The sequence below is a fragment of the Ideonella sp. genome (assembly GCF_036277275.1).
Lineage (GTDB): Bacteria > Pseudomonadota > Gammaproteobacteria > Burkholderiales > Burkholderiaceae_C > Ideonella.
This window is the reverse complement of the sequence record NZ_DASUNH010000092.1, coordinates 1-48,588: the sequence shown is the minus strand read 5'-3', so window position 1 is coordinate 48,588 and position 48,588 is coordinate 1. Positions and strand designations below refer to the sequence as shown.

Here is a 48,588-nt window from a genome sequence, read left to right as displayed (position 1 = left end):
GTCAAGGGCACGTTGAAGCAGCTCAAGCGAATCGGGGTGCGGGTCGCGATCGATGATTTCGGCACCGGCCAGTCGTCGCTCGCGCACCTGCGCGAACTCGCCGTCGACAAGATCAAGATCGATCGCAGCTTCGTCACCAGCTTGCCAACCGATGCCGGGGCACATGCGATCGCCCGTGCCGTGGTGCAGCTGGCCCACGGCCTGAAGCTGGCGGTCACCGCCGAAGGGGTCGAAACCGAGGCGCAGCGCGAAGCGCTGGTCGCCATGCATTGCGACGAATTGCAGGGCTATCTGATCAGTCGGCCGTTGAGTGCGGCGGCGTTGGCCGCCTGGCTGGGCGAACGCGCGCAGGCCTGAACGCCGCGGCCCGGCGCGGCCCTGGCGTTCCCAGCGGGGCGGCGCTCCGCAAGGCGCACCCGGAAGACAGCCCGCGGGCCTAGTGTTGCAGGATCTTCGACAGGAAGTCCTTGGCGCGCGGCGAGCGGGCATCGGGACTGCCGAAGAACTCTTCCTTCGTGCAATCTTCGATGATCTTGCCGGCGTCCATGAAGATCACGCGGTGGCTGACCTTGCGCGCGAAGCCCATCTCGTGGGTCACGCACATCATCGTCATGCCTTCGTGCGCCAGCTGGACCATCACGTCGAGCACCTCGCCGACCATCTCGGGGTCGAGGGCCGAGGTCGGCTCGTCGAACAGCATCACGATCGGGTCCATGCTCAACGCGCGGGCAATCGCAACACGCTGCTGCTGCCCCCCCGAGAGCTGACCGGGGAACTTGTCCTTGTGCGCCATCAGGCCGACACGGTCCAGCATCTTCAGGCCGCGGGTCTTCGCGTCGTCGAGGCTGCGGTTGAGCACCTTCACCTGCGCCAGCGTCAAGTTCTCGGTCACCGACAGGTGCGGGAACAGCTCGAAGTGCTGGAACACCATGCCGACTCGGCTGCGCAGCTTCGGCAGGTTGGTCTTCGGGTCGGCGATCGAGATGCCGTCGACCACGATGTCGCCTTGCTGGAAGGGCTCCAGCGCGTTGACCGTCTTGATCAGCGTGGACTTGCCCGAGCCCGAGGGGCCGCAGACGACGACGACCTCACCCTTCTTGATGGTCGTCGTGCAATCGGTCAGCACCTGGAACGAGCCGTACCATTTGGAGACGTTCTTGATGTCGATCATGGCGTGGGCCCCTTATCGAATGATCTGGATCTTCTGCTGCAGGCGACGCACGAGCATCGACAGGCTGAAGCAGATGACGAAGTAGACGACGGCAGCGGTCAGGTAGGTTTCGACCGGGCGGTTGAAGTTCTTGCCGGCGACCTCGAAGCCCTTCAGCAGGTCGTAGGCGCCGATCGCATAGACCAGCGAGGTGTCCTGGAACAGGATGATCGTCTGCGTCAGCAGCACCGGCAGCATGTTGCGGAAGGCCTGCGGCAGCACGATCAACTGCATGCACTGCCGGTAGGTCATGCCCACCGCATAACCCGCGAAGACCTGGCCTCGCGGCACGCTCTGAATGCCGGCGCGCATGATCTCCGAGTAGTAGGCCGCCTCGAACACCGTGAAGGTGATCATGGCCGACAGCTCGGCGCCCATCGGCCGCCCGATCAGCAGCGGGATCAGCAGGAAGAACCACAGGATCACCATCACCAGCGGCACCGAACGCAGCGTGTTGACGTAGAGCGCTGCCGGCGTCACCAGCCAGGGTCGGCCGGACAACCGCATCAACGCCAGCAAGGTGCCGATGAAGATGCCGCCGATCATCGCGACCAGCGTAAGCTGGATCGAGAAGAGGAAGCCCTTGGCAACGAAGCTGGAAACGACATCCCAGCTGAGAAAACCGAAGTCCAGATTCATTTGCCACCCCCGATGAGCCCGGGGACTTGCAAGCGGGTCTCGATCACCTTGGCGATGCGGTTGATCGCGAAGGCCGAGATGAAGTACAGCGCGGTCACCGCCAGGTAGATCTCGACGCCCCGCGAGGTTTCTTCCTGCGCCTGCATCGCGAACTGGGTGAGCTCAGCGATCGACACCGCGAACGCCACCGCCGAGTTCTTGATGATGTTCATGCTCTCGCTGGTCAGCGGCGGCACGACGATGCGAAACGCCATCGGCAGGATCACGTAGCGGTAGGTCTGCGGCAGGGTCAGGCCCATCGCCAGCCCGGCGTAGCGCTGGCCCTTGGGCAAGCTCTGGATGCCGGCCTTGACCTGCTCGGCAATACGCGCCGAGGTGAAGAAGCCCAGCCCGAGCACGACGAGGATGAAGCTCGGCACATCCTTCAGCGGCGGGATCAGCGACGGGATCACGTGGTACCAGACAAAGATCTGCACCAACAACGGGATGTTGCGGAACAGCTCGGTCCATGCATTGCCCAGCCAGACCAACGGTTTGCTCGGCGTCGTGCGGAAAATGCCCATCAGCGAGCCGACCACCAGCGCCACCACCAGCGCGAGCAGTGCCACTGACAGCGTCCAACCCCAGGCTGAGAGCATCCAGTCCAGGTAAGTGATGTCGCCGCCGCTGCCGAAGCAACGCGGCGACACATCGCCACTGATGGTGTCCTTGCAGAACACCTGCCAATCCCAATTCGCCACGAACGTCCCCCGGCGCTGGGCCTTCGAACAGGCCCCAAAGAAAAGGCGCGGCAACCTCGGGTGGCCGCGCCGTCAGCCTATGCAAACACCGGGCCTGCAGCCACGGTGTTTGCCAGCACTCTGTTCTTACTTCTTCGCGTAGTCTTCCATCGGCTTGTCGTTGGGGTTGGCCCATGCCGCCTTGGTGTTCTCGTTCGGCGGCATGCCGACCTTGGTGTTGGACGGCGGGATCGGCTGCTCGAACCACTTGGTCCACAGCTTGGCGATGTCACCCGACTTCATCATCGCCTTCAGGCTGTCGTCCACCGCCTTCTTGAAGGCCGGGTCGTCCTTGCGGATCATGATGGCGATCGGCTCGACCGACAGCACGTCGCCAACGAGCTTGAAGTCGGCCGGGTTCTTGGCCTTGGCGATGTTGCCGGCCAGGATTGCGCCGTCCATCACGAAGGCATCGGCACGGCCAGATTCGAGCAGCAGGAAGCTGTCGGCGTGGTCCTTGCCGAACACCTCCTCGAAGTTGACGTTGGTGGCGCGCTCGTGCTTGCGCAGCGTCTGCACCGAGGTCGTGCCGGTCGTCGTGGCGACCTTCTTGCCGTTGAGCTGGTCGATCGAGTTGATGCCCGAATTGGCCTTCACCGCAATGCGCACCTCCTCGACGAAGGTCGTGACGGCGAACGCGACGTCCTTCTGGCGGGTGGCATTGTTGGTGGTCGAGCCGCACTCGATATCGACGGTGCCGTTCTGCACCAGCGGGATGCGGTTTTGCGAGGTCACGGGCTGGTACTTGATCTCCAGCTTCTTGCCGACCTGCTTCTCGATGTCGGCCAGCACGCGCTGGCAGATCTCGACGTGATAGCCGACGTACTTGCCGTCGCCCAGGGTGTACGACAGCGCGCCGGAGGACTCGCGCACGCCCACGGTCACCACGCCGGTGTCCTTGAACTTCTTCAGCGTGTCGTTGGACTGGGCTTGGGCCACGCCCACGACCGCCAAGGCAGCCAGGACCAGCAGGGTTTTCTTCATGCGAACTCCTTCGAATGGAATACAAGGTGCAGGTGTAACGTCAATCGTCGTCACCAGGACTACGTGCAAGCCCGTACTGCTGGACACTTCACAAGCAGGAAGTGCGCCGTGCACGGGACCCAGGCGTTGGGCGCGGACTGTAACGGCGTGCAGCAGCCGAGGCCAATGCCGATTGTCTGAGCCCTTATGCGCGGGCTGCATGACGACTGAGGGTTTTCACTATGATGCCAAGCGCTCACTGGCGTGACTGCAGAAAGCCCCACAGCTCCTGGGCGCCGGCCTTTACATGGCGCGCGACTTCGGGGCGCTCGCGGTAGATGCGCACCTCCATCGTCATCTCGTAGTCGCTCGAGCCGGCCGCCACCAGGCGCTTGGCCTTCAGCTCCTTGCGCACCGAGCTGGCCGGCAGGAACGCCAGGCCATGGCCCTCGAGCGCCATCGCCTTCAGGCCCTCGGCCATGTCGGTTTCGTAGATCGGATCCAGCACCGGCGGCGTCGGCGCGTGCTTGATGATCTGCTCGACCAGCCGCCCCATGTAGGCGCCCGACGCATAGCTGAGGAAGGGCACCGGTGCCCCGGGGCGGCCGGGCAGCTTGCACAGTGGCTGCCCGTCGGCACCGGCTTTGGCATAGGGCGCGAGTGTTTCGGTACCGAGGCTCAGCATCTCGTAGCGGTCAGGCGCCAGTTGCAGCGGCTGTGTCGGGTGGTGGTAGGCGATCAGCAGGTCGCAGCTGCCTTCGGTCATGCGCATCACCGCGTCGTGCACGTTCAGCGCAATCAGCCGGCTCTTCAGCGTCGGCAGGCGCTTGCGCAGGTCCATCAGCCAGTGCGGGAAGAACGTGAAGGCCAGCGTGTGCGGCACCGCGAACTCGACCATGTCCTGGCCCGCCACCTGGTGCCCCCGCATCATGTTGCGCGTGGCCTGCAGGTTGCCGAGGATCTCCAGCGCCTGCGCGTGGAAGGTCTCGCCGGCGGGTGTCAGCCGCGTCGGGTAGGACGAGCGGTCGACCAGGTCGATGCCGGCCCAGGCTTCGAGCGCCTGGATGCGGCGCGAAAAAGCCGGCTGGGTCACATGGCGCAATGTGGCCGAACGCGAGAAGCTGCGCGTCTCGGCCAGGCTGATGAAGTCTTCAAGCCACTTGGTGTCCACTTTCCCTCCGGTCTTGCGCCGTGTGTTGCAGTTGCCACATGCGAGCATAGCGCCCGCCCTGGGCCAGCAGCGCCGCATGCGAGCCGCGCTCGATGATGCGGCCCGCTTCCATCACCAGAATTTCATACGCATCGACCACGGTGGACAGGCGGTGCGCGATCACCAGCGTCGTCTTGCCGCGCGACACGCTCTTCAGCTCGGCCTGGATCGCCCGCTCGTTGGCCGAGTCGAGCGCCGAGGTGGCCTCGTCGAAGATCATCACCGGCGGGTCTTTCAGCAGCGTGCGGGCAATCGCCACCCGCTGCTTCTCGCCGCCCGACAGTTTCAGCCCACGTTCACCGACCACGGTGTCGTAACCCAGCGGCTGGGCCACGATGAAGTCGTGGATGTGCGCCGCCTTCGCCGCGGCCTCGACCTCGGCCCGCGAGGCGCCGGCGCGGCCATAGGCGATGTTGTATTCGATCGTGTCATTGAACAGCACCGTGTCCTGCGGCACGATGCCGATCGCGCGACGCAGGCTGTCTTGCGTCACCTGCGCAATGTCTTGCCCGTCGATCGTGATGCGGCCGGCCTGCACGTCGTAGAAGCGGTAGATCAAGCGCGCCAGCGTGCTCTTGCCCGCGCCGCTGGCGCCGACCACCGCCACCGTCTTGCCGGCCGGCACCTCGAAGCTCAGCGACTGCAGGATCGGGCGCGCCGGGTCATAGGCAAAGCCGACATCCTCGAACCTCAGCGTGGCGCCATGCACCTGCAGGTCCGGCGCTCCCGGCGCGTCGGCCACCTCGCGTTCACGCTCCAGCAGCGTGAACATCTTGTCCAGGTCGGCCAGGCTCTGCTTGACCTCGCGGTACAGCACGCCAAGGAAGTTCATCGGGATGTAGAGCTGGATCAACAACGCGTTGATCAGCACCAGGTCGCCGAGCGTCAATTGGCCACTCACGACACCGCTGGTCGCCCGCCACAGCATCGCCAGAAGTGAGCAGGCGATGATCAGCTGCTGGCCGGTGTTCAGCAGCGACAGCGAAGTCTGCGACTTGATCTGCGCGCGGCGGTAGGCGTCCAGTCCGGTGTCGTAGCGCTGCGCCTCGAAAGCCTCGTTGTTAAAGTACTTGACCGTCTCGTAGTTCAGTAGCGAGTCGATCGCGCGGGTATGCGCGCGTGAATCGAGCTCGTTCATCTTGTGGCGGAACTGCGTGCGCCACTCGGTGACAGTGATCGTGAATGTCACATAGGCCGCCAGCGCCGTCAGCGTGATCCACACGTAGCCAAGGTCGAACTTGGTGCCCAGCAGCACCAACGCCAACACCAGCTCGACGACCGTCGGCAGGATCGTGTAGAGCGAATACGAGACCAGCGACTGCAACGCTCGCGTGCCGCGCTCGATGTCGCGCGTCATGCCGCCGGTCTGCCGCTCGAGATGGAAGCGCAGGCTCAGCGCGTGCAGGTGGCGGAAGGTCTCCAGCGCGATCTGGCGCGACGCCCCGTGCGTGGCTTTGGCGAACACCAGCTCACGCAGCTCGGTGAAGACGCTGGTCGACAGCCGCAGCGCAGCGTAGGCCAGCAGCAAGCCTGCCGGCACGACCAGCAAGCCGCGCGCGTCACCCGCCGGCAGGTTGAGATCGTCGACCAGTGTCTTGAGCAGCAGCGGCACACCCAGGTTGGCCACCTTGGCCGCGACCAGGAACAGCAGCGCCGCACCGACGCGCCAACGGTATTGCCAGATGTAGGGCAGCAGGCGCTTCAGCGTGGCCCTGTCAGTGTGTGAACGTTGGCCGGAAGCCGCTGGGGATGAGGGGCTGGCGGCCAGTGATTGACGACGCATCGTGAAAGAATCGGCTCGTACAACAAGATGAAGTGAGAGGACGGGACACCATGACCGATGCCGACCCCAACGCCGCCGCACGCGCGGCAGCCCACCCCAGTGTGCCCGAGCCACTGGTCCAACGTTTGCCCGACGACAAAACCCTCGTGCTGCGGGTGATGCCGATGCCCGCCGATGCCAACGGCAATGGCGACATCTTCGGCGGCTGGATCATGGCCCAGGTCGACCTCGCCGGCGCGGTGCTGCCGATGCGCATCACCAAGGGCCGCATCGCGACGGTGGCCGTCAACGAGTTCGTCTTCAAGCAGCCGGTGTCGATCGGTGACCTGCTGAGCTTCTACGCCACGGTCACCCGCATCGGCAACACCTCCGTCACCGTGCACGTCGAGGTCTATGCCGAGCGCAACCCGCAGGATCTGTACGTGGTCAAGGTGACCGAAGCCAAGCTGACCTATGTCGCGATCGACATGCAGGGCCAGCCACGCAAGATCCCAAAGGGATAGGACGTCGACTCAGCGCGCGAATCGATCGGTGGCGCGGATCAGTTGGTCAGTGATGCCCGGTTCCTTGAACGCATGGCCGGCGGCTTCGACGAGCTTCAGTTCCGAGCCGGGCCAGGCGCGATGCAGCTCCCGCGCGGTGCGCGGTGGTGTCGCCATGTCGTAGCGGCCCTGCACGATGACGCCGGGAATGCCGCGCAGGCGATCGGCATTGCGCAACAACTGGCCTTCCTCCAGGAAAGCGCCGTGCATGAAGTAATGGCATTCGATGCGCGCCAGCGCGAGCGAGAAGCGCGCCTCGGTGCGCTGCGCCAGCGAAGCGGGATCGGGACGAAGCACGATCGTGCGGGCTTCCCAGCGGCTCCATGCGATGGCGGCGCGCAGTTGGGCCGCTTCGTCCGGGCCGGTCAGCAGCCGCGCATAGGCGCCCAGCAGGTCACCGCGCTGCTCGACGGGGATGGGCGCGATGAAATGGGCCCATTCGTCCGGGAACATCCAGCTCGCGCCGTCCTGATAGTACCAGTGCAGTTCTTCGCGCCGCGCAGTAAAGACGCCGCGCAGCACCAGCGCCGAAACCCGCGCCGGAAGCGCCTGTGCATAGGCCAGCGCCAGCGTGCTGCCCCAGGAACCACCCAGCACCAGCCAGCGCTGCACGCCCAGCATTTCGCGCAGGCGTTCGATGTCGGCGACCAGGTGGTCGGTGGTGTTGGCCTCAATGCAGGCATGTGGCGTGGAGCGGCCGCAGCCGCGCTGGTCGAACAGCAACACGCAATAGCGCTGTGGATCGAACAGGCGGCGCTGATCGGCGCTGCAGCCGCTGCCGGGGCCGCCGTGCAGGAAGACCGCCGGCTGGCCATGGGGACTGCCGCACAGCTCCCAGTAGAGCGTGTGTCCGTCGCCGACGTCCAGGTGGCCGCTAGCGAAGGGCTCGATCGCCGGATAGAGCACGGCGGGCGCATCGCTGCCTGTCTGCGGGTCGGACGCAGCGGGTGCTGCGCTGGGTTCGGAGAGCGTCGCGGGGTTCTGAGCCATCCTCATACTGTAGCCGCCGCCTCCCATGCGCTACCGCCCGGCGACGGTGGCATGGTCTATGCCGGCACGGGCAGGGAATGAAGCGACGTCGAAGGGGCCAGCGCCAGCGCCACGATCGCGCGGTGTTGCAGCGCATCGACGATGCGACCGGCCAGGCGCGAATTGACGCTCATCGCATTCGTCCAGAAACAGGTGCCGACACCCAGCGATCCCAGCAACGAGACGACCGGCGCACGGCCCGACGGCGGCGACGCGTCGCCATCGGCCTCGTCGCGCCCTTTCAGCCGCAGGTCGTCGAAGTGCTGCCGCACGCCGCCGAACTCGCAGGGCGCCATCAGGCCGCGCGATACCAGCTGACGGATCAGCACATCGTCCGAACGCGTGACGTCGACACACATGCCGGTCGCGTTGACCAGCCGGTCGACACGCAGCAGCGAGCGACGGCCTGTCACTGCTGCGTTGAACTCGATGGCGAAGCCACCGCCGACCGCGCGCACCGCCGAGACATCGCCGCGCACCTCCAGCTGTCCGCGACACAGCATCGCCAGCACCTTCTCCGCATTGACCAGCGGCACGGCGATGCGGCGCACCATGAACAGATGGCGATGGTGCTCGTCGAAGAAGCGGCGGTCCGGCAACGACAGTCGGTGCCAAGCGTGATCGATGACCTCGTTGGCCTGGTAGAGCACCGATTGCCAGTGGCGCTCGCCGCGACGGGCGATCTCGATCTCATGGGCCAGGTACTCGGCCGGCGTGGCGCCGACCGCCAGTGCTTCCTCCAACCGGAACGGAACGCCGGTGCGGGCCTCGATGTCGCGACGCAGCAACTCGATCAAGTCGTGCAGACGCACGCAGCCCCCGGCATCGCGCGGCAGCGCATCGATGCCTTCGAGGGTGAACCAGCGCAGCGCGACCGGGCTGGACACGTCGCTGCGCACCGACGGCAGATGTCCGCGTCGCGAGAACGCGGTGACCTGTCCGCGGAAGCCGCTGTCATGCAGCGACACGATCGCATCCAGCGCACTCAGGCTGGTGCCGGCGATGCCGACATGATCAGCATCGGCCAGCGACCGGACCATCTCGCGGCACGGATACGGCGACGGCAGGAAGCCCGGTGCACCCTCCAGCGCGCGGAACTGCGAGGACGGCAGGTTGCCGATGCACAGCAGCGCTTCGTCCGCGGTGAAGCGCAGGCCGCGCTCGGTGCGCAGTACCACCGCGCCGTAATCGGTCGGCACCAAGTCGACCACCGCCTCGTTGATCAGCGACAGCGGTACCTGGTTCGCGCGCAGCTCGGCGACCGCGTGGCGATGCGTGTCCGCCAAGTAGTCGCCGTAGATCGCGCGCGGCACGGGGCCGTCGAGCCAGCGGGCTTCCCCCGGCCAGCGCGCGACGCGCGCCCGCAGCCAGTGGAGGAAATGATCCGGCTCGTCCGGCAGCACCGACAGGGCTGCGGCCGGCGTGTTCAGCAGCACCGAGTCGAGGTCGTGTGCATAGGGCTGTCCGACGCCCAGGCGCTGCGCCGGCTCGAACTGCAGCAGATGCAGCGCGGGCAGCCGATCGGCGCGGCGCGCCAACTGCGCGAGGACACTGGTGGCAATTGATCCCCCGCCGACGAGGGCCACTGTATAGGCTCTGGACAAGATCGCTCCCTGCGTGGATATTGCTAGAACTTCTTGGACATGCCCACCACCAGCGAGGACACGCGCTGGCCGTTTCCGAGCTCGGCGGCGGTGGATTTGTCGAATGAGTAGTGCGCGTTCCGGTCGTTGACGATGGTGTTGTAGAAGCCGTGGAGCTTGGTGAGCTTGGTCAGCCGATAGGTGTAGCCGACCGAGTACATGCTGGCTCCGGACTCGTCCAGCCGCTGCACGTTGTTGACCGCTGATCCCGGCGCCGCGGAACCGCGTCCGCCAAAGGCCCGGCCAGCATTGGCCCAGGCGGTCTGCGAGCTCCAGGTGTGACTGAGCAGCAGCCCAACGTAGTCGCGCCACAGCGTGCCGCCAGACTCCATGCTGTAGGACAGCCGCTCCAGCCCGAGGCCGACAGTGACCGGCCCCCGCCACTCCAGCGACAGCGTCACGCCGCTGTCCCGTGCGCCGCCGTAGCGCGTGTCCATCTGATGCTGGAAGGCCGCGCCGAGGTAGAGCGCGCCTTGCCGGTACTGCAGGCCACCGGAATAGGCATGCGAGCTGCCCTTTTGTCGCTGCAGGTCCGTCGACAGGTCGGCGACCGAGACGCTGCCCGACAGGCCGTTCCAGTTCGGGGTGTCGTAGCGCACCGCCGTGATGAACGAGTCCACACAGCCGTTGTCCATGCCCGCGCCGTTGCCGCAATTGGCCCACAGTGCGATGGGGTTGTGGTTGCCCTGGATCTCGATGAAGTACCAGGGCAGCGACACGTCGTCATAGATCGGCAGCACGCGGCCCAGCTTCACCGAGCCGGCACCGCCCGCCATCTGCACGAAGCATTCACGGTTGCATAAGCCACCGGTACCGGTGTCGACGCGCAGACCACCGGAGATGTAAAACGAAGCGCTCAGGCCGTCACCCAACGACTCGGTGCCCTTGAAGCGGATATTCGATGAGGCGCTGTCCAGGCGGAGATCCTGGCGCGTCCGGCCGGTGCTGTCACCGAAGCGCAGCGTGTTCAATTGAACGTTGAGTTCGCCCGACAGCGTCAGCGAATCAGACGCGGCGAACACAGTGGCCGGCGCGGCCGCGACCAGCGCGGCTGCCACGCCGCACACCCAACCCGCACGCGCCGCGGCGGCATTGAACATCCACCGTGACATGACGACCTGGATCACCGTACAGGCAGCGAAGCTGCCGCCACGGCCGCACGAGCAGGCGCCGCGTCAGCGCCGGGTTCCCAGCGGGTGTTGGCCGCGAACCAGCGCTGGAACTCTTGCAGCCGCTCGCGGATTTGCGCTTCGTCTGCGCCTTCGACGATGGCGCTGACCACCTCGCCATTGGTGAACTCCATGCCGCGGTAGGCGACACCCGGTCGGGCATAGAGCTTGTAGCGGCGCACGTGCGGCAGAGGGCATTCCGTGGGCGCGTCAAGCAGCAGGCCGGACACCGGCGGAATGCTGATGTGGCCGACCCGGCGTACTGGTCGTTCCAGCGTCGGTACCTGCACCGACGGATCACGCAACGCGCGTAAGAAGGTCATGCGGGCATCGATGCCCCAGGCTTCCTGCAGCTCCTGGTTGAAGAAGACACCGCCCAGCCGAGAAGCAATCTCGCATATCACGATTCGGTCCGACCGATCGACGAACGCCTCCAGATGGAACAGCATGGTCGGCTCCGACGGGAGGACCTGTTCGACGAGACGGCGCGAGTAGTCCTCCAGTTGCCGCAGCACCGAGTTGGCATCGTCCAGCATGTGCAGGTCATGGCAGGCGCCGCCGAGGAAGTCCAATGCCGAAGTCATCACCCGCACCGGCGAGATCAGCACGGGCCGGCCGGCCACATAGAGACCGTTGACGATGTAGTGATCGCCGACGACGAAACCCTCGATCATCGTGTTGTACAGCGTCGACGAGGGCTGGCGATCCAGCCACGCATCCAGCGCCGTCTCGTCGCGCAGTACCACGACGTTGTTGGAGCCGCGTCCATCGCGCGGTTTGACGACCACCGGCCAGCCTTGCCGGTCGATGAAGCGGCGCACGTCCATCGCGCTGTGCACGATCGCCATCGGCGCCACCGGCAGGCCGGCATCGCGGACGCGGCACTTCATCAGGTACTTGTCGCGATAGCAGAGCATCGCCTCCTCGGCGCCTGTCGTGACGCCGAGCCGGTCGTTGACGCGCGCTGCGCGCAGCATGTCGATCTCCGCCAGGCCGACGGCATGCGGGGCGGGCATGGTGCGGGCGATCTCCAGCGCGCGCAGCTCGACCGCCGCGTTGTCGTTGAAGCGATCGAAGAAGTGGCAGACCACCCGGCCGGCGAGGTGGCGCTCAAGCGCCTCGCGTTGGCTGGCGCAGGTCAGCACGCGCGCATCCGGACCAAGTGCCTCGGCCCATTCGGCGGCACTGTGTTGCTGCAGGATCTTGGGCGGGCAGAACAGTAGCAGGCTCATCTCGTGGATCTCCTCAGGCGACCGCTGCAGCGGATTCAGTGGAGGGTGCTGCCGTGGCGCCTGCCTGGGCGATGGCGATGAAGTCCTGCAACGCTTCACGGTTGGATGTGGTGACGATGCGGAAGCCCAGCCGCTGCATGATGTCGTGGACCATCGGGGCCATGGCCGCGCGCGGGGCCCAAACCTCCTCGCGGACGACCTCGAGCGTCGAGGCCGGCGAGCGCTGCGCATCGAAATAGAACTTCACGCCAACGTAAGGAGCGGTCGGGTTGTCGATGGTCGGCGCAATGCGCAGGCCGGCGCGGGCGCGCAGCCTGCAGAAGCACTCCTCCAGCGAAACCCCGTAGCGCAGCTCGACCAGCTCAGAGATGCGATCACCCGCAACGCGGTTGCCAGCCTCGATCACCCGCACGCCCTGCGGCGTGAGCTTGAACTCGACATGCATCACGGTGTCGCTCACACCCCAGGCGGTGATGATCCCGTCGATCGCGCGGCGCAACTCGTCGTCTATCTCCGGCACGAGGCGATCGCCGCTGATGTGGCCGACCTCGTTGCAATAGGGCCAGGGCGAGACGAACTTCGTCGTCAGGAAGAAGGCCTTCAGCGCGCCACCCTCGACCAGGCATTCAGCGCTGAACTCGGGCCCGGTGGCCAGTTCCTCGACCAATGCACCGTGCGAGAACGGCAGGCCGCCAGCACCGGCATCGACGAAGCCGAACATCGCGACCAACAACTCATGGGCTTGCTTGGCGTCATGGCAAGCGCGGACAAACATGCTGGAGGCCATGTCGATCGGCTTGACAATCACCGGGAACTGCACGGCACGCCAGTCGAAAGCTTGCGCCTCGCTCAGGCTCGCGAAGCGCGCCAGCACGCGCGGCTGTGGAACGCCAAACTCGGCGAAGCGCGCCCGCATACGGGCCTTGTTGCGAAAGGCCTCGCCCTGCGCCAGCGGGTTGTGCGGCAGCCCGAGACCTGCGGCGATGCGGTCACACACCGCCACCGCATACTCGCCGCCCGGCACCACGCCCTGCACGCGCTCGCCACGCAGGCCAGCGACCAGGGCCTCCACATTCGCCGTGACGGTGGCGACATCGACGGTGGTGAAGTCAGAGATGTCCGCCACCACCAACTTCGCACCAGCTTTCTCAGCCTGGGCGCGGAAGCTCGTGGCGCCGACGACCACCGCGTCCCAGCCGTTGCGCTGGCAGATCTCGAGGTAGCGGCCCAGGCTCAGTGGCCCGATCGGGAACGCCAACGCGAGCTTCAGGGGCTCGATCGGCGTCGCGCGCACGCGCACCGTCTGGATCGCGCGCTCGGCGTTTGCGATGGCCTGCTCGACGCTCTCGCCGCGGCACATTGCGTAGCCTTGGCGCGATTCAGACCACGTCAACGGGCCAATCTTGCCGCCTGCCTTGAGCGTGCAGCTCAGGCGCAGCACGCCTTCGCCGCGGGCGGCCTCATCGACCTGCTCAACGGCCTCGACACGCTCGTTCTCTCGCGCAAAGAAACGGATCGCCGCCGCAGGCGCAACCGGTTGGCGCTGCGGCGCCGGCAGGCCCAGCAGCTCGCACAGCGTTTCGGACATCAGGTCCACGCCGCTGACCAGTTCGGTCATTTCCCAGATCTGGTCGCCGCCAATGCGGGTTTGCGACTCGATAATCTTCACACCCTGCGCCCCCACGCGAATCTCGGTGTGCGCCGGCGCGGTCTGCTGCCCCACGACTTCGAGCAGCCGCGTGACGGTGTCGACCACCTGCTGCTGCACGTCCGGCGACAAGCGCGCCGGCATCTGGTGGCCCAGCTCGATGAAGTGCGGCGCGTTGGTAGTCAGCTTCTCGGTGATCATCACCACCTCATGCCGGCCGCTGCGCGAGATCGATTCGACGCTGTATTCCTGACCCTCCAGGAACTCCTCCGCGAGGATTTGGCCTTTGCAGGCATTGCGTGTCCACGTCCAGGCATCGGCTATCTGGTCGACGCGCTCCACGTATGAAATGCCGATGCTGCCACCGCCGTCGTAGGGCTTGAGCACCAGCGCGCGGCCGCCCAGTCGCTCGTGGAAGGCGCGAACTTCGGCCTCGGTGCTGCAGAGTGCGTAGTCGACGGCGCTGAGTTGGTGCTCGCGCAGCAGTTGACGCATGCGGAACTTGTCCCGCGTCATCACCACCGCCTGCTCGTTATTTCCCGGCAGACCCAGCGCGCGGGCACAGACCGAAGCCGCATGCAGTCCGTACTCGGCAAAGGAGACCACCGCATCGAACGGGTCCAGCGCGTGCCAGAGCCTGGCGGTCTCGACAACCTCCTCAAGGTTCTTGTAGTTGGTCACCAGGTAGCGCGAGGCTTGCCCGAACTGCAGCTCGCTGACCAGGTCGGCCGACTGCATCATCGCGAAGCGCAGCCCCAGCGCCTGGACCTTTTTGACCGTGTGGTCGCGCCCTCCGACGATCAGGACATGCAGTGGCTTCTTGGCGGATGTGGGAGCTGTCATGGTGGCGTTGATTTGGTTGGGTGAACAGATCAGATGCGGAGAAACAGTGATTCGATGAATGCCGACGGTGGTCGTTGATTCGCGATCGGTCTCGGATCAGCGCAGCGCATCGACGAACGCGCGGATGCGCCGCGCGCCCTCGGCGACGATGTCGGTATCGCCAGAACAGGTCAGGCGCAGGCCGCGCGGCTCGCCAAAGAAACTGCCGGGCACGACCGCCACGCGAGCGCGCTCCAGCAGCAGTTGGGCCAAGTGCAGGTCGTCACGGACCACGACCGGATCGGCATCTCCTTCGATCCCGCCGCCCGGCGCGCGCAGGCCAAAGCAGGCAGACACGTCCGGGAAGAGATAGAACGCGCCCCTCGGCAGCGGACAGCGCAGGCGCGGGCTGCGCGAAAGTTCCCGATGGGCGAGTTCGCGCCGATGCCGGTAGCGCTGGACCATCTCATGCGAGAAGGACTGGTCGCCATCCAGCGCCGCCGCCGCCGCCGCGGCAGTGACATCGGGAAGACTGGAGACGGAATTGCTGTTCAGTCGCACCACCGCCTCGGCCAGCGAGACCGGCGCCGCCGTCATACCGACGCGCCAGCCCGGCATGCCGTAGAGCTTGGAAACCGAATCGATCTTCACGACGCGGTCGACCAGATCGGGCGCGACCTGCAGCAGATGGCAGAAGTCCAGGTCCGGTTCGATGAAGCGGCTGTAGACGTCGTCGCTGATGATCCAGGCCCCATGTCCGCGCAGCACCGCAGCCAGCTCACGCAGCTCCTCGCGGTCGTAGGTGGCACCGGTCGGGTTCGACGGGTTGTTCAGCAGCACCGCCTTGGTCCGTGGGCCGAGTGCGCGCGCCAAGGCCTCTGGGCCAATCTTGTAGCCGTTATCGACGCTGCCGGCGACCGGCACCACGGTGCCGCCGGCCTGCTCGACGATGTCGAAGTACGTCGGCCAGCAGGGCGTGGGCACGACGACCTCGTCACCCGCCTCGCTGATCGCTGCGAACACGGCATGCAGCAGGTGCTTGGCACCCAGGCCGGCGACAACATGGCGATCCTCATGCAGCCGCAAACCCTGCGTCGCGAGATAGCCAAGGTAGGCCGACACCAGCGCCGCCGTGCCACGGCTGCTGCCGTACTGGCCTTGGTCGGCCGCCAGCGCCTCCCGAGCCGCTGCGTAGACGTGTGGCGCCGGAAGGAAATTGGGCGTGCCGACCGACAGGTCGACCAGCTCGACGCCGCGCGCCTGCAGCTGCCGAACCTGGGCGACGACATCCAGGATCGGACAAAAACGCGCGTCGCGATGGAGCCGGGCCAGGCGGGTCATGGGACTACCGCCATGCCGAACTGCGCGCCGACGCAGGCGCCGCGAGGCGCTCCGCAATGCTGACCGCTGCAGAGGTGATGATGTCCAGGTTGCCGGCATAAGGCGGCAGGTAGTCGCCGCGGCCGACCACCCGCACCATCACGAAGAGCCGCTCGGCATCGAGCCGCGGCTCGACGATCAGCTCGTAGCCGGGGATGTACTCACGCACCTCCTGTACGGTCTGGTGGACGCGGTCCATCAGATCGCCCATGGTGCGCGTGCCCAGCGAGTCGAACAGCACCGACACGGCCGTCTGCATCGACACCTCCGGCTTGGCCGGGTTGATGTTCAGGATGGTCTTGACGTCGTCGCAGCCGGAGAAGCGCCGGATCGCGGCCTCGGTGGTCGTGATGTAGTTGTCCAGGTTGCGGCGCGTGGCCGGACCGGCGCTGCGGGCGGAAATCGAGGACACGACCTCGATGTAGCGCACGCTGTTCACCACCGAGCACACCGCCATCACGATCGGCAGCGAAGCCTGTCCGCCGCAAGTGATCATGTTGATGTTGGACTCACCACGCATCGCGTCGCCGTTGAGCAGCGGAACGCACAGCTCGCCCAGGTGGGCGGGCGTCAGATTGACGATCTTCTTGCCGTGCGGCTGCAGCGCCTCGGCCAGCCGCACATGGGCATCGGCGGAAGTGGCGTCGAAGACGAGGTCGAAGTCATCGATGCGGTCCATCAGCGCATCCAGGCCGCCGGCGCTGACGGGCACGTCGCGGCCGGCCGCGAACTTCAGGCCGGAAGAACTCTCGCTGCGGCCCGCGAAGAGCACGCAGTCCAGCAGCGCCGACCGCTGCACCTTGCACAGGATGTCGCAGCCAATGTTGCCGCTGCCCAGGATGGCGACGTTCAGCATTTCAAGCCACCACGCCCTTCCGCAGCCGGTTGGCCACTTCGATGATCAGGTCCTCCTGGCCAGCGACCGCATTGACGCGCGCCAACTCCTTCCAGATGTCGCGAGGCTCGATCTCGAAGGTTTCGGCAGCGCGCGCGACGTGCTTCTCGAAGCCCGCGCAGACGCCGTAGACGCCGCTGATGAGGTTCGAGGTGCCAATGATGGTCGGCTTGGCCACCGGCGGGATCTCGGCCAGGCTGTCGATCGCGGCGCACAGCTTGAAGAGGTCGACGCCGGTTTCGTAGTCGTAGCGCTCCAGCACCGCGCACATCACCTCCAGTTGGGTGTTGCCGGCGCCGGCACCGAAGCCGCGCATCGTGCCGTCGAGGATGGTCGCACCGGCCTGTGCGGCAGCCAGCGAGTTGGCCACCGCCAAGCCTAGATTGTTGTGGGCGTGAAAGCCCACCGGCACGCCCAGGTGCTTGACGAGCAGACCGATCTTCTCGGCGGTGCTGCGCGGGTCGTAGCTGCCGGCAGAGTCCATCAGCGTGATCGCGCTGGCGCCATATTTCACCTGTTTGGCGGCCTGTTCGAGCAGCACCTCGGCGCTGGCCATGTGGGTCATCATCAGCACGCCGTGGACCAGCTTGCCCTGGCCGCATGCGAAGTCGAAATAGCTCTCCGTCAGGTCGGCCTCGGTGCAATGCGAGGCCAGGCGAATCACGTCGACGCCGATCTCGACGGCAGTCCGGATATCGGAGATCTTCGCAAAGCCAGGGATGAGGTGCACGCCCAGCCGCGACTGGCTGAGGTTCTCCCGGGCGCACTCCAGTTGCTCGCGATCACTGTGCGTTGCCCGGCCCAGTTGTAGCGACGACGCACCCAGGCCGTTGCCGTGGCCAACCTCCACGCACCACAGGCCGCAGCCGTCAACGGCGCGACAGTAGGCCTGGATGTCGCTAGTGGACAGCTTGTGTCCGATGGCGTGATTGCCGTCCCGAAGTGTCGGGTCGTAGATTTGAATGGACATGACTTTCCCTCCGAAAGTTCTGACAAGACGCGCCCCCCCGCGACGGCTTGTGGCCGCACGTTGACACCTCAGGCGAGGCCTGGCGGAAGAGGATTCAAAAGCGATGCCGGCGGTTTTCCGGCGTAGCGCGCGCCCGTTTCAGGGCACGGCGCCGGACTCAGGCGGGCACCGCCCGCAGCCAGCGTCTGAGAAACACGAGGCCGAAGACCGCGAGCGTCAGCCCGTAGCCCACGTACGCGATGACCACAGACTGCTCGCCGCCGGCGAGGCCCAGCAGTTGCACGGCCGCCGTGGCGACCAGCGCGGTGCCGGTGCTGAACATCGATAGCACCCGCCCCTGCATCGCGGACGGCACCTCGCGCTGCAGTTCACTCATCAAGCCAACGCCGCTATGGCATGCGAAACCGACGAGCAGGTACAGCGCGATCAGCCAGGGCTGCTGTGCGCTCATCGGGAACAGTGCAATCACCAGGCCGAAGATCACCACACCGCCGACGATCATGGGCTGGTGTCCGAAGCGCTCTTCCAGCGCATGCAGGAAGACGCCAGCCGCGATGCCACCGATGCCGAACATCGCGTCAATCACGCCGAACGATTGCACCGACAAGCCAAAGTTCTTCATCGTCAGCAACGGCAGCAGGAAGTTCAGCAACGGCAGCGACACGTAGAACAGCGCACAGCCGATGAAGAGCCGCCGGACGACCTCATTGGTGCGCAGCAGCTGCAGCGCGGCCACGTACTCGGCGGCCATGGTCGTGCCGCTGGGCGTACCGTCATGCGGCGGACGCGAAGCGACCTGCAGCAGGTTCAGGCCGCCGACCACCGCCAGTCCTGCGGCGATCGCCAGCACCGAGACCTCGCCCAATCGGTAGGCCAGCAGGCCGCCGAGGATAGGACCGAGCAGGCCGCCGGTCTGGTTGGCGATGGAGATGGTGGAGCTGGCAGAGAGCAGGCCTTCCTTGTCGACCAGCTCGCGCAGCAGCGCACGCGCCGCGACCGAGTGCAGCAGACTGGACAGGCCGACCGCCAGCGTCATCGCATAGAGATAGATCGGCGCCTGAACCGACAGCGCAAGCATCAGCGCGGTTAGCGCGATCAGTCCGCCTTGGAAGAGGTCAGCGATCACCACCAAGTTGCGGCGGCTGAAGCGGTCGGTGACAGTGCCGATCACCGGCGACAGCAGCGCACTGGGCAACAGCGTGAGCGTGAGCTGCAGCGCCACCGACGAGGCATTGCCGGTCATTCGCAGCAACATCCAGGCGGTGACGACATAGACCATGCCATCCACCAGTCGATTACAGAGCATTCGCAAGAACAACGCGCGGAACTGCGTGTCCTTGAGGATGAAGAAGCGATGAGACAGGGCAGTGGCAATCATGGGGTTGGTCCTACCACCGGCAGGTCAAGTTCGGTAGATCGGTCTTGGCGAGCGCCATCAATGGTGGAACCATTGATGGCAACGGGAGAAAGATCCGTTGCCGGAAACTGCGGCTCGCAGCGAACTAGCAATTTGACGGCAGTGATCGTTAGCTAACGTTAGAAGCGGTGTACCTTCAAGTGATCCCGCTATTCGCTGAAGTAGTTCGTTACTTAAGCGGCCGAACCATAGCGCCATCGGAATGAGAACCGGATATCGCCCACTTTTCAGAGGGCCTTTATGAGGGTGTCTCGACAATGAAGACGGCCTTCACTTCGAGGATACGTCGGGCAGCCGGGTTGGCGCCGCTCAATGCGGCGAGCGCAGCGCAACCCAGATGTCATTGACAAGGTCAATGCCGCAGCCGGCGACGATCCGGCAGTCGCGATGCACTTCAAGCCGGCCAGAGCATAAGCGAGGTCGCGGAGCTTGTCGGCGACGGCATGACTTTGGTCATGAGCGGCAAGCCAGCGCCGGCAGAAGCATCCACACGCCCTGCCAGAGCAACAGAGACAAAAGCACCCCTTGACGAGCCCGCTCGCCGGCCCGTCGCTCCGCCGCCGCGGATCAGCTGAACTTCGAGAAATCCGGCTGGCGCTTCTGGAAGAAAGCCTGGAAGGCCTCCATCGCTTCGGGGCTGCGCAGGCGCTTGCCGAACAGCTCGGCCTCGTCGGTGATCGCCTTCAGCACCTGCTCGCGGTGCGGGCCGCGCATCAGGCGCTTGCTGTCGCGCACGGCACCCGGCGGCAGCGCGTTGAAGCGCTCGGCCACGCGGCGCGCGTGGGGCACCACCTCGGCCGCCGGCAGCACCGCGTTGGCGATGCCGCAGTCGACCGCCTGCTCGCCGGTGAACGGGTCGCCCAGCAACAGCTTTTCGGCGGCACGGCGCTGACCCATCAGCTCGGGCACCAGCAGGCTGGACGCGAACTCGGGCACCAGGCCCAGGCCGACGAACGGCATGGCCAGGCGCGACTCGTCGCTGACGTAGACGAAATCGCAATGCAGCAGCAGCGTGGTGCCGATGCCGATCGCCGCACCGGTGACCGCGGCAACCACCGGCTTGTCGCTGCCCACCAGCGCCTGCATGAAGCGGAACACCGGCGAATCGATGCTCTGCGGCGGGCGCTGCATGAAATCTTCGATGTCGTTGCCCGAGGTGAAGATGCCGGGCTGGCCGGTGATCAACACCGCGCGCACGGCGCCGTCTTCTTGTGCGGCGTTGATGGCGTCGGCCATCGCCTGGTACATCGCCTGGGTCAGGGCGTTCTTCTTCTCGGGGCGGGCGATTTCGATCGTTGCCACGCCGTTCACTACGGCCGTCTTGATGCTCATGCTGTCTCCATGGAATGGGGCGCCAGGCGCGTTGGGGATTGGTCGAGCCAATGCGCCAGTTGGGTCCACAGCGTGCCCTGGAACTGTGGACGGAAGAATCCGAAATGGCCGATGCGGGGCACGCCCAGCTCGGCCGGCGTGACACGCTGCATGGTCTTGGGTGCGCGGTCGTAGAAGCCGTGCAGCGACTCGATGTTGCGGCCGGACATGAACTCGTCGTCGGTGAAGCTCAACGACAGCATCGGTGTGTCGACCTCGGTGTAGCGTTGGCGCAGCTCCGCCCCGCCCTCGCCCATCATGTAGTGGGGCGAGAGACACCAGCGTCGCCATTGCGCCATCACGCCACGTGGCAGGTCACCCACCTTCTTCAGCCGGCGGCCCGGGAAGTAACCCGCCAGCGGCAAGGTCAACGGCACCAGCACGAACCACATCCACCAGACGATGCGCTTCAGGCGGGGTGCGTTCTCGCGCCAGTAACCGCTGCCAGAAGCGACGGTGACCGCGCGATCGACCAGTGAACGGTTCGGCAGCAGGCCGAAGATCTGCCCCCCCAGGCTGTGCCCCACCCAGTGCAGCGGCACGCCCGGGGCGACCTGCGCCCGCAACCAGGCCAGCGCCGCGGCCGCGTCACGCTCGGCCCAGGTCTGGATGTCGGCATCGAAGCCACGCAGCGACTGCGCATGCGCCGCTGGGCGCGAGGCCCCCATGCCGCGGTAGTCGAAGCTCAGCACCACCTGGCCCTTGGCGGCCAGCCAGCGCGCGAACTCGGCGTAGTACCCCTGCGCGACGCCCATCGCCGGCACGATCAGCACGGCAGCCGTCGCGTTCGCGGGGTTGCCATACAGGGTACCGGCGAGCTCGAAGCCGTCGGTGGCGGGAAAACGGATCGTTGTCATCGCGTCTCCTCTGCGGCACAGCGTGCCGGGTTCAGGCCGGCCGAAACTCGGCCCAGTGGTCGGCCAAGTGCATCAGGTGCGCCCGGGCGTAGGCCGGCTTGTCCAGCGCGCCGTAGGCGAAGTGGGCCTGCAGCGCGCCAGTGTGTCGCTCGAAGCGGTCGAAGGCGTCCAGCAGGCGCTGGACGGCCGCCGGCAACGGCGCGTCCGTGGCCAGCGCTGGTGCGCCGGGAATCGGTTGATCCAACGCGTGGTGCATCGCACCGCGTGCATCGAACAGCGCAAAGGCCAGGTGGCCCACCGTCGCCTGGAACAGCGCCGGCTTGGATTCAGGAAACCCGTCGAGTGAGAACTCGACGCTTTGCGCCGCATGGTTCAGCACCTGCGCCAGGTTCCACGCGCCGGTGGTGCGCAGCGGATGCTCCGCCAGCGGCATCACCGCGCGACGTGCATCGTCGAGGGTGTGGAAGCGTCGCTTCCCACTCGCGATGAAGGCGCCAGTGCCGATGGCAGCAGCGCTCACAACCGCGCCGCCGGCGAAGATCACACGGCGGCGCGTTGTCACTCTCAGACTGCCTCGAAGATGCCCGCGGCGCCCTGGCCCGTGCCGACGCACATCGTGACCATGCCGTACTTCAGCTTGCGGCGACGCAGCGCGTGCACCACGGTCGCGGCGCGGATGGCGCCAGTCGCGCCCAGCGGGTGGCCCAACGCGATCGCGCCGCCCAGCGGGTTGACGACGTCCGGGTTCAGGCCGACGGTGCGGATGACGGCCAGCGCCTGCGCGGCGAAGGCTTCGTTCAGCTCGATCCAGCCCATGTCGGCCAGGCTCAGGCCGGCGCTCTTCAGCGCCGCGGGAATCGCTTCGATCGGGCCGATACCCATGATCTCGGGCGGCACACCCTTGGACGCGAAGCTGACGAAGCGGGCCAGCGGCTTCAGGTCGAATTGCTTGACGGCCTTTTCGCTCGCCAGGATCAGCGCGCCGGCGCCGTCGCTGGTCTGCGAGCTGTTGCCGGCCGTCACGCTGCCCTTGGCAGCGAACACCGGCTTCAGCTTGCCCAGGCCCTCGAGCGAGGTGTCCTTGCGCGGGCCTTCGTCCAGGCTCACGGTGCGGGTCGACAGGTTGATCTCGCCGGTGTCCAGGTTCGGGAAACGCTCGACCACGTCGACCGGGCAGATCTCGTCGCTGAATTCGCCGGCGGCTTGCGCGGCCAGTGCCTTCTGGTGCGAGGCCAGCGCGAACGCGTCCTGGTCTTCGCGGCTGACCTTCCACTGCGTGGCGACCTTCTCGGCGGTCAGGCCCATGCCGTAGGCGATGCCGACGTTTTCGTCCTTCAGGAACACGTTCGGGTTGAACGAGGGCTTGACCCCGGTCATCGGGATCATGCTCATGCTCTCGGCGCCACCGGCCAGCATCACGTCGGCTTCACCGACGCGGATGCGGTCCGCCGCCATCTGGATCGCCGACAGGCCCGATGCGCAGAAGCGGTTGACGGTGATGCCGCCCACCGAGTTCGGCAGGCCGGCCAACAGCATCGCGATGCGGGCCATGTTGGCACCCTGCTCGCCTTCGGGCATCGCGCAGCCGATGATGCCGTCTTCGATGGCCTTCGGGTCCAGTGAGGGCACCTGGGCCAGCGCGGCTTGCACCGCGCGCACCAGCAGGTCATCCGAACGGGTGTTCTTGAAGTAGCCGCGGCCGGACTTGCCGATCGGGGTGCGGCTGGCGGCGACGATGTAGGCGTCTTGGATTTGCTTGCTCATGGTCGTCGCTCCAATCAGTTGCGCACGGGCTTGCCGGTCTGCAGCATGCCCATGATGCGTTCTTGCGTCTTCGGGTGGTCGAGCAGGCTGCAGAAGTGCTTGCGCTCGAGCGTCATCAGGTATTCCTCGGTCACCACGGTGCCGGCTTCGACTTCGCCGCCGCACACCACGTCGGCGATCAGGCTCGCGATGTGGAAGTCGTGCTGGCTGATGAAGCCGCCGTCACGCATGCCGACCAGGCTGGCCTTGATGGTGGCGATGCCCATGCGGCCGGCGACCGGGATCTGCGCCTTGGCCGGCGCACGGTAGCCGGCGTCGGCCATGGCCTTGGCCTGGCTGATCGCGACGTACAGCAGCTCGTCCTTGTTCGGGACGATCACATCGCCGTCGAGGATGTAGCCGAGCTTGCGCGACTCGATGGCGCTGGTGCCGACCTTGGCCATCGCGGCGGCTTCGAAGCCACCCTTCAGGAAGTTCAGCAGGTCCGAGCCCGGGCCGCTTTGCGCGTTCTCGGCCGCACGGCGGGCGATGTAGGTCAGGCCGCCGCCGCCCGGCAGCAGGCCGACGCCCACTTCGACCAGGCCGACGTAGGTTTCCATCGCCGCCACGCGCTTGGCGCAGGCCACCGCGATCTCGCAGCCACCGCCCAGCGCGATGCCGCGCATCGCGGCGACGACCGGCACGTTGGCGTAGCGCACGCGCAGCAGCGCGTCCTGCAACTTCTTGACTTCAGGGTTGATGCCCTTGCTGCCGCTCTTCATGAAGACCGGCATCAGCGCTTCGAGGTTGGCACCGGCCGAGAACACGTCGTCCGGCGACCAGATCACCAGGCCCTGGTACTTGGCTTCAGCCAGCTCGACGGCCTTCAGCAGGCCCTCGGTCACCGCCGGGCTGATCAGGTGCAGCTTGCAGGTGATGGTGGCGATGACGACTTCGTTGTCCAGCGTCCAGACACGAACGTCGTCGTTCTTGTACAGCTCGGTGCCGGCCTTCAGCGGGTCGGCGGCGCCGGAGCCATAGAGGCTCTCGGGGAAGTGCTGGCGCTGGTAGACGGCCAGGTTCGAGCGCGGGATGTACTTGCCCTGCGACGCGGACCACGAGCCTTCCGGCGTGTGCACGCCGGTGCGGCCGTCGAACACCCAGGCGGGCAGCGGTGCATTGCACAGGGCCTTGCCGGCGTCGATGTCTTCCTTGACCCAACCGGCCACTTGTTGCCAGCCGGCTTCTTGCCACAGCTCGAAGGGGCCTTGCTTCATGCCAAAGCCCCAGCGCATCGCGAAGTCGATCTCGCGGGCCGAGTCGGCGATGTCGGCCAGGTGCACGGCGACGTAGTGGAACGAATCGCGCAGGATCGCCCACAGGAACTGCGCCTGCGGGTTGGTCGATTCACGCAGCAGCTTCAGGCGCTCGGCCGCGGGCTTCTTCAGGATGCGGTCGACGATCGGGTCGCCCTTCGCACCAGCCACCACGTACTCGCCCTGGGCGGGATCCAGGCGCAGGATGTCCTTGCCCACCTTCTTGTAGAAGCCGGCACCGGCTTTCTGTCCCAACGCGCCCTGCTCGATCAGCTTGGCCAGCACCGGCGGCGTGGCGTAGCTGGGGAAGAACGGGTCGTCCTTCAGGTTGTCCTGCAGCGTCTTGATGACGTGCGCCATCGTGTCCAGGCCGACCACGTCCGCGGTGCGGAAGGTGCCCGAGCTGGCGCGGCCCATCTTCTTGCCGGTCAGGTCGTCGACGACGTCATAGGTCAGGCCGAACTTCTGCGCCTCGTGGATCGTGGCCAGCATGCCGGCGATGCCCACGCGGTTGGCGACGAAGTTCGGCGTGTCCTTCGCCCGCACCACGCCCTTGCCCACGGTGGTGGTGACAAAGGACTCCAGCTGGTCCAGGTAGCCAGCTTCGGTGGTGGGGGTCGGGATCAGTTCCACCAGGTACATGTACCGCGGCGGGTTGAAGAAGTGGATGCCGCAGAAGCGCGGCTTGATCGATTCGGGCAGCGCCTCGGCCAGCTTGGTGATCGACAGGCCCGAGGTGTTCGACGCGACGATCGCGTGCGGGGCGATGAACGGCGCGACCTTCTGGTACAGGTCCAGCTTCCAGTCCATGCGCTCGGCGATGGCCTCGATGATCAGGTCGCAGTCCTTCAGCAGCTCCAGGTGCTCTTCGTAGTTCGCGGGCTGGATGCGCGCCGCGTCTTCCGGCACGCCCAGCGGGGCGGGCTTGAGCTTCTTCAGGTTGTCGAGGGCCTTGAGCGCAATGCCGCTCTTCGGGCCCTCTTTCGCCGGCAGGTCGAACAGAACGACCGGCACCTTCACGTTGACCAGATGGGCGGCGATCTGCGCGCCCATCACGCCGGCGCCCAACACGGCGACCTTGCGGACCTGGAATCGACTCATCTTGTGTTCTCCTTCAGGCGTCATTCGACGCGGATCCATGTTTGGGAGCGACCGAACATCGGCATGCCGATGAAGCCGCGCACCTCGAGGGCCTTGCCGTCCTGCGCCGGCTTCAACCGCACCTTGTAGACCTTGCCATTGGCGGGGTCGAGGATGTCTCCGCCGTTCCACAAGGTCTTGTCGTCGGCGTCCTGCTTGACGCCCCGGATGATGGTCAGGCCCACCACCGGCTGGTTCTTGCGATCGTCGCTGCACTGGTCGCAGACGACGTCGGGCTTCTCGTTCGGATCGAGCAGCTTCTCGATCTTGCCGCTCAGCACGCCACCGGTGTCGGTGATGCGCACCAGCGACTTCTCTTTCTTCGAACCATCGTCGATGGTCTTCCACAGGCCGGCGGGGCTGGCGGATTGGGCCAGGGCGCTGGCGCTCGCCATGGCGAGCGCCAGGCTGATCAAGGTTGTCTTCACGCGGGTCTCCTCGTTATGGTGTGTATTGACCGCGTGGCGCCTCAGAACAGCGCTTCGTCCATCGCCATCAGCGGCTGCAGGCCAGCGCGGCAGCTGCGGATCAGACCTGCCGTCTCGGGCAGCAGCTTGGCAAAGTAGAAGCGCGCCGTGACCAGCTTCGCGGTGTAGAACGGGTCGGTGTTGCCGGCCTTCTGTGCGTCCAGCGCCACCTTGGCCATGCGGGCGAAGAAGTAGGCGAAGGTCAGGTGGCCGACGACGCGCAGGTAGTCCACCGCCGCAGCACCGACTTCATCCGCATTGCCGAAGGCCTTCATGCCGATCTCGGTGGTCAGCTTGGTGACCTTGTCGCCGATGTCGCCCAGCGGGTTGATGAACTCCTGCATGTCTTCGCGCACGCCTTCGTCTTCGACGAACGCGGCGATCTTCTTGCCGATGGCCTTGAGCTTCTTGCCGTTGTCCGACAGGATCTTGCGGCCCAGCAGATCGAGCGACTGCACGGTGTTCGTGCCTTCGTAGATCATGTTGATGCGGGCATCTCGCACGTACTGCTCCATGCCCGACTCGTGGATGTAGCCGTGGCCACCGAAGACCTGCATGCAGTGCGAGGTGGCGAGCCAGCCGTTGTCGGTGATGAAGGCCTTGATGATCGGCGTCAGCAGCGCGACTTCGTCGTCGGCTTCCTTGCGCACGTCTTCATCCGGGTGGTGCAACGCCTTGTCGAGCTGCACGACGGTGTGAATCGCCAGCGCACGGCCGCCTTCGGCGAAGGCGCGCGCGGTCAGCAGCATCTTGCGCACGTCCGGGTGCACGATGATCGGGTCGGCGGGCTGGTCCGGCGCCTTCGGGCCCGACAGCGAACGCATCTGGATGCGGTCTTTCGCGTAGGCCACCGCGTTCTGGTAGGCCACTTCGGTCAGGCCCAGCGACTGGTTGCCGACGCCCAGGCGGGCGGCGTTCATCATCACGAACATGGCCATCAGGCCCTTGTTCGGCTCGCCGACCAGCGTGCCGACCGCGTTCTCCAGGATCAGCTGGCAGGTCGAGTTGCCGTGGATGCCCATCTTGTGCTCGATGGCGTTGCAATGGATGCCATTGCGCTCACCCACCGAGCCGTCGGCGTTGACCTTGAACTTGGGCACGATGAACAGCGAGATGCCCTTCGAGCCTTGCGGCGCGTCCGGCAGGCGGGCCAGCACCAGGTGGATGATGTTTTCCACCATGTCGTGCTCGCCGGCGGAGATGAAGATCTTCTGGCCGGTGATCTTGTAGGTGCCGTCGCCCTGCGGTTCGGCCTTGCTGCGCAGCATGCCGAGGTCGGTGCCGCAGTGCGGCTCGGTCAGGCACATCGTGCCGGTCCACTCGCCGCTGGTCAGCTTCGGCAGGTAGGTCTTCTTCTGCTCTTCGGTGCCGTGGGCCTGCAGCGCTTCATACGCGCCATGGCTCAGGCCCGGGTACATCGTCCACGCCTGGTTGGCGCTGTTGAGCATCTCGTAGAAGCACTGGTTCACCGTGTGCGGCAGGCCTTGGCCGCCGAACGCCGGGTCGCAGCTCAGCGCCGGCCAGCCGCCCTCGACGTACTTGGCATAGGCTTCCTTGTAGCCCTTGGGCGTCTTCACCTCGTGCGTCGTCTTGTCGTGCGTGCAGCCCTCGGCGTCGCCGCTCAGGTTCAGCGGGAACAGCACTTCCGACGCGAACTTGCCGCCTTCTTCCAGCACCGCGTTGATGGTGTCGGCGTCCACGTCCGCATAGGCCGGAATGCCCTTGAACTCGTTGACCACATCGATGACTTCGTGCAGCACGAACTGCATGTCGCGCAGGGGCGGGTTGTACTGGGCCATGGTGACTCCTTGAGGCGGGGGGAAATGGACGAGTTATCGGCTGGCTTTGGAAACCTGGGCCGTGGGGGAATGCAGGGACGGCAGCGACACGCGGTCGACGGCGCCCGGCATGGCGTAATGGGAAACGGTGCGGGCGAAGCCGATGCGCGCGCGCTCGACGGCGCCCGGGCTGCGCAGGAACCGCGCGTCGTGGTGCAACGCCAGGATCAGGCCGTGCACCTCGAACAGCATCTGGCCCGGATCGGTGTCGTGCTGCAGATCGCCGACCTCGACCGCCAGCTCGATCGCGCGGCCCATCGCGCGGTGCCAGGCCAGCACCATCGCGGCCAGCGCATCGCGCACCGGGCCGGGCCGGTCGTCGAACTCGACGGCGCCGCTGATGTAGATGCAGCCGGAATCGATTTCGACCGCGACGCGCTTGACCCAGTTTTCGAACAGCGCCACCAGGCGAGGCAGGCCCCGCGCTTCGCGGATCGCCGGAAAGAACACTTCTTCTTCGAATTTGGCGTGATACTCGCGGATCACCGAGATCTGCAGTTCCTCGCGTGAGCCAAAGTGGGCGAACACACCCGACTTGCTCATGCCGGTCACCTCGGCCAGCGCACCGATCGAGAGGCCTTCCAGGCCCATGTTCGACGCCAGCGCCAGCGCCGCCTCCAGGATGTTGGCGCGCGTGGCCTGGCCCTTTTGCAGCGACCGGGCACTGGTGCTGTTGCGGCGGGGTTCGAGAGGCAGTGACGACACGGGCGAGGGGCCTGGTGGATAGCCGGTAGGCCGGGCCAGGCAAGAAACGAACGATCGTTCTATTTTGCAGAAATCGCTGGGCCGTGTGCGCCTCCCGATGAGACTTTTTCTAGGGTTGGTGGCCTAGATGCTGCAGCAAAAGCACCGATAACCAGGGTTTACCCGTGACAAATCAAGTCTCGGCGCTGCGGCAAAGTCATCGGCGACACAAACCCATGGGTTGAGACTTGTCACGCAAGCGAGCTATGCTGCGTGCTGAACCCGTTTTCACGGGTGCAAGCAAAGGTCGCCCACCCATGGAGGTCTTGCAACTCGACGTATCCGGCCGCCCGCAGGCATGGATGACGGTCCGCGAAGCGGCCGTGCTCTATGCCAGCGACAGCATTGCCTGGACGTTGGGCGATACCTGCCACGTGTTGCGCGGCGGGGTGCAGCGCACCACCGGCGTGCAGTCGCGCATCGAGGTGCATCCGATCATCGCGGTACGCGGCACGGTGCCTTCGCGGGCCTGGCGCCAGTCGCCGGCGCTGACCAACCCGAAGCTGTTCGTGCGCGACCGGGGCATGTGCGCCTACTGCGGCCACCGCTTCGCTTTCGATGACCTGACCCGCGAGCACATCATTCCGGTCTCGCGCGGCGGGCAGGACAGCTGGATGAACTGCATCACCGCCTGCCGCGGCTGCAATGGCCACAAGGGCAACCGCCTGCCAGAGGAAGCGCGGATGAGCCTGATGTACCTGCCCTACGTGCCCAGCCTGCACGAAGACATGATCCTGCGTGGCCGCCGCATCCTGGCCGACCAGATGGATTTCCTGCTGGCCAGCGTGCCCCGCAACAGCCGGCTCCACGACTGAGCACGACGGAGTTCGCGCGCCGTGGCGATCGGTGCCACAGTTCTTTACGCTGTGCTCGAACTTCTGCGGCCACCGCGACTCAGAATCTGAATCAACCTGTGTCAACGCAGCCGGCCCGGCTTTCGTTGGCAAGTCACCGCCTGCTCCAGGCTCTCACCCCGCCGTCGCCATGAAGCGCACCTTCGTTTCCGCCGCCACCCTGACCGCCGCGGCCGCTGTCGCCACCCTCGGCGGCTGCGTCGTCGCCCGCCCCGACGCCGTCCCCCACCATGCCACCCAGCGCGCTTCGCGCATCGTCGACGCCACGGTGCTGAGCCTGCGCCCGGTCACGGTGCAGAGTGGCTACCAGACCGGCGCGGGCGCCACGATCGGCGCGGTGGCCGGGGGCGTGGCCGGCTCCAATGTCGGCGGCTGGCGCGAGGGGATGGTGCTGGGCGTGGTGGGCTTGGTGGCGGGCTCCCTGATCGGCGACGCGATCGAGCGCGACGCGGCCAGCGAGCCCGGCTGGGAGATCGTGGTCCAGCTGCGCAATGGCGAACGGCGCTCGATCATGCAGGCCAAGTCTGTCGAAGACCTGCGCGAGGGGGATCAGGTGATGCTGGTGATGGGCGGCGGCCGCACCCGCGTGACCCGCGCCCCCGCCGGCACGACTGAGCATCAGGCCACTGCGCCGCGGTTACCGCCGCCAGTGGCCTCGCCGGCCCGGCCGGCCGACCCGCCGGCCCAGGGCGCCTCGGCGCCGATCTACACGCCACGCTGACCATCGCGCCGCCGGTTGCCATGCCCCATCGAGGGGATGGCAAGCCGTGATGGTCCGACTATGCTCGCGCCCACCCCAGCGGTGAGGAGCGCGCAATGGCCATGGCGGAAGGCAGCACGGCGGTTCAGCATCCCGACGAGGCCGAGGCCCCATCGGATGGCAATGGCGACGGCCGTGTCCCCACCAAGCCGGACCACACCGGCGGTCAGGGCCGTGATGCCGACTACTCGATCACCCCGCTGGCCTGGCTGGCCGCCGGCAGCGGCGTGGTGGCGTTGGCGCTGCTGACGACCCAGCTCGCGCTGCGCCTGCCGTCGGGCTATGGCATCGAAGACCTGCTCGGCTGGTCGCGCGGCGACAGCGTGTCGGCCGCCGTGAACCTGTGGTGCCAGTTCGCGTTGCGCTGGCGCAGCGCCGCCGCCTACGTGCTGGTCGACAGCGCCCTCTTCGTGCCGTTGTATGCGGTGTTGTTCCTGGCCACCGCGCGGTGTCTGCACCATGCGCTGCAACCGGGGCCCGGTCTGGTGGCGAAGATCACCTCGCGGGCGCTGCCTTGGCTGAGCGTGGGCAGCGTGGCGGCGCTGGTGCTGGTGGATCTGGTCGAGAACTTCGCCGGCGCACTGCGGCTGGGGGTCAGCCTCTGGGCCGCCGGCGCCAGCCTGCTGATCGGCATCGCGCTGCTGGCGGTGTTGTGGCGCTGGGCCAGCGCGCCGGCCGCCCAGCGTGATCGCATGCTGTGTCGCAGCCTGGGCGCCGTGCTGCTCGGAGGGGTCGTGGTGCTCGCACTCATCGGGCTGGCCGATGCGCGCACCGCCTGCAGCCTGGCCGCCCAGGCTGCACTGCCCGCCCCGATGTCATGGGCGCATCACCTGAAGCCGGTGATGATCGGCCTGGCCATGTTGCCGATCGCGATCGGCTCTCTGGTCTGGTGGTTCGGGCTGGACCTGGACCTTGCGCAGGGCCTGCAGCGCGACGAAGCCATCGCCCGTGCGGCCTGGCGCGCTGGCGTGGCCGGGGTCGTCGGTCGCAGCCGCTATGTGCTGGTGGTGCTGGCGATGTTCGGTCTGTTCACGCTGGTGCTGGACCAATGCCGCGACGTGCTGCTCGGACTGGCCTACCCTGACCCCGCGGCCAGCCCCGGTGCCTTGTGGTGGCGCCGGGTGGTGCAGGTGCTGTGCGCGGTGTCGGTCGGCATGCTGGCCTACTCGTGCTGGATGTGGACGCGGCTGGCCGGCATGGTCAAGCGGCCGGGCCTGGCACTGGGCGGCGGGGCGCTGGTGCCGGATCGCGTGGGCGCGTTCGCGCGCGGCTGGGCACGAGCCGTGTCACTGATCCCGCTGGTGATGGTCGCCGGGCTGGTGGCCTACACCGTCGGCGATGCCATCACGGCCGGCCTGCGCGCGGCCACGCCCGGCACCGTGGCCGGGCAGTTGAGCGGCACGTTGCTGGGCCTGCTCGGGTTTGGCGCGGTGGCGCTGGGCTTCGGGCTGTTCCTGCTGCAACTGCGTCGCCGCCTGGCGCTGGCCGAGCCGGCCGACTACTACAACAGCGAACCGGACTTCTACAAACTGCTCTGGGGCGACTCCGACGTGCTGAAACGACGCAACGCACTGCGTGACCTCAGCGGCCCCCCAGCCAATCCGGCCCCTTGCATCCAACGCAGCCAACGGATTTGGGGTTGGATCAAGCCGCTTGGCCAGTTGCTGTCGCATTGGCTGTGGCCGCTCGTGCACCCCGTCATCTGGCCGTTGATCGCCTTGCTGCTGATGGCCGCACTGCGCATCGTGATGGCCTGGCGGCCCGACGTGACGGCGCAAGCGCCGGCCACGATCGCGCTGCTGGCGCTGGCGTTGAACTGGTGGTTGGGTGTGGCCGGGCTGCTGACGCTGGCCGAGCAGCGCCGCGCTGTCGCTTGGAGCCTGTTGCTGCTCGTCCTGGTGGCGCTGTTCGCCGGCTTGGGCTGGGTCGACAACCACCGCCTGCCGCTGACGGCACCACGCGGGGCCGACCTGGCCACGCTGCGCTGGCACGGCGTCAATGCGATGTTGGTGCTGGTGCTGATGGGCAGCGCGCAATGGCTGCTGTTCTGCTACCGACACGAAGGGCCGAACCGCCTGTTTCCACGCTGGAGCGCGCCTCGCTTCAACCTGGTCCGCGGCTTCGTCGCGGTGGCGCTGGCGGTGTTCGCCACGCTGGCGCTGAAGTCGGTCGACCAGGCCAGCGCGCCACTCGTCGCGCGGGCCGACACCCGCGTTCCCGGCCCGCGTCAGCCGCCCGGCCAGGTGCTCGGCAGCTGGGTGCTGGAGCTGCCGGCCAACCCGCCGCCGGAACAGGCCGAGGTGCTGCTGATCGCCGCCGAGGGCGGCGGCATCCGCAGTGCCTACTGGACGGCGCAGGTGCTGGCCCGCCTGCACGACGCCGATCCGGCGATCGACAAGCGCATCGCCGCGCTGAGTGGTGTCTCCGGCGGCGCGGTCGGTATCGCGGTCTACCGGGCCTGCCTGGCCCACACCCGCAACGGTGGCTCGGTGCGAGCGTGTGTCGAGACGGGCTTCCGGCAACTCGACGGTTTGTCGCCACTGCTCGGGAGCCTGCTGTTCGAAGACGCGTTTGCCCGCGTACTGCCGACCACGATGAAGATGGGCCCGCTGAACCTGGCCTGCAGCCAGCCCGGCTGCGTGCATTTGAGCCGAGCCCAGCCCTTCGAGCGCGAATGGATTCGCCAGTTCGACCACCTCGGCGACTCGCTCGGTGATCTGCCGAGCTCCGAAGGCAACCCACCGACCGTGCCGCCGATGCTGCTGAACAGCACCTGGGTCGAATCGGGCAACCGAGCGGTGCTGGGCACACTGGACGGGCTGGACATGCCGGCCAGCCATGACCTGGTGGCCGAGCTCGGCGCCTGGCCACCGTTGATCACCGCGGCGCATGCGTCAGCGCGTTTCCCGTTCATCAACCCGCTGGCGGCGCTGCCGCCCGAGCCCGGCAAGCCACGCACGCGCGGCCACCTGGCCGATGGCGGCTACCACGACAACAGCGGCAGTGCGAGTCTGGCCGACCTGTGGCGCAGCCTGCAGGGCTGGTTGCCGCCGCCGTGGAAAGCGCGGTTGATCCTGATCCGCAACGGCCAGCCGCGCATCGACTGCGAGCGCGCGCCGCGAGATGGCCCGCCGGTGCCGTGCCTCGACCCGCGCGTGCACCCCAGCGATGCCGAGTTGAAGGCGGACCTGCTGCGCCCGGCCGATCGGCACCGGCTGGACCTGCTGGCCGACCTGTTCGGGCCACTGGTGGCGTTGGTCAACGTCTCGGGCATCGGTGCCCATGGTCGCCAGATGCCGGCCGCACTGGCCGCCGAGCTGGCCGCGCAGCCGGACGCACCGACGCCACTGTTCTACGACCAACTCGACAACGGCGACCTGGTGCCACTGGGCTGGTACCTGTCGCCTGCCGCACGCGAATCCATCGAAGGTCAGGCTGCGCTGTATTTCAAGCCAGGCGCGCCGAAGCCCTGAGGCCGATCAAAGGGTCGCGCCTTATCATCCCGACGCACTTGAGCGCCCCAGGTCCGGGCTGTGCCCGACCCTTCCCCCGAGAACGGCCCTTCGTTCCTTGAGATCAGAGCCGCATGAACCTCAAGCAACTCGAATACTTCGTCAGCGTCGCCGAGCTGGGCAGCTTCAGCAAGGCAGCGCTGGCGCTGAACATGGCGCAGCCGGCGCTGAGCCGTCAAGTGCGCGCGTTGGAAGTCGAGTTGCGCGACACCTTGCTGCTGCGCAATGGCCGCGGCGTCACCTTGACCGAAGCCGGCCAGCGCCTGTTCGAGCACAGCATCGCGATCCTGAACCAGGTGGCACAGGCACGTGACGACATGGGCGCGCGGCGCGACGAGCCGGTCGGCCACATCACGATCGGGCTGCCGCCCAGCATCGGCCGCCAGCTGACGCTGCCGCTGATCGACGGCTTCCAGCGCCAGTTGCCGAAAGCCCGGTTGGCCATCGTCGAGGGCTTGTCGTCGCACATCGGCGAATGGCTCAGCAGCGGCCGTGTCGACCTGGGCCTGGTCTACAACCCGGAGTCCACGAATCACCTGACGATCCAGCCGCTGCTGCAGGAGCCGCTGTGCCTGGTCAGCTCTGCCCGGGCGAGCGCCGGCAAGGCCCGCGGCACGGTCGCGCTGAAGTCGCTGGCGCGCTACCCGTTGGTGGTGCCAGAGCGCCAACATGTGATCCGCCGGCTCATTGAATCGCAGGCCACGCTGGCCGGGCTGGTGCTGAACATCGCCTGGGAAGTCTCGAGCATCGCGGCCATCATCGACCTCGTCTGTGCCGGCTACGGCCACGCGGTGCTGAACGCCAGTGCCGTGGTTGCCTCCGGGCGCGCCGACGAACTGGTGACCCAGGCCATCGTCGAGCCCAGCCTGGCCAGCGTCCTGTGCCTGGCCACCTCGGCCCGCAAGCGCGCAACCCCGCTGCAGCGCCATGCCACGCAGCTGTTGACCGAGCTGGTGCGCAGCCTGCCACAGGGCGTGGCGGCGCAATCCCAACCCGGTTGAGCGGGCGTTGCGCGCCGCTCTGATCAGTAGTCGTCGCGACCGTGCGTCGCGGTGGTCCAGCCGAGGAACTGCATCGAACCCTTGTCGGGCCGGCGCTCCTTCGCGAGCGTCTGGAAGTTCGGGATCGCGACTCCGCGGTTCATGTAGCCGTTGACCGCGATGTCCATGTAGCCGGCTTCCATCGTCGCGCCACGGCAGTCGCGCACGCCCCGGCCCAGGCGCAGCGACTTGGCCATGTATTCCAGCCCCTTGGCCAGGCGCGGCTTGGTCTCGCCCTGCGGCTGGTACAGCCAGACCGAGGTGTCGCCCTGGATCGTCGCCATCTCGGCGCCCTGCGTCAGGCCCTGGAGGTTGTACTGCGGGTGCACGCAGTCACGATCGCGCAACTCGTTGACCTCACCATTGGCAAAGACCGACAGCGGGATCATCTCGGTCATGCGCTGCAGGCCGGCCGCATAGCGCGCCTTGTTGTCCTGGTAGACGCCGGCCGCCATCATCGCCAGCGCCGCCGACACCGCCCAGTTGTTGACCCGCGTGCGCGCCTTTTCGGCGTGGCTGTACTGGCGGTCGACGAAGCCGTTGAAGGTGTTGATGTCGGTCGACAACCAGCCGGCTTGGCCGTTGTTGTAGCGGCGGATGATCTCGGCCGCGCTGACCCACACCGGCAGCATCCAGGCCGCCTCCAGCTGCGTTTGCTCGGCGTTGGTGCCCGGCGCGACCGAAAAGCTGCGGAAGGTGCGCGCCCAGTCGTTCAAGATCATCACCGCGCGGTCACGGTGCTGGTGGTTGCCGGTCTTCACCCAGCGCAGCGCGTTCAGATAGGCGGCCATCGCGTCGTTCTTGTAGCGCGCCTCTTCGGGGCCGCTCGCGCCGCCCACCACCTCGACATCGACCAGCGCATGGTGCTGGTAGTCATACGAACTGCGCGAGTCCGCCGTCACCGCGCCATAGCCAGTCTTCATCACGCTCGGGTTGCTCGAGTTGGCGGCCGCCCTGAAGGTGTCGAGCCTCGTCTGCGTGGCGAAGATGCCCGGGTGCTTGAACGTGTCCGGCACCTTGACCTGGCCGACGATCCGCTCGCCCGCCGCACCCGCGCCGTCGTGCGCAAGACTGTGGCCGCTGAAGGCCGCCAGCAAGGCCATCGCGAGCGGCGCCAGGGCCTTGCGACCGCGCGACGAACAAGGGGGGATGGATGCACGCCGCAGCGCGCCAACGGCAGGGCCCATGGGCTTGTCTCCTCGATCGGCAAGACGCTCGCAACGTGCAGGCGCTTGCTCCCTTCTGCTCGAACGTCGCGGATTGTCGGAACGGCGGCACCCCGCCGTCTTGCATGAAACCGCCGCGGGCACATGCTGTTACCCCCCTTGGTGATTCCACTTAGACCCCCCGGTGGTTCTTCTTAGGGGCCGGCCCGGCTGGCAAAACGGCGTGGCCGCCGGGAAGATCGGCGGGCCCATGACTTCCATGCACGGCGACATCGACACCCCCTTGGCCGACCACCTCACAGCGGCGCTGCGGCCGACTGCGGCGCCAGGTCACACCGGCCTCGGGCGGCTGCCGGCCACCCCGCCGGGCGCGCTGGCTCCTTGGCAGTTGCGTCGGGCCTGCGACTGGATGCGAACGAACCTGGGGCTGCCGATCTCGATTGGCGACGTGGCGGCCCAGTTGGGGTTGTCGCCGAGCTACTTTGCGCGGGCCTTCCGCGCCGCCACAGGCCAGCCGCCGCACCAGTGGCTGTTGCAGCGACGAATCGATCTGGCGCTTCAGTTGCTGCAGCAGCGCGGACTGCCGCTGGGCGAAATCGCCGCCACCTGCGGCTTCGCCGACCAGGCCCATTTCTCGCGCGTCTTCGCGGCCCGGCTCGGCATGCCGCCGTCGCGCTGGCGGGCCCGCCAGCCTTCTTAGCCGGGCGCCGGCCCGGGCCCGCCGCTGGCAGCGCACACATGCGCCGTCCGCATATCGACTCGTGTTCGGCACGGCGTATGCTGACAACCCCTGCGCGACCAGCGCAAATCAGCAACGCCCCAGGGCTTACCCGCCCCGTGGGGCCACAGCCATTTCGGAGACACATGACAACTGCTCCTGCCACGGCCTGCGGGCCGACCTTCGATCCGGCATCGCGCCCCGCGGTGCTCGACCTGATCGGCAACACGCCGCTGCTCGAAGTCACCCGCTTCAACACCGGTCCCTGCCAGCTCTTCCTGAAACTCGAATCGCAAAACCCCGGCGGCTCGATCAAGGACCGCATCGGGCTGGCGATGATCGAAGCGGCCGAGCGCGACGGGCGCCTGAAACCCGGCGGCACGGTGATCGAGGCCACTGCCGGCAACACCGGCCTGGGCCTCGCGCTGGTCGCCCGCGCCAAGGGCTACAAGGTGTGTCTGGTCGTTCCCGACAAGATGAGCGCCGAGAAGGTGCTGCACCTGAAGGCGCTCGGTGCCGAGGTGCACACCACCCGCTCCGACGTCGGCAAGGGCCACCCCGCCTACTATCAAGACTTCGCCGCCCGCCTGGCGAAAGAGATCCCCGACAGCTGGTACAGCGACCAGTTCAACAACCCCGCCAACCCGCTGGCCCACGAGACCACCACCGCGCCCGAAATCTGGCAACAGATGGGCCACCGCGTCGATGCCGTCGTCTGCGGTGTCGGCTCCGGCGGCACGCTGACCGGGCTGAAGCGCTACTTCAACCGCGTCGACCCGGCCACCGAGTTCGTGCTGGCCGATCCGAAGGGCTCAGTGCTGTGCGACTACATCGCCACCGGCAAGGTCGGCGAAGCCGGCTCATGGGCCGTCGAAGGCATCGGCGAGGACTTCATCCCGTCGATCGCCGACCTGTCGGGGGTCAAGCACGCCTACACGATCGATGATGCCGAGAGCTTCAGCACCGCGCGCGAGCTTCTCAAGCGCGAGGGCATTGCCGCCGGTTCGTCCACCGGCACGCTGGTGGCCGCCGCACTGCGCCACTGCCGCGCGCAGACCACGCCGAAGCGCGTCGTCACCTTCGTCTGCGACACCGGCACGCGCTATTTGTCCAAGGTCTACAACGACGCATGGATGTTCGACCAAGGCCTGTTGACGCGCCCGGTGGTGGGTGACCTGCGTGACCTGATCTCGCGCCGGATGGAAGACGACGCCGTCGTCAGCGTGTCGCCCGACGACGCCCTGTTGACCGCCTTCCAGCGCATGCGTGCGGCCGACATTTCGCAGCTGCCGGTGCTGGTCGACGGCCGCCTGGTCGGGCTGCTGGACGAGTCGGATCTGCTGCTGCGCGTGCAGGGTGACTCGGCCGGTTTCCGTGAAACCGTGAAGAGCGCGATGAGCGAACGCGTCGAGACGCTGGCGCCGAACGCCGGCTTCGCCGCACTGACCGCCACACTGAAGCAGGGTCTGGTCGCGGTGATCGCCGACCGCGACGGCTTCTATGGTCTCATCACCCGTTTCGACCTGCTGAACCACCTGCGGAGAAATCTCGCATGACGACGAACAAGAAGCACGGCTTCAACACCCGCGTGATCCACGGCGGGCAGCACCCCGACCCGACGACCGGCGCGATCATGCCGCCGATCTACGCGACCTCGACTTACGTGCAATCGAGCCCCGGTGTGCACAAGGGCTACGAGTACTCGCGCTCGCAGAACCCGACCCGTGAGGCCTTCGAGCGCTGCGTGGCCGACCTGGAAAACGCGCAGCGCGGCTACGCCTTCGCCTCCGGCCTGGCCGCGATGTCGACGGTGCTGGAACTGCTCGACAGCGGCGCCCACGTCATCGCCAGCGATGACCTGTACGGTGGCACGTTCCGCCTGTTCGAGCGCGTGCGCCGGCGCTCGGCCGGCCACCAGTTCAGTTTCATCGACATGACCGACCCGGCCGCGGTGCGCGAGGCGATCCGCCCGAACACCAAGATGGTCTGGGTCGAGACGCCGTCGAACCCGCTGCTGAAGCTCATCGACCTCGAAGCCGTGGCCGGCATCGCGCGCCAGCACAACCTGCTGGCCGTGGCCGACAACACCTTCGCCAGCCCTTGGGGCCAGCGCCCGCTGGAGCTGGGCTTCGACATCGTCGTGCACTCGACCACCAAGTACCTCAACGGTCACTCCGACGTGGTCGGTGGCGTCGCGGTGGTGGGGCGTGAACCGCGCCATGCCGAGATCGCCGAGCAACTGGCCTTCCTGCACAACGCGATCGGCTCGATCGCCGGGCCGTTCGACTCGTTCCTGGCACTGCGCGGCGTGAAGACGCTGGCGCTGCGGATGGAGCGGCATTCGCAGAGCGCGCTACACCTGGCGCAATGGCTCGAAGCACAGCCGAAGGTCGCGAAGGTCCACTACCCGGGCCTGGAAAGCCACCCGCAGCACGCGCTGGCCAAGCGGCAGATGCGTGCCGGCGGCGGCATGATCTCGATCGACCTGAAGGGCGACCTGGCAGGCGCTCGGCGTTTCCTCGAGACCTGCGAGCTGTTCGCGCTGGCCGAAAGCCTGGGCGGCGTCGAAAGCCTGATCGAGCACCCGGCGATCATGACGCACGCGTCGATCCCGGCAGAGCAGCGCGCCAAGCTCGGCATCGGCGACACGCTGATCCGGCTGTCGGTCGGTGTCGAAGACGTGCAGGATCTGCAGGACGAGCTGACGCGGGCGCTCGCGGCGGTGTGATGTCGCGCTGAGCGATGCGCCGCGGACGCCACCGGCGACGCGGCAGCACTTGTCAGCCCCCTGGGCTGTGTGCGTCAATGCATCCGCCCGCGAGCGGATGGCACGCCGCGGCGGTTCACCCGGGGAGCGAACGATGAACCTCAACCACCTGCATCTGCATGTGCGCGACCGCGCCGCCGCCGAGGCGTTCTATGGCCGCTGGTTCGGTCTGGGAGTTGGCCGGCGCGGCGCATGCCTGAGCTTTCTGCGCGACGATGCAGGTTTCGACCTCGCGCTGATGGACGATGCCGCACCAGCACCGATGCCGGCCTGGTTCCACCTCGGCTTCCGGCTCGGCGACGCCGACTCGGTGCTGACCTTGCACCGCCGGATGCGCGACGGCGGTGTCGAGATCGTCAAACCGCTGTACCAGGACGACACCCTCGTGTCGTATCGCTGCGCAGACCTCGACGGTCATGCGATCGAGGTCTATTGGGAAGCGCCCGATGCCGCGCTCGACTGATGCGCCGACGCCGGCGTTCACGCTGCGCCCCGCCGCAGAGGCGGACGTTCCCTTCCTGCTGCACCTGCGCGAAACAGCGATGGACCCACACCACCGCGCCGCTGGCATCGTCCAGACGCCGGCCGAGATGGAGGAACGGGTGCGCAGCCATTGGGAGGAGGCGCAGGTGATCGAGGTCGATGGCCGGCCTGTCGGGCTGTGGAAGCTCTGGCGCCAGCCTGCAGCCTGGTGGATCCTGCAGGTGCAGCTGATGCCCGCCTTCCAAGGCCACGGCATCGGCGCCACGCTGATCCGTGCGCTGCAGGCCGAGGCGCTGGCCGCGCAGATGCCGCTGAAGCTGAAGGTGCTGAAGTCCAACCCGGCGCGGCAGCTATATGAACGGCTGGGCTTCGTGATCGTCGGTGAAGGCGAGCACGGTTGGGAGATGCAGGCCGGCGGCCTGGAGCCGCCAGCGAGCGCCTCGCGCTGAACAGCCAGGCGCCTCAGGCCTGCGCGGCGACGAGGCTGTCGGGCAGTTCGAGCAGGCGCAGCACCGGGTAGCGCCGCCACTCCGGCTCGGCGTAGCGGCGCGCGCCGAGGAAGATGAAGTTCAGCACCGCCTCGCGGTCGCCCAGCAGGTTGGGGTGCTCGGTCTTCCAGGCTTCGAAGCGGCGCTGCAACTCCGGCTCGGCGGCCAGCAGGCGTTCGGCCTCGTCTTCGAACACGTAGTCGCTGAAGTGCTCTTTCTTGTCCAGCACGCTGTCGAAGAACGACCAGCGAAAAAAGCTGTCGATGCCCAAGGGCTCCAGCACCTCGACGATGAATCGGTCATGGGGCCCACCCAGCGGCACCAGCCAATCGCCCTCGGTCAACGAAGCGTCGAGGGTCTCGAGCTGAACGTCCAGCACATCGTGCAGGTGCCGGCCTTCGAAGGGCTCACGCCGCTTCTCGAAGCGCTCGATGCGGTAGGCCTCGGCAGGCACATGGCCGGCACGCACCACGCGCTGCAGCGACACGCCATGCGCCTGCAAGCGCGACGCAACATCATGCCAGGCCTGCGGCAGCAGGTAGGCCCGGGGCGGCACGGTGCTGGCCGTGGTTTCGTAACGGTCGAAGTACGGAATGTCTTTTTGCCACGGCACGGTGCGGTCGTAGCGCAGGCGCTGGTAGTGGCCCAGGCGGCTCGGCTCGTACACCGCCTGGAAGCCACTGAAGCGGAACGGGCGGCTGTGCTGCAGGTCAAGCTGCCAGTTCAGCGCCACCGACGCACCAGCCGAGACAGCCGCGCGATCGGCTGCGCGCGCGGCGCGGATCGCATCGCCGTGCGCCACCGTGTAGGCCAGCGCACTCTCCACCAAGGCCCGCATGCTGCGCAAGCGGGCTTCGAAGGGCTTGAGCATGTGCGTCTCCGGCATGAAGCCGATCGTGTGGTGCAGCGCGGCGTAGCCCGTGGAAAAGCGCGGCGAATCGAGGAAGTCGGCGATGCCGTCGTCCGGGATCTCCTTCAGCGGATTGACGTAGGGGCACATCGGGAAACCGCGCTCGGCCATGTCGGCATACAGCGCCGGCAACATCGCCTCGCGCAGATGTCGGCCGGTGACGCCACCGAGCTTGTCGGGCTGCGTCGCGATCAGCGTCATCACGTGCTGGTAATCGGCGCCGTTCGACGTGTGGGTGTCGACCATCACATCCGGATCCCAGCGGGTGAACACCTGCGCGAAGGTGCGGGCATTCAGGCTGTCGGCCTTGATGAAATCGCGGTTCAGGTCGAGGTGGCGCGCGTTGCCGCGAAAGCCGAAGGCCTCCGGCCCGTTCTGGCTGACGCGGCTGGTGTCGGCGCGGTTCAGCGCACCATCGACGTTGTAGACCGGGATGTAGACCAGCACCGTGCGCCCCAGCGCTGCGCGCCTCGCCGGATCCAGACACAGGTCGCGCAGCATCGCCATGCAGGCGTCGATGCCTTCGGGCTCACCGGGGTGGATGCCGTTGTTGTTGAGGAACACCGGCCGGCCGTCAGCCTTCGCGACCTGCGGGTCGAACACACCGTCGGCCGAGAATACGCCGACGTGGATCGGCGTGCCGCCATCGGAGCGGCCGGCCTCCTCGAATCTCAGCCATTGCCCGAAGGCCTGCGCCAGCCGCTGGTGGAAGGCGATGCACGCCTGCCAGGTGGTGGTCTGGTTGCCGTTGCCCTGCTCGAACGGGGTTGCCCAATCGTTGATTGTTTGCATGCGGCGATTGTCGACCGCTGCGCCCGTTCGGCCAATCGGGTCGTCGAAACCGGACGCACCGGCGACGCAGGAATTGTCACTCGCACCGCATCGTCGAAGGATAGGGTCGCATCGTCGCGGGCAGCCTGCGCCGGGTGATGGAGCACATCGGCCACGTGCTGCAACAACCTGCCGGCGCTCGCCGCCGTCGCGTGCTGGTCGCCCGAGCACCTGGACCGCATCTATCGCCGGCACGTCGGTGAACGGGCGTCGGCACGGCGCCTTGCATCCGACTCATGTCGACGTGCATCAATCAGGGCACCACGAATGAGCGCACCAGCGTCAGCTCGCCGGGCTTGCGCAGCGGCACCCGAAACACCTGCTGTTTCTCGCGCGGCGTGCCCTCGTTCTCGACCAGCGCGACCTGGGCGACGGTGATCGCGTCCTGCTGCTCGCCGGCGCCGAAGTAGTTGACGTACACGTGGTAGACGCCGGGCGCCGGGCTCGGGTGGGCGTAGATCTCGGGGCCGAAGCCAGTCGTCACGTCGACATCGAGCGCGCCGCCGTTGGGCGCCACGCGTTCGCCATACCAGGCGTGCTGGCCATCGGGCGAGACCACGTGCAGATCGATGTCGGTCATGTCGGTGTCCCAGCTCAGCACCACGCGCAGCTTCGGGGCCACGCGGCTGGCGTTGGCTTCGTAGAACTGCACGCGGCGCTCGCTGCCGCCACCGCCTGAGCGCACCGAGACGCCGTGCGCACCGGGGCCGAAAGACCACGGCCGGGCGAAACGGCCATCGTCTGCCACGTCCAGCGGCAAGGCGATGCCATCGACGACGAGGCGTGCGGGTTGGCGACCATCGGCCTTGGTCGACGCGGCAATGCCCTTCGCGATGCGGCCGGCGATCCGGGCACTGGCGCTGCGGCCCTCGGCGTTGACGTTGGACGCCGGGTAGTTGACGCTCTGCACGAAGTCGCGCTGCGTGCTGTCGCTGGCGCGCCAGCCGCCGGCCGGCGTGTCGATCACCGTGCGGGCGGTGTCTTGCGCGGACACCGAAGTGCCGATGCCAAGGCACGTGAACACGGCAACGGACAGGCGATGAAGAACAGAGCTCATGAGTCCACCAATTGCTGCGCCAGGCGCTCGATGTAGGCCTCGTCGCGCCCGTTCGGGTGGCGCCGGAAGGCCAGATGCAGGTATTCGTGGATCAACGTCACGCGGCCATCGCGGCTGGTCCATTCACGGATGTAGACACGGCCGCGGCGAAGGTCGGCGTGTGGCACACCTTGCGTCAACTGGCAGACCTGCGGTGTGCCGTCCGGTGCTTCGTAGCCGATCTCGACACGCAGCACCTTGCGCCAACGCGGCTCGCGTTCGGCCAGCCACGCCGTGGCGCGGGGCATCGGGTTGCAATCACCCTCGTCGTTCCAACCCGCGAGCATGGCTGATGGGAAGGCGTCGCGCAGCAGCGCCTCGACCCCCATGCCGGCCCGGCTGGCGGCCACGGCCTGGCGCCAACCCATCACCTGCGGCTGCGCGCCATCGAGCTGGTAGCGGATCGGCGCGCCGGTGAGCACGAGGCCGGCGGTGAACGCCGCGGCGGCGCGGGCAGCCTGCGTCGGCGGGCGCGGGCTGACACGCTGTGCGCGCGTGTCGTCGTCGACCTCCAGGCACGCGCCATCGGCACCGGCCGTCGGCGCACTGTTCTGCCGCAACCAGCTGCGCGCCGCGATGGCCAGTGCACGCGCCGCCGACACTTCGCGCGCATCCCCCTCACGGTCGACCACGCGGGCGATGTAGTCCTCCAGCGGCAGGCGCGCCTGCAGCCGCGGCGCCTTTTCGCTGCCGGTCAGCTGGAACTCGGGCTGCCCCGGCACGACGAGCTTCGTGCCGTTGGCAAAGCGCAGCGTGTAGGCGCCGCCGCGCGACAGCGGCAACAGGGGCCCGAGCGGCGCCGGCTTGTTGTCGTCGCGTGTCACTGAAGTCAGCGGGTAGCGGCTGAAGAAGTTCACGTCGACACACGGCTGCGCCTGCAGCGACGCAGCATCCGGCGGTGCGTGCAGCAGCCCACGCGCCGACCACGCCGAGGCGAGCAGATCGACGTGGCGCTGCACCGCGAGACGGCCCGTCCCTGGGCCACCGAACCAGAACGGCGAACCATCGGCCAGCCAGCCCACCGCGCCGCCCCAACGCTCGCCCTGCGGATCGAACCAGGACCAGGTCTTGAAGCGCGGTGAGCTACCGAGCGAACCCAGCAGGCCGACGTCACGCAAGGTGTTGGGCAGCAGCGCCTGCCTCGCCGCCAGTCGCGCCGGGTACGGCACCCGGTGCAACGCGTCGATCATGCCGGCCACCGGCACCTGCGTGGCCGGTTGCAGGCCGGACAAGGGCTGCAGCCAGGCGGGCGCCTGCCGCCCGGCCCAGAACTTCTGCCAGTCGGCGTCCTTGATACCGAGCCGCTTGGGTTCGAAGTAGGCACCGCAGCTGCGCTGCAGCGCAGCGTCGCGGCCGATGCTCTCGCCCGGGTCGCAACAGTATTCGTCGCCCGGCTCGCGCTGCACGCGTTCGCAGCGGTACACCGGCTCTTGCGCGCCGGTGGTGTGCAGGTAGCTGTAGACGAACAGCTTCCAGACGCTGCCCAGCGGCGCGCTGGCCGGCGGTTCCACGGTCGGTGGGGCGTGCGCCAACGAGCCGTCATTGGTGCGCCAGACCAGCGCAGGCTTCGGTGGCGCCGCCTGGGCGCCGGCCATGGCGGCGAGCGCCAGCGCACCCGCAACCCGGCGCCACAGCGGTGAAGAGACGAAGCGGCGGAACACGCTCAGCGCACCTCCAACGTTGCCCAGCCGCTGCGCGATTCGAGCGCCTTGGCCTCGGGCTCGTACATGCGGTAGACACGCGCCAGCGGCAGCTGGTAGCGGCCGCGCTGGGAGAAGCGCAGCAGGTGGCGGAAGGTCACCGCTTCACCGGCCGCGAGCTTCTCGACCGGCACGGCATAACCCCGGCGGGTCGACTGGTGCATCGCGCGTTCGAGCGGCCTGGTCTGGCCCGCGTCGGCGCCCTGCACATCGAGGCCCCAGGTGCCCGACTCGACCGCGGCTCCCGGTGGCAGTGCCACTTCGAGCAGGCCCCAACGCAAGTCTTGCTGGCCGCTCACCGTCAAGGCATCGAGGTAGAGCGTGTTGGTGTCGAGCGTCGTGCCCGGAGCCACCGGTTCGAGTTTGACGGTCAACCGGCCATCGTCCGATGTCCCCGACGCGGTCTGCCCCGCCGGCGCACTCGCCGCGCCATCGGCCTTCGGCCTGGCCTGCGGCACGACGCGGAACAGCCGCCGCTCGATCTGCACCGACAGTGCCGGCGCGTTGCCCGCTTCGCTGCTGTCGAACGCGACAAACGCGACCTTGGCGCCACCGCTGGCCGCCAGCGTGGCCGGCTTCGCGGCGCTGGCCGGCAGCGTCCACAGCGGCTGGCCGATGCTGCCGCGTGCGGCCACCCACGGTGCCGGCAGGCTGCCCGCTTCGGCGCGCACATCCGGCGTGCTGCCCAGTGCCTTGTGCAGCCAGACCAGCGACTGCGCGCGGTCGAACGTGGGCTGCTCGCCGCGCACCTGCGCGAGCAAGGCGGTCGCCTGCGCAGCGCCACCCTTCTTGGCCAGCACCAGCAGGCTTTGCACGAACGGCGACGACGACGCGGCCAGGCGCGTGGCGGCGGCATCGGCTTCGGCCCGCTGAACCGGGTTGACACGGCCGCCGGCCGTGTGCGCGGTCAGCACCAGCGCAATGTCACGCACACCGGCCGACTCTTCGCGCATCACGACGCTGCTGCGCGGGTTCAGCGCGGCGCCGTCATCGGCCTTCGCCGCGACCAGCTCTTCGAGCAGCGCATCGACCATCGAACCCACCGGCAAGCCCATCTCCTGCATCCAGTGCAACGCCAGGGCACGCTGCAGCGGCGTCGCTTTCGCACCGTCCTTCGCGTAGACGTCGAGCAGGCGCTGCCAATGCTCGGCCGGCAGCGGCGCCCGCAGCGCCTGCGTCGCGCGCCAATCGGCGTAGTAAGCATAGGCGGTCAGGAACGGATCGTCGGCCATGCCGCGGCCCCACCAGCCGAACTGCGCCTGCGGGCCGGCCATCTGCGCCAGCGACAGCCGCGCCGTCGACAGGCGTTGCGTCAGCATCGGCGCGAGCGGCTGCTGCGCTGCTGAGAGTGATTGCAGCGCGATCGACAGCGGCAGCATGCGGCTCGCTGTCTGCTCGACGCAACCGTACGGGTACTCGACCAGTTCGTCGACCCAACGGCTGAACGCGCCGACCGCCGGATCAGACGCCAGCGTGACGCGCACGTTGCGCGCATCGGCCGGCAGGCTCAGCGCAGCAGGCCCCGCGGCCAGATCGAGCACCAGCTCACGCGGATTGCTCCAGGCCACCGGCACACGTTGCAGCGGCGTCGACAGGCTGTCGACCACCTTGCCCTGGTGCTTCAGCGTGATCGTCAGATCAAGCGCACCGAGGCTCTCGGCATTCAGCGGCAAGGTCACGAAGTTCGCGCCGGGCTTCAGCGACAGCTTGCCCTGCTGCGTGACGCCGGTGCCTTGTGCCGACCACTCGACCTCCTGCGCTTCGCGGCCCTGGTTGAACAGCGCGACGCTGGCGTCGGCCTTGTCGCCGACGCGCTGCCAGTCCGGGCTGGTCCATTTCGCGTAGAAGGCCTTGTCGCTGCGGATCCACGCAGTCTGCTGACCGACCAGGCCCTTCGCATCGACCGCGCGGCCGGTCAGGCGCCAGCGAGTCAGCGAATCCGGCATCTTGAAGCTGAAGCGCGTGCGGCCGCTCGCATCGGTGCGCAGGCGCGGTTCCCAGGCGGCCGTGTCGATGTTGTCGCGGCGCGGCCGCTCGAGCACCTTCACCGCGCGTTGCGGGTCACCGCGGCGGCCCGGCAGTTCACCGAGCTTGCTGGTCGCGAGGTCGTAGCCGATGAACGACAGCGACACGCTGGTGCGCACGTTGTTGCGCCGCGGGTGGTAGAAGAAGTCGTCCATGGTCGGCGCGATCTCGGGCTGCAGCACGTAGATCATCTCGTCGACCACGCCGACCGCGACCTCGGCCGCGACCGGCTTGCCGCCGACCGTCGTGCTCAGCTCGACGTTGACCGTCTCGCCCGGCGCATAGACCGGCTTGTCGGCCTTGAACTCAAGCGCGACACGCGGCTGCGCGACGCTCAGGCCCTGGTTCTGGAACACGCTGTCGCCACGCTTGGCATAGGCCACCGAGACGGTGACGTTCGGGCTCATCGCCTCGGTCACCGGCAGCCGCAGCTTCCACTGCGTCGGGCCGAGTCGCTCGGTCGTGAAGCCCTCGCCGCCGCGGGTCAACAAGGCCGCGGCTTCGACGCGTTCGCGCTCGATCGTCAGCAAGGCCTGGTCGACCGGCTCGGGAAAGGTGACCAGCGCCTCGGCCGTGTCGCCAGGGTTGTAGCGGGCCTTGTCGAAAACGATGCCGATGCTGCCGGCCGGCGCCTTCAGGCCCTCGCCTGAGACCCAATGCGAGGTCGCCGCGACGATGCGCTTTTGCGCGTCGCGCAACGTCACGGTGTACGAGCCCGGCTGCGGGAAGCTGATCGCGGCCATACCGCCGCTGGTGTTGCCTCCAGCGGCCAGCTTGCCATCGGCGCGTTGTCGGTCTTCCAGCCGCAGCCACTCCCAGCTCACCGGCTGGCCGGGCGTCGAATCGGCCGCTCGCCGGCTCGGGCTCCAACGGAAATTCAGGCTCTCGCCCGGCTTCGAGAACTGGCGTTCGGGCGCCAGCAGCCAACCGGCGCTGCCGCGCTCGACCAGCAGCTCGCGCGTGCTGCGCACCCGATAGGCCGCGCCGTCGGTCGCCAGCACCGTCAGCACATAACGGCTCGGTTGCTCGGCGGCCGGCAGCTTGAACTTGGCCTGGCCCGAGCTGTCGGTCACCAGTTCGTCCTGCGACAGCTTCAGCGGGAATGCGCCGCTGTACTCCAGCTCACCTTCGACCATGCTCAGCGCCTGCGCACGGGCACTCAACGACAGGCGCGCGTTGGCCACCGGCTTGCCGTCCGGATAGCTCAGCTGGATCGCGCCGGACACCGCGTCGCCGGTCGCGAAGTCGGCCTTGTCCGGCAACCACTGGATCTCGAAGTGCGGCTTCTGGTAGTCGGCCACGCGGAACGCAGCGGTGTAGTTGTCGCCGCGCAGCGTCAGCATCATCTCGTAGCCGCCAGCCGCCGCGTTGTCTGGCAACTGGAAGCGACCGTCGGCACCACTCGCGCCGCTGAACTTCAGCGTTTGGGTG

At 67.4% G+C, this 48,588-nt stretch carries 39 protein-coding genes; 11 read left to right on the top strand and 28 right to left on the bottom strand.

Annotation, left to right across the window (positions count from 1 at the left end; genetic code table 11):
- Positions 1–357: EAL domain-containing protein (locus VFY73_RS16075; RefSeq protein ID WP_329720512.1), on the top strand; the 357-nt coding region annotated here is incomplete at its 5' end.
- 79 nt (positions 358–436) lie between these two features.
- Here the strand turns inward: VFY73_RS16075 and VFY73_RS16070 are convergent.
- From VFY73_RS16070 to VFY73_RS16045, 6 genes are all read right to left on the bottom strand, one after another.
- Entirely contained in the window at positions 437–1,171 is a 735-nt protein-coding gene (locus VFY73_RS16070; protein ID WP_329720510.1) for an amino acid ABC transporter ATP-binding protein, read from the bottom strand.
- A gap of 12 nt (positions 1,172–1,183) precedes the next feature.
- Positions 1,184–1,849 (bottom strand): amino acid ABC transporter permease, encoded by a 666-nt coding sequence (locus VFY73_RS16065; protein WP_329720508.1) that lies wholly within the window; start codon positions 1,847–1,849, stop codon positions 1,184–1,186.
- Positions 1,846–2,589: an amino acid ABC transporter permease gene (locus VFY73_RS16060; RefSeq protein ID WP_329720506.1), complete on the bottom strand. Its 744-nt coding sequence runs from the start codon at positions 2,587–2,589 to the stop codon at positions 1,846–1,848. The genes VFY73_RS16065 and VFY73_RS16060 overlap by 4 nt, the downstream gene beginning before the upstream one ends.
- A 126-nt stretch (positions 2,590–2,715) precedes the next feature.
- Positions 2,716–3,612, bottom strand: a complete 897-nt coding sequence (locus tag VFY73_RS16055; protein WP_329720504.1) for an amino acid ABC transporter substrate-binding protein — start codon at positions 3,610–3,612, stop codon at positions 2,716–2,718.
- A gap of 235 nt (positions 3,613–3,847) precedes the next feature.
- Positions 3,848–4,762, bottom strand: coding sequence for a LysR substrate-binding domain-containing protein (locus tag VFY73_RS16050; RefSeq protein ID WP_329720502.1), 915 nt, complete (start codon positions 4,760–4,762; stop codon positions 3,848–3,850).
- Positions 4,743–6,584 carry an ABC transporter ATP-binding protein/permease gene (locus tag VFY73_RS16045; RefSeq protein ID WP_329720500.1) on the bottom strand — a complete coding sequence of 614 codons (1,842 nt, stop codon included), beginning with the start codon at positions 6,582–6,584 and terminating at the stop codon, positions 4,743–4,745. The genes VFY73_RS16050 and VFY73_RS16045 overlap by 20 nt, the downstream gene beginning before the upstream one ends.
- A gap of 158 nt (positions 6,585–6,742) precedes the next feature.
- Between VFY73_RS16045 and VFY73_RS16040 the strand changes: the two genes are divergently transcribed.
- On the top strand, positions 6,743–7,087 hold the full coding sequence (locus tag VFY73_RS16040) for an acyl-CoA thioesterase (RefSeq protein ID WP_329720516.1): 345 nt from the start codon (positions 6,743–6,745) through the stop codon (positions 7,085–7,087).
- 9 nt (positions 7,088–7,096) lie between these two features.
- Here the strand turns inward: VFY73_RS16040 and pip are convergent, their stop codons facing one another.
- From pip to VFY73_RS15955, 17 genes are all read right to left on the bottom strand, one after another.
- A complete protein-coding gene (gene pip / locus VFY73_RS16035) occupies positions 7,097–8,122 on the bottom strand; it encodes a prolyl aminopeptidase (RefSeq protein WP_414654473.1) in 1,026 nt (341 codons plus the stop codon).
- Positions 8,123–8,172: 50 nt separating this feature from the next.
- Positions 8,173–9,759, bottom strand: a complete 1,587-nt coding sequence (locus tag VFY73_RS16030; RefSeq protein WP_329720496.1) for an FAD/NAD(P)-binding protein — start codon at positions 9,757–9,759, stop codon at positions 8,173–8,175.
- Between the two features lie 23 nt (positions 9,760–9,782).
- Complete coding sequence (locus VFY73_RS16025; RefSeq protein ID WP_329720494.1) at positions 9,783–10,910, bottom strand: porin; 1,128 nt, start codon at positions 10,908–10,910, stop codon at positions 9,783–9,785.
- 11 nt (positions 10,911–10,921) lie between these two features.
- On the bottom strand, positions 10,922–12,199 hold the full coding sequence (locus VFY73_RS16020) for a hypothetical protein (RefSeq protein ID WP_329720492.1): 1,278 nt from the start codon (positions 12,197–12,199) through the stop codon (positions 10,922–10,924).
- 13 nt (positions 12,200–12,212) lie between these two features.
- Positions 12,213–14,690 carry an ATP-grasp domain-containing protein gene (locus VFY73_RS16015; RefSeq protein ID WP_329720490.1) on the bottom strand — a complete coding sequence of 826 codons (2,478 nt, stop codon included), beginning with the start codon at positions 14,688–14,690 and terminating at the stop codon, positions 12,213–12,215.
- Positions 14,691–14,786: 96 nt separating this feature from the next.
- On the bottom strand, positions 14,787–16,010 hold the full coding sequence (locus VFY73_RS16010; protein ID WP_329720488.1) for a pyridoxal phosphate-dependent aminotransferase: 1,224 nt from the start codon (positions 16,008–16,010) through the stop codon (positions 14,787–14,789).
- A gap of 4 nt (positions 16,011–16,014) precedes the next feature.
- A complete protein-coding gene (locus tag VFY73_RS16005; RefSeq protein WP_329720486.1) occupies positions 16,015–16,905 on the bottom strand; it encodes an acetaldehyde dehydrogenase (acetylating) in 891 nt (296 codons plus the stop codon).
- 1 nt (position 16,906) lies between these two features.
- On the bottom strand, positions 16,907–17,914 hold the full coding sequence (dmpG, locus tag VFY73_RS16000; protein WP_329720484.1) for a 4-hydroxy-2-oxovalerate aldolase: 1,008 nt from the start codon (positions 17,912–17,914) through the stop codon (positions 16,907–16,909).
- A gap of 157 nt (positions 17,915–18,071) precedes the next feature.
- Positions 18,072–19,292, bottom strand: a complete 1,221-nt coding sequence (locus VFY73_RS15995) for an MFS transporter (protein ID WP_329720482.1) — start codon at positions 19,290–19,292, stop codon at positions 18,072–18,074.
- A gap of 606 nt (positions 19,293–19,898) precedes the next feature.
- Entirely contained in the window at positions 19,899–20,663 is a 765-nt protein-coding gene (locus tag VFY73_RS15990) for an enoyl-CoA hydratase (protein ID WP_329720480.1), read from the bottom strand.
- The gene (locus VFY73_RS15985) at positions 20,660–21,559 is read right to left on the bottom strand and encodes an alpha/beta fold hydrolase (protein WP_329720478.1); all 900 of its coding nucleotides are present in this window, start codon (positions 21,557–21,559) and stop codon (positions 20,660–20,662) included. The genes VFY73_RS15990 and VFY73_RS15985 overlap by 4 nt, the downstream gene beginning before the upstream one ends.
- Positions 21,560–21,590: 31 nt before the next feature.
- Complete coding sequence (locus VFY73_RS15980) at positions 21,591–22,079, bottom strand: DUF1569 domain-containing protein (protein ID WP_329720476.1); 489 nt, start codon at positions 22,077–22,079, stop codon at positions 21,591–21,593.
- Between the two features lie 44 nt (positions 22,080–22,123).
- Positions 22,124–23,323: an acetyl-CoA C-acyltransferase gene (locus tag VFY73_RS15975; RefSeq protein ID WP_329720474.1), complete on the bottom strand. Its 1,200-nt coding sequence runs from the start codon at positions 23,321–23,323 to the stop codon at positions 22,124–22,126.
- Between the two features lie 14 nt (positions 23,324–23,337).
- The gene (locus VFY73_RS15970; protein ID WP_329720472.1) at positions 23,338–25,719 is read right to left on the bottom strand and encodes a 3-hydroxyacyl-CoA dehydrogenase/enoyl-CoA hydratase family protein; all 2,382 of its coding nucleotides are present in this window, start codon (positions 25,717–25,719) and stop codon (positions 23,338–23,340) included.
- Between the two features lie 20 nt (positions 25,720–25,739).
- Positions 25,740–26,153 carry a DUF2147 domain-containing protein gene (locus VFY73_RS15965; protein ID WP_329720514.1) on the bottom strand — a complete coding sequence of 138 codons (414 nt, stop codon included), beginning with the start codon at positions 26,151–26,153 and terminating at the stop codon, positions 25,740–25,742.
- Between the two features lie 74 nt (positions 26,154–26,227).
- Positions 26,228–28,024, bottom strand: coding sequence for an acyl-CoA dehydrogenase C-terminal domain-containing protein (locus VFY73_RS15960; protein WP_329720470.1), 1,797 nt, complete (start codon positions 28,022–28,024; stop codon positions 26,228–26,230).
- Between the two features lie 33 nt (positions 28,025–28,057).
- Positions 28,058–28,768, bottom strand: a complete 711-nt coding sequence (locus VFY73_RS15955; RefSeq protein ID WP_329720468.1) for a TetR/AcrR family transcriptional regulator — start codon at positions 28,766–28,768, stop codon at positions 28,058–28,060.
- A 296-nt stretch (positions 28,769–29,064) separates the two neighbouring features.
- Between VFY73_RS15955 and VFY73_RS15950 the strand changes: the two genes are divergently transcribed.
- From VFY73_RS15950 to VFY73_RS15935, 4 genes are all read left to right on the top strand, one after another.
- Positions 29,065–29,622 (top strand): HNH endonuclease, encoded by a 558-nt coding sequence (locus tag VFY73_RS15950; protein ID WP_329720466.1) that lies wholly within the window; start codon positions 29,065–29,067, stop codon positions 29,620–29,622.
- Positions 29,623–29,791: 169 nt separating this feature from the next.
- Positions 29,792–30,382: a hypothetical protein gene (locus VFY73_RS15945; RefSeq protein ID WP_329720464.1), complete on the top strand. Its 591-nt coding sequence runs from the start codon at positions 29,792–29,794 to the stop codon at positions 30,380–30,382.
- Between the two features lie 95 nt (positions 30,383–30,477).
- Positions 30,478–33,894, top strand: coding sequence for a hypothetical protein (locus VFY73_RS15940; RefSeq protein WP_329720461.1), 3,417 nt, complete (start codon positions 30,478–30,480; stop codon positions 33,892–33,894).
- Between the two features lie 113 nt (positions 33,895–34,007).
- Positions 34,008–34,934: a LysR family transcriptional regulator gene (locus VFY73_RS15935; protein WP_329720459.1), complete on the top strand. Its 927-nt coding sequence runs from the start codon at positions 34,008–34,010 to the stop codon at positions 34,932–34,934.
- 23 nt (positions 34,935–34,957) lie between these two features.
- On the opposite strand, the gene VFY73_RS15930 is transcribed toward VFY73_RS15935, so the two are convergent.
- Complete coding sequence (locus VFY73_RS15930) at positions 34,958–36,160, bottom strand: alginate lyase family protein (RefSeq protein ID WP_329720457.1); 1,203 nt, start codon at positions 36,158–36,160, stop codon at positions 34,958–34,960.
- Positions 36,161–36,389: 229 nt separating this feature from the next.
- Between VFY73_RS15930 and VFY73_RS15925 the strand changes: the two genes are divergently transcribed.
- The 5 genes from VFY73_RS15925 to VFY73_RS15905 all read left to right on the top strand — a co-directional run bounded on the left by VFY73_RS15925 (position 36,390) and on the right by VFY73_RS15905 (position 40,556).
- Entirely contained in the window at positions 36,390–36,839 is a 450-nt protein-coding gene (locus VFY73_RS15925; protein WP_329720455.1) for an AraC family transcriptional regulator, read from the top strand.
- Positions 36,840–37,003: 164 nt separating this feature from the next.
- On the top strand, positions 37,004–38,413 hold the full coding sequence (locus VFY73_RS15920) for a cystathionine beta-synthase (RefSeq protein ID WP_329720453.1): 1,410 nt from the start codon (positions 37,004–37,006) through the stop codon (positions 38,411–38,413).
- On the top strand, positions 38,410–39,585 hold the full coding sequence (locus tag VFY73_RS15915) for a PLP-dependent aspartate aminotransferase family protein (protein WP_329720451.1): 1,176 nt from the start codon (positions 38,410–38,412) through the stop codon (positions 39,583–39,585). Before VFY73_RS15920 ends, VFY73_RS15915 begins: the two co-directional genes overlap by 4 nt.
- A gap of 133 nt (positions 39,586–39,718) precedes the next feature.
- Entirely contained in the window at positions 39,719–40,087 is a 369-nt protein-coding gene (locus tag VFY73_RS15910) for a VOC family protein (RefSeq protein ID WP_329720449.1), read from the top strand.
- Positions 40,071–40,556, top strand: a complete 486-nt coding sequence (locus tag VFY73_RS15905) for a GNAT family N-acetyltransferase (RefSeq protein ID WP_329720447.1) — start codon at positions 40,071–40,073, stop codon at positions 40,554–40,556. Before VFY73_RS15910 ends, VFY73_RS15905 begins: the two co-directional genes overlap by 17 nt.
- Positions 40,557–40,569: 13 nt before the next feature.
- Here the strand turns inward: VFY73_RS15905 and VFY73_RS15900 are convergent, their stop codons facing one another.
- From VFY73_RS15900 to VFY73_RS15885, 4 genes are all read right to left on the bottom strand, one after another.
- On the bottom strand, positions 40,570–42,297 hold the full coding sequence (locus VFY73_RS15900; protein ID WP_329720445.1) for a M14 family zinc carboxypeptidase: 1,728 nt from the start codon (positions 42,295–42,297) through the stop codon (positions 40,570–40,572).
- Positions 42,298–42,589: 292 nt separating this feature from the next.
- Positions 42,590–43,393: a YfaP family protein gene (locus VFY73_RS15895; protein WP_329720443.1), complete on the bottom strand. Its 804-nt coding sequence runs from the start codon at positions 43,391–43,393 to the stop codon at positions 42,590–42,592.
- Positions 43,390–45,093 carry a DUF2300 domain-containing protein gene (locus VFY73_RS15890; protein WP_329720441.1) on the bottom strand — a complete coding sequence of 568 codons (1,704 nt, stop codon included), beginning with the start codon at positions 45,091–45,093 and terminating at the stop codon, positions 43,390–43,392. Before VFY73_RS15890 ends, VFY73_RS15895 begins: the two co-directional genes overlap by 4 nt.
- Before the next feature lie 2 nt (positions 45,094–45,095).
- Positions 45,096–48,588, bottom strand: a 3,493-nt coding sequence (locus VFY73_RS15885; RefSeq protein WP_329720439.1) for an alpha-2-macroglobulin family protein, incomplete at its 5' end; no start/stop codon positions are given.

Excerpts from the sequence above, each read along its gene's own strand:
- VFY73_RS16070 (WP_329720510.1), bottom strand. The coding sequence starts at position 1,171 with ATGATCGACATCAAGAACGTCTCCAAATGGTACGGCTCGTTCCAGGTG.
- VFY73_RS16065 (WP_329720508.1), bottom strand. The coding sequence starts at position 1,849 with ATGAATCTGGACTTCGGTTTTCTCAGCTGGGATGTCGTTTCCAGCTTC.
- VFY73_RS16055 (WP_329720504.1), bottom strand. The coding sequence starts at position 3,612 with ATGAAGAAAACCCTGCTGGTCCTGGCTGCCTTGGCGGTCGTGGGCGTG.
- VFY73_RS16045 (WP_329720500.1), bottom strand. The coding sequence starts at position 6,584 with ATGCGTCGTCAATCACTGGCCGCCAGCCCCTCATCCCCAGCGGCTTCC.
- VFY73_RS16040 (WP_329720516.1), top strand. The coding sequence starts at position 6,743 with ATGCCGATGCCCGCCGATGCCAACGGCAATGGCGACATCTTCGGCGGC.
- pip (WP_414654473.1), bottom strand. The coding sequence starts at position 8,122 with ATGAGGATGGCTCAGAACCCCGCGACGCTCTCCGAACCCAGCGCAGCA.
- VFY73_RS16025 (WP_329720494.1), bottom strand. The coding sequence starts at position 10,910 with ATGTCACGGTGGATGTTCAATGCCGCCGCGGCGCGTGCGGGTTGGGTG.
- VFY73_RS16020 (WP_329720492.1), bottom strand. The coding sequence starts at position 12,199 with ATGAGCCTGCTACTGTTCTGCCCGCCCAAGATCCTGCAGCAACACAGT.
- VFY73_RS16015 (WP_329720490.1), bottom strand. The coding sequence starts at position 14,690 with ATGACAGCTCCCACATCCGCCAAGAAGCCACTGCATGTCCTGATCGTC.
- VFY73_RS16010 (WP_329720488.1), bottom strand. The coding sequence starts at position 16,010 with ATGACCCGCCTGGCCCGGCTCCATCGCGACGCGCGTTTTTGTCCGATC.
- VFY73_RS16005 (WP_329720486.1), bottom strand. The coding sequence starts at position 16,905 with ATGCTGAACGTCGCCATCCTGGGCAGCGGCAACATTGGCTGCGACATC.
- dmpG (WP_329720484.1), bottom strand. The coding sequence starts at position 17,914 with ATGTCCATTCAAATCTACGACCCGACACTTCGGGACGGCAATCACGCC.
- VFY73_RS15995 (WP_329720482.1), bottom strand. The coding sequence starts at position 19,292 with ATGATTGCCACTGCCCTGTCTCATCGCTTCTTCATCCTCAAGGACACG.
- VFY73_RS15990 (WP_329720480.1), bottom strand. The coding sequence starts at position 20,663 with ATGAGCATCAAGACGGCCGTAGTGAACGGCGTGGCAACGATCGAAATC.
- VFY73_RS15985 (WP_329720478.1), bottom strand. The coding sequence starts at position 21,559 with ATGACAACGATCCGTTTTCCCGCCACCGACGGCTTCGAGCTCGCCGGT.
- VFY73_RS15975 (WP_329720474.1), bottom strand. The coding sequence starts at position 23,323 with ATGAGCAAGCAAATCCAAGACGCCTACATCGTCGCCGCCAGCCGCACC.
- VFY73_RS15970 (WP_329720472.1), bottom strand. The coding sequence starts at position 25,719 with ATGAGTCGATTCCAGGTCCGCAAGGTCGCCGTGTTGGGCGCCGGCGTG.
- VFY73_RS15965 (WP_329720514.1), bottom strand. The coding sequence starts at position 26,153 with ATGGCGAGCGCCAGCGCCCTGGCCCAATCCGCCAGCCCCGCCGGCCTG.
- VFY73_RS15960 (WP_329720470.1), bottom strand. The coding sequence starts at position 28,024 with ATGGCCCAGTACAACCCGCCCCTGCGCGACATGCAGTTCGTGCTGCAC.
- VFY73_RS15950 (WP_329720466.1), top strand. The coding sequence starts at position 29,065 with ATGGAGGTCTTGCAACTCGACGTATCCGGCCGCCCGCAGGCATGGATG.
- VFY73_RS15945 (WP_329720464.1), top strand. The coding sequence starts at position 29,792 with ATGAAGCGCACCTTCGTTTCCGCCGCCACCCTGACCGCCGCGGCCGCT.
- VFY73_RS15940 (WP_329720461.1), top strand. The coding sequence starts at position 30,478 with ATGGCCATGGCGGAAGGCAGCACGGCGGTTCAGCATCCCGACGAGGCC.
- VFY73_RS15935 (WP_329720459.1), top strand. The coding sequence starts at position 34,008 with ATGAACCTCAAGCAACTCGAATACTTCGTCAGCGTCGCCGAGCTGGGC.
- VFY73_RS15930 (WP_329720457.1), bottom strand. The coding sequence starts at position 36,160 with ATGGGCCCTGCCGTTGGCGCGCTGCGGCGTGCATCCATCCCCCCTTGT.
- VFY73_RS15925 (WP_329720455.1), top strand. The coding sequence starts at position 36,390 with ATGACTTCCATGCACGGCGACATCGACACCCCCTTGGCCGACCACCTC.
- VFY73_RS15920 (WP_329720453.1), top strand. The coding sequence starts at position 37,004 with ATGACAACTGCTCCTGCCACGGCCTGCGGGCCGACCTTCGATCCGGCA.
- VFY73_RS15915 (WP_329720451.1), top strand. The coding sequence starts at position 38,410 with ATGACGACGAACAAGAAGCACGGCTTCAACACCCGCGTGATCCACGGC.
- VFY73_RS15910 (WP_329720449.1), top strand. The coding sequence starts at position 39,719 with ATGAACCTCAACCACCTGCATCTGCATGTGCGCGACCGCGCCGCCGCC.
- VFY73_RS15905 (WP_329720447.1), top strand. The coding sequence starts at position 40,071 with ATGCCGCGCTCGACTGATGCGCCGACGCCGGCGTTCACGCTGCGCCCC.
- VFY73_RS15900 (WP_329720445.1), bottom strand. The coding sequence starts at position 42,297 with ATGCAAACAATCAACGATTGGGCAACCCCGTTCGAGCAGGGCAACGGC.
- VFY73_RS15895 (WP_329720443.1), bottom strand. The coding sequence starts at position 43,393 with ATGAGCTCTGTTCTTCATCGCCTGTCCGTTGCCGTGTTCACGTGCCTT.